Annotated in this window: 56 protein-coding genes and 2 tRNA genes (2 of these 58 running past the window's edge); 26 read left to right on the top strand and 32 right to left on the bottom strand. The window is 73.7% G+C overall.

Annotated elements, in window-relative coordinates; all coding sequences use genetic code 11:
* Together CRP39_RS20595 and CRP39_RS20600 are read left to right on the top strand one after the other, a co-directional pair.
* Nucleotides 1-267, top strand: partial view of a GNAT family N-acetyltransferase gene (locus CRP39_RS20595; protein ID WP_097208260.1) — the 3' portion only. Its footprint begins 222 nt before the window's first position; only the last 267 of its 489 coding nucleotides appear in the window; its start codon lies off the left edge, out of view; it ends in the stop codon at nucleotides 265-267.
* Complete coding sequence (locus tag CRP39_RS20600; RefSeq protein WP_245853999.1) at nucleotides 264-1,076, top strand: HAD-IIA family hydrolase; 813 nt, start codon at nucleotides 264-266, stop codon at nucleotides 1,074-1,076. The genes CRP39_RS20595 and CRP39_RS20600 overlap by 4 nt, the downstream gene beginning before the upstream one ends.
* 55 nt (nucleotides 1,077-1,131) lie before the next feature.
* Here CRP39_RS20600 and CRP39_RS20605 read toward each other — a convergent pair whose 3' ends face one another.
* Nucleotides 1,132-1,614 (bottom strand): hypothetical protein, encoded by a 483-nt coding sequence (locus CRP39_RS20605; RefSeq protein WP_097208406.1) that lies wholly within the window; start codon nucleotides 1,612-1,614, stop codon nucleotides 1,132-1,134.
* A gap of 108 nt (nucleotides 1,615-1,722) precedes the next feature.
* Between CRP39_RS20605 and CRP39_RS20610 the strand changes: the two genes are divergently transcribed.
* Together CRP39_RS20610 and CRP39_RS20615 are read left to right on the top strand one after the other, a co-directional pair.
* The gene (locus tag CRP39_RS20610) at nucleotides 1,723-2,745 is read left to right on the top strand and encodes a diacylglycerol/lipid kinase family protein (protein WP_097208261.1); all 1,023 of its coding nucleotides are present in this window, start codon (nucleotides 1,723-1,725) and stop codon (nucleotides 2,743-2,745) included.
* 350 nt (nucleotides 2,746-3,095) lie between these two features.
* Entirely contained in the window at nucleotides 3,096-3,386 is a 291-nt protein-coding gene (locus CRP39_RS20615; protein WP_425432564.1) for a WhiB family transcriptional regulator, read from the top strand.
* 96 nt (nucleotides 3,387-3,482) lie between these two features.
* On the opposite strand, the gene CRP39_RS20620 is transcribed toward CRP39_RS20615, so the two are convergent.
* Complete coding sequence (locus CRP39_RS20620) at nucleotides 3,483-4,967, bottom strand: sensor histidine kinase (RefSeq protein WP_097208262.1); 1,485 nt, start codon at nucleotides 4,965-4,967, stop codon at nucleotides 3,483-3,485.
* Nucleotides 4,968-5,050: 83 nt separating this feature from the next.
* Between CRP39_RS20620 and CRP39_RS20625 the strand changes: the two genes are divergently transcribed.
* Together CRP39_RS20625 and CRP39_RS20630 are read left to right on the top strand one after the other, a co-directional pair.
* On the top strand, nucleotides 5,051-5,554 hold the full coding sequence (locus CRP39_RS20625) for a GNAT family N-acetyltransferase (RefSeq protein WP_097208263.1): 504 nt from the start codon (nucleotides 5,051-5,053) through the stop codon (nucleotides 5,552-5,554).
* A gap of 93 nt (nucleotides 5,555-5,647) precedes the next feature.
* Nucleotides 5,648-6,106 carry a GNAT family N-acetyltransferase gene (locus CRP39_RS20630; protein ID WP_097208264.1) on the top strand — a complete coding sequence of 153 codons (459 nt, stop codon included), beginning with the start codon at nucleotides 5,648-5,650 and terminating at the stop codon, nucleotides 6,104-6,106.
* 29 nt (nucleotides 6,107-6,135) lie between these two features.
* Here CRP39_RS20630 and CRP39_RS20635 read toward each other — a convergent pair whose 3' ends face one another.
* Nucleotides 6,136-6,357, bottom strand: coding sequence for a biotin/lipoyl-binding carrier protein (locus tag CRP39_RS20635; RefSeq protein ID WP_097208265.1), 222 nt, complete (start codon nucleotides 6,355-6,357; stop codon nucleotides 6,136-6,138).
* Between the two features lie 51 nt (nucleotides 6,358-6,408).
* Nucleotides 6,409-7,452 (bottom strand): biotin carboxylase N-terminal domain-containing protein, encoded by a 1,044-nt coding sequence (locus CRP39_RS20640; protein WP_097208266.1) that lies wholly within the window; start codon nucleotides 7,450-7,452, stop codon nucleotides 6,409-6,411.
* A 218-nt stretch (nucleotides 7,453-7,670) separates the two neighbouring features.
* Here CRP39_RS20640 and CRP39_RS28395 point away from each other — a divergent pair, with 218 nt between their 5' ends.
* On the top strand, nucleotides 7,671-7,745 hold the full coding sequence (locus CRP39_RS28395) for a 50S ribosomal protein bL37 (protein WP_014377707.1): 75 nt from the start codon (nucleotides 7,671-7,673) through the stop codon (nucleotides 7,743-7,745).
* A 138-nt stretch (nucleotides 7,746-7,883) separates the two neighbouring features.
* Here CRP39_RS28395 and rsrA read toward each other — a convergent pair whose 3' ends face one another.
* Together rsrA and CRP39_RS20655 are read right to left on the bottom strand one after the other, a co-directional pair.
* Nucleotides 7,884-8,216, bottom strand: a complete 333-nt coding sequence (rsrA, locus tag CRP39_RS20650) for a mycothiol system anti-sigma-R factor (RefSeq protein ID WP_097208267.1) — start codon at nucleotides 8,214-8,216, stop codon at nucleotides 7,884-7,886.
* The gene (locus tag CRP39_RS20655; RefSeq protein WP_097208268.1) at nucleotides 8,213-8,896 is read right to left on the bottom strand and encodes a sigma-70 family RNA polymerase sigma factor; all 684 of its coding nucleotides are present in this window, start codon (nucleotides 8,894-8,896) and stop codon (nucleotides 8,213-8,215) included. Before CRP39_RS20655 ends, rsrA begins: the two co-directional genes overlap by 4 nt.
* 226 nt (nucleotides 8,897-9,122) lie before the next feature.
* On the opposite strand from CRP39_RS20655, the gene ybaK reads away from it, so the two are divergent.
* Nucleotides 9,123-9,596 carry a Cys-tRNA(Pro) deacylase gene (gene ybaK, locus CRP39_RS20660; RefSeq protein ID WP_097208269.1) on the top strand — a complete coding sequence of 158 codons (474 nt, stop codon included), beginning with the start codon at nucleotides 9,123-9,125 and terminating at the stop codon, nucleotides 9,594-9,596.
* Nucleotides 9,597-9,645: 49 nt separating this feature from the next.
* On the opposite strand, the gene CRP39_RS20665 is transcribed toward ybaK, so the two are convergent.
* The gene (locus CRP39_RS20665; protein WP_097208270.1) at nucleotides 9,646-11,187 is read right to left on the bottom strand and encodes a fused MFS/spermidine synthase; all 1,542 of its coding nucleotides are present in this window, start codon (nucleotides 11,185-11,187) and stop codon (nucleotides 9,646-9,648) included.
* A 1-nt stretch (nucleotide 11,188) separates the two neighbouring features.
* Complete coding sequence (locus CRP39_RS20670; protein WP_097208271.1) at nucleotides 11,189-11,935, bottom strand: SOS response-associated peptidase; 747 nt, start codon at nucleotides 11,933-11,935, stop codon at nucleotides 11,189-11,191.
* Nucleotides 11,936-12,104: 169 nt separating this feature from the next.
* Between CRP39_RS20670 and CRP39_RS20675 the strand changes: the two genes are divergently transcribed.
* Genes CRP39_RS20675 through rsgA form a run of 4 tightly spaced genes read left to right on the top strand, consistent with a single transcriptional unit; the run spans nucleotide 12,105 to nucleotide 16,367 of the window.
* Nucleotides 12,105-13,565, top strand: coding sequence for an NAD-dependent succinate-semialdehyde dehydrogenase (locus CRP39_RS20675; RefSeq protein ID WP_216359840.1), 1,461 nt, complete (start codon nucleotides 12,105-12,107; stop codon nucleotides 13,563-13,565).
* A gap of 56 nt (nucleotides 13,566-13,621) precedes the next feature.
* Nucleotides 13,622-14,062 (top strand): YdeI/OmpD-associated family protein, encoded by a 441-nt coding sequence (locus tag CRP39_RS20680; protein WP_097208273.1) that lies wholly within the window; start codon nucleotides 13,622-13,624, stop codon nucleotides 14,060-14,062.
* A gap of 23 nt (nucleotides 14,063-14,085) precedes the next feature.
* Nucleotides 14,086-15,354, top strand: coding sequence for a 3-phosphoshikimate 1-carboxyvinyltransferase (gene aroA, locus CRP39_RS20685; protein WP_097208274.1), 1,269 nt, complete (start codon nucleotides 14,086-14,088; stop codon nucleotides 15,352-15,354).
* Nucleotides 15,324-16,367, top strand: a complete 1,044-nt coding sequence (gene rsgA, locus CRP39_RS20690; RefSeq protein ID WP_216359841.1) for a ribosome small subunit-dependent GTPase A — start codon at nucleotides 15,324-15,326, stop codon at nucleotides 16,365-16,367. The genes aroA and rsgA overlap by 31 nt, the downstream gene beginning before the upstream one ends.
* A gap of 58 nt (nucleotides 16,368-16,425) precedes the next feature.
* On the opposite strand, the gene CRP39_RS20695 is transcribed toward rsgA, so the two are convergent.
* Nucleotides 16,426-17,157, bottom strand: a complete 732-nt coding sequence (locus CRP39_RS20695) for a hypothetical protein (protein ID WP_097208275.1) — start codon at nucleotides 17,155-17,157, stop codon at nucleotides 16,426-16,428.
* A 166-nt stretch (nucleotides 17,158-17,323) separates the two neighbouring features.
* Complete coding sequence (locus CRP39_RS20700) at nucleotides 17,324-17,860, bottom strand: DUF2087 domain-containing protein (protein WP_097208276.1); 537 nt, start codon at nucleotides 17,858-17,860, stop codon at nucleotides 17,324-17,326.
* Nucleotides 17,861-17,914: 54 nt separating this feature from the next.
* On the opposite strand from CRP39_RS20700, the gene CRP39_RS20705 reads away from it, so the two are divergent.
* Both CRP39_RS20705 and hisN read left to right on the top strand, forming a co-directional pair.
* Nucleotides 17,915-18,097: a DUF2795 domain-containing protein gene (locus CRP39_RS20705; RefSeq protein WP_097208277.1), complete on the top strand. Its 183-nt coding sequence runs from the start codon at nucleotides 17,915-17,917 to the stop codon at nucleotides 18,095-18,097.
* Nucleotides 18,098-18,119: 22 nt separating this feature from the next.
* Nucleotides 18,120-18,923 (top strand): histidinol-phosphatase, encoded by an 804-nt coding sequence (gene hisN / locus CRP39_RS20710; protein WP_097208278.1) that lies wholly within the window; start codon nucleotides 18,120-18,122, stop codon nucleotides 18,921-18,923.
* 96 nt (nucleotides 18,924-19,019) lie between these two features.
* Here the strand turns inward: hisN and CRP39_RS20715 are convergent, their stop codons facing one another.
* The 5 genes from CRP39_RS20715 to CRP39_RS20735 all read right to left on the bottom strand — a co-directional run bounded on the left by CRP39_RS20715 (nucleotide 19,020) and on the right by CRP39_RS20735 (nucleotide 23,541).
* A complete protein-coding gene (locus CRP39_RS20715) occupies nucleotides 19,020-19,214 on the bottom strand; it encodes a hypothetical protein (RefSeq protein WP_097208279.1) in 195 nt (64 codons plus the stop codon).
* An 85-nt stretch (nucleotides 19,215-19,299) separates the two neighbouring features.
* A complete protein-coding gene (locus CRP39_RS20720) occupies nucleotides 19,300-20,679 on the bottom strand; it encodes an FGGY family carbohydrate kinase (protein ID WP_097208280.1) in 1,380 nt (459 codons plus the stop codon).
* 10 nt (nucleotides 20,680-20,689) lie between these two features.
* A complete protein-coding gene (locus CRP39_RS20725) occupies nucleotides 20,690-21,205 on the bottom strand; it encodes an XdhC family protein (RefSeq protein ID WP_097208281.1) in 516 nt (171 codons plus the stop codon).
* The gene (locus tag CRP39_RS20730; RefSeq protein ID WP_097208282.1) at nucleotides 21,202-22,245 is read right to left on the bottom strand and encodes an aldo/keto reductase; all 1,044 of its coding nucleotides are present in this window, start codon (nucleotides 22,243-22,245) and stop codon (nucleotides 21,202-21,204) included. The genes CRP39_RS20725 and CRP39_RS20730 overlap by 4 nt, the downstream gene beginning before the upstream one ends.
* A gap of 60 nt (nucleotides 22,246-22,305) precedes the next feature.
* Nucleotides 22,306-23,541 (bottom strand): cytochrome P450 family protein, encoded by a 1,236-nt coding sequence (locus CRP39_RS20735; protein ID WP_221201484.1) that lies wholly within the window; start codon nucleotides 23,539-23,541, stop codon nucleotides 22,306-22,308.
* Between the two features lie 154 nt (nucleotides 23,542-23,695).
* Here CRP39_RS20735 and CRP39_RS20740 point away from each other — a divergent pair, with 154 nt between their 5' ends.
* Complete coding sequence (locus CRP39_RS20740) at nucleotides 23,696-25,090, top strand: cystathionine beta-synthase (RefSeq protein WP_097208284.1); 1,395 nt, start codon at nucleotides 23,696-23,698, stop codon at nucleotides 25,088-25,090.
* Nucleotides 25,087-26,241, top strand: coding sequence for a cystathionine gamma-synthase (locus tag CRP39_RS20745; RefSeq protein ID WP_097208285.1), 1,155 nt, complete (start codon nucleotides 25,087-25,089; stop codon nucleotides 26,239-26,241). The genes CRP39_RS20740 and CRP39_RS20745 overlap by 4 nt, the downstream gene beginning before the upstream one ends.
* 100 nt (nucleotides 26,242-26,341) lie before the next feature.
* Here CRP39_RS20745 and map read toward each other — a convergent pair whose 3' ends face one another.
* Nucleotides 26,342-27,112, bottom strand: coding sequence for a type I methionyl aminopeptidase (map, locus tag CRP39_RS20750; RefSeq protein WP_097208286.1), 771 nt, complete (start codon nucleotides 27,110-27,112; stop codon nucleotides 26,342-26,344).
* Nucleotides 27,113-27,311: 199 nt separating this feature from the next.
* Here map and CRP39_RS20755 point away from each other — a divergent pair, with 199 nt between their 5' ends.
* Nucleotides 27,312-27,821 (top strand): VOC family protein, encoded by a 510-nt coding sequence (locus tag CRP39_RS20755; RefSeq protein ID WP_097208287.1) that lies wholly within the window; start codon nucleotides 27,312-27,314, stop codon nucleotides 27,819-27,821.
* 18 nt (nucleotides 27,822-27,839) lie between these two features.
* Here the strand turns inward: CRP39_RS20755 and CRP39_RS20760 are convergent, their stop codons facing one another.
* From CRP39_RS20760 to CRP39_RS20775, 4 genes are all read right to left on the bottom strand, one after another.
* Nucleotides 27,840-28,127 carry a GNAT family N-acetyltransferase gene (locus tag CRP39_RS20760; RefSeq protein ID WP_097208288.1) on the bottom strand — a complete coding sequence of 96 codons (288 nt, stop codon included), beginning with the start codon at nucleotides 28,125-28,127 and terminating at the stop codon, nucleotides 27,840-27,842.
* A gap of 40 nt (nucleotides 28,128-28,167) precedes the next feature.
* On the bottom strand, nucleotides 28,168-28,359 hold the full coding sequence (locus CRP39_RS20765) for a ferredoxin (protein WP_172442541.1): 192 nt from the start codon (nucleotides 28,357-28,359) through the stop codon (nucleotides 28,168-28,170).
* Nucleotides 28,359-29,648 carry a cytochrome P450 gene (locus CRP39_RS20770; RefSeq protein ID WP_097208289.1) on the bottom strand — a complete coding sequence of 430 codons (1,290 nt, stop codon included), beginning with the start codon at nucleotides 29,646-29,648 and terminating at the stop codon, nucleotides 28,359-28,361. Before CRP39_RS20770 ends, CRP39_RS20765 begins: the two co-directional genes overlap by 1 nt.
* A gap of 141 nt (nucleotides 29,649-29,789) precedes the next feature.
* Nucleotides 29,790-29,863, bottom strand: a tRNA-Met gene (locus CRP39_RS20775).
* Between the two features lie 103 nt (nucleotides 29,864-29,966).
* Here CRP39_RS20775 and CRP39_RS20780 point away from each other — a divergent pair.
* Nucleotides 29,967-30,404: a hypothetical protein gene (locus tag CRP39_RS20780; RefSeq protein WP_097208290.1), complete on the top strand. Its 438-nt coding sequence runs from the start codon at nucleotides 29,967-29,969 to the stop codon at nucleotides 30,402-30,404.
* A gap of 64 nt (nucleotides 30,405-30,468) precedes the next feature.
* Here the strand turns inward: CRP39_RS20780 and CRP39_RS20785 are convergent, their stop codons facing one another.
* The 5 genes from CRP39_RS20785 to CRP39_RS20805 form a co-directional block, all read right to left on the bottom strand.
* Entirely contained in the window at nucleotides 30,469-31,884 is a 1,416-nt protein-coding gene (locus CRP39_RS20785) for an FAD-binding oxidoreductase (protein WP_097208291.1), read from the bottom strand.
* A gap of 777 nt (nucleotides 31,885-32,661) precedes the next feature.
* Entirely contained in the window at nucleotides 32,662-33,114 is a 453-nt protein-coding gene (locus CRP39_RS20790; RefSeq protein WP_097208292.1) for a DUF2550 family protein, read from the bottom strand.
* A gap of 45 nt (nucleotides 33,115-33,159) precedes the next feature.
* Nucleotides 33,160-34,116 carry an SCO6745 family protein gene (locus tag CRP39_RS20795; RefSeq protein ID WP_097208293.1) on the bottom strand — a complete coding sequence of 319 codons (957 nt, stop codon included), beginning with the start codon at nucleotides 34,114-34,116 and terminating at the stop codon, nucleotides 33,160-33,162.
* The gene (locus CRP39_RS20800) at nucleotides 34,113-35,756 is read right to left on the bottom strand and encodes a DUF1254 domain-containing protein (protein ID WP_097208294.1); all 1,644 of its coding nucleotides are present in this window, start codon (nucleotides 35,754-35,756) and stop codon (nucleotides 34,113-34,115) included. The genes CRP39_RS20795 and CRP39_RS20800 overlap by 4 nt, the downstream gene beginning before the upstream one ends.
* Before the next feature lie 252 nt (nucleotides 35,757-36,008).
* Nucleotides 36,009-36,416, bottom strand: coding sequence for a response regulator transcription factor (locus tag CRP39_RS20805; protein WP_216359842.1), 408 nt, complete (start codon nucleotides 36,414-36,416; stop codon nucleotides 36,009-36,011).
* A 98-nt stretch (nucleotides 36,417-36,514) separates the two neighbouring features.
* On the opposite strand from CRP39_RS20805, the gene CRP39_RS20810 reads away from it, so the two are divergent.
* The 3 genes from CRP39_RS20810 (at nucleotide 36,515) to CRP39_RS20815 (ending at nucleotide 38,207) form a co-directional block, all read left to right on the top strand.
* A complete protein-coding gene (locus CRP39_RS20810) occupies nucleotides 36,515-37,540 on the top strand; it encodes an AraC family transcriptional regulator (RefSeq protein WP_097208296.1) in 1,026 nt (341 codons plus the stop codon).
* Nucleotides 37,533-37,691 (top strand): hypothetical protein, encoded by a 159-nt coding sequence (locus CRP39_RS27270; RefSeq protein WP_216359843.1) that lies wholly within the window; start codon nucleotides 37,533-37,535, stop codon nucleotides 37,689-37,691. The genes CRP39_RS20810 and CRP39_RS27270 overlap by 8 nt, the downstream gene beginning before the upstream one ends.
* Nucleotides 37,692-37,772: 81 nt before the next feature.
* Nucleotides 37,773-38,207, top strand: a complete 435-nt coding sequence (locus CRP39_RS20815; RefSeq protein WP_216359844.1) for an MFS transporter — start codon at nucleotides 37,773-37,775, stop codon at nucleotides 38,205-38,207.
* 126 nt (nucleotides 38,208-38,333) lie between these two features.
* Here the strand turns inward: CRP39_RS20815 and CRP39_RS20820 are convergent, their stop codons facing one another.
* The 4 genes from CRP39_RS20820 to CRP39_RS20835 form a co-directional block, all read right to left on the bottom strand.
* Nucleotides 38,334-39,275 (bottom strand): CinY protein, encoded by a 942-nt coding sequence (locus CRP39_RS20820; RefSeq protein WP_183358956.1) that lies wholly within the window; start codon nucleotides 39,273-39,275, stop codon nucleotides 38,334-38,336.
* 734 nt (nucleotides 39,276-40,009) lie between these two features.
* Nucleotides 40,010-40,234 (bottom strand): LuxR C-terminal-related transcriptional regulator, encoded by a 225-nt coding sequence (locus CRP39_RS26985; protein ID WP_172442542.1) that lies wholly within the window; start codon nucleotides 40,232-40,234, stop codon nucleotides 40,010-40,012.
* A 355-nt stretch (nucleotides 40,235-40,589) separates the two neighbouring features.
* Nucleotides 40,590-41,801 (bottom strand): PrsW family intramembrane metalloprotease, encoded by a 1,212-nt coding sequence (locus CRP39_RS20830; protein WP_097208298.1) that lies wholly within the window; start codon nucleotides 41,799-41,801, stop codon nucleotides 40,590-40,592.
* A complete protein-coding gene (locus CRP39_RS20835) occupies nucleotides 41,798-42,424 on the bottom strand; it encodes a hypothetical protein (protein WP_143426716.1) in 627 nt (208 codons plus the stop codon). The genes CRP39_RS20830 and CRP39_RS20835 overlap by 4 nt, the downstream gene beginning before the upstream one ends.
* Nucleotides 42,425-43,297: 873 nt before the next feature.
* On the opposite strand from CRP39_RS20835, the gene CRP39_RS20840 reads away from it, so the two are divergent.
* From CRP39_RS20840 to CRP39_RS20855, 4 genes are all read left to right on the top strand, one after another.
* Nucleotides 43,298-45,196, top strand: a complete 1,899-nt coding sequence (locus CRP39_RS20840; RefSeq protein ID WP_097208300.1) for an alkyl/aryl-sulfatase — start codon at nucleotides 43,298-43,300, stop codon at nucleotides 45,194-45,196.
* A 136-nt stretch (nucleotides 45,197-45,332) separates the two neighbouring features.
* Nucleotides 45,333-46,004 carry a GAP family protein gene (locus CRP39_RS20845; protein WP_097208301.1) on the top strand — a complete coding sequence of 224 codons (672 nt, stop codon included), beginning with the start codon at nucleotides 45,333-45,335 and terminating at the stop codon, nucleotides 46,002-46,004.
* Nucleotides 46,001-47,785 (top strand): SulP family inorganic anion transporter, encoded by a 1,785-nt coding sequence (locus tag CRP39_RS20850; protein WP_245854000.1) that lies wholly within the window; start codon nucleotides 46,001-46,003, stop codon nucleotides 47,783-47,785. Before CRP39_RS20845 ends, CRP39_RS20850 begins: the two co-directional genes overlap by 4 nt.
* Nucleotides 47,786-47,905: 120 nt before the next feature.
* Complete coding sequence (locus CRP39_RS20855) at nucleotides 47,906-49,192, top strand: DUF1214 domain-containing protein (RefSeq protein ID WP_245854001.1); 1,287 nt, start codon at nucleotides 47,906-47,908, stop codon at nucleotides 49,190-49,192.
* Between the two features lie 653 nt (nucleotides 49,193-49,845).
* Here the strand turns inward: CRP39_RS20855 and CRP39_RS20860 are convergent.
* The 3 genes from CRP39_RS20860 to CRP39_RS20870 form a co-directional block, all read right to left on the bottom strand.
* Nucleotides 49,846-49,919, bottom strand: a tRNA-Met gene (locus tag CRP39_RS20860).
* A 114-nt stretch (nucleotides 49,920-50,033) separates the two neighbouring features.
* Nucleotides 50,034-52,979, bottom strand: coding sequence for a UPF0182 family membrane protein (locus CRP39_RS20865; RefSeq protein ID WP_221201581.1), 2,946 nt, complete (start codon nucleotides 52,977-52,979; stop codon nucleotides 50,034-50,036).
* Nucleotides 52,980-53,180: 201 nt separating this feature from the next.
* Complete coding sequence (locus CRP39_RS20870) at nucleotides 53,181-54,203, bottom strand: YlbL family protein (protein ID WP_245854002.1); 1,023 nt, start codon at nucleotides 54,201-54,203, stop codon at nucleotides 53,181-53,183.
* Nucleotides 54,204-54,315: 112 nt separating this feature from the next.
* On the opposite strand from CRP39_RS20870, the gene CRP39_RS20875 reads away from it, so the two are divergent.
* On the top strand, nucleotides 54,316-55,533 hold the 5' portion of the coding sequence (locus CRP39_RS20875) for a zinc-dependent metalloprotease (RefSeq protein ID WP_097208305.1). 156 nt of this gene lie beyond the right edge of the window; the window shows 1,218 of its 1,374 coding nt (coding positions 1-1,218); its start codon is at nucleotides 54,316-54,318; its stop codon lies beyond the right edge, outside the window.

A 55,533-nucleotide genomic window follows, 5' to 3' on the forward strand; every position in this document is an offset into this window, starting at 1 on the left:
CGCGGGACCCACGGCGTGTACCTGGAGGACCTCTACGTCCAGCCCGGGCACCGCGGCACCGGACTGGGCCGCGAGCTGCTGCGCAGCCTCGCCGAACTGTGCGTCGAGCGCGGCTACGACCGGCTGGAGTGGTCCGTGCTGGACTGGAACGCCCCCTCGATCGAGTTCTACCGGGCCGCCGGTGCCGTCCCCATGGACGAGTGGACCGTCTTCCGGCTCACCGACGACGCCCTGCGTGGTTTCGCCGCCGACCGGCGGTCGCGGTGAGCGGCCCGGCGGACACCCGCGGCCACGTGCGCGCCGAGCGGCGGCCGGCCGAGTGCTGGCTCACCGACATGGACGGCGTCCTGGTGCACGAGGGCCACGCGCTGCCCGGCGCCGCGGAGTTCCTGCAGCGCCTGGTCGAGCGCGGGCGCCGGTTCCTCGTGCTGACCAACAACTCGATCTTCACCCCTCGGGACCTCGCGGCCCGGCTGGCTCGCTCGGGACTGCACGTGCCGGAGGAGTCCATCTGGACCTCGGCGCTGGCAACGGCGGACTTCCTGGCCACGCAACTGCCTGGGGGCTCGGCCTACGTCATCGGTGAGGCGGGCCTGACCACGGCGCTGTACGAGGTCGGCTACACCCTCACCGACACCGACCCCGACTACGTCGTCCTCGGGGAGACCCGCACCTACTCCTTCGAGGCCATCACGCGGGCCATCCGGCTGGTGGGCAGGGGCGCGCGCTTCATCGCCACGAACCCCGACGTCACCGGCCCCTCCCCCGAGGGCCCGCTGCCGGCCACCGGCTCGGTCGCGGCGATGATCACCAAGGCGACCGGCGCTGAGCCCTACTTCGTCGGCAAGCCCAACCCGATGATGTTCCGCAGCGCGATGAACCGGATCGCGGCGCACTCGGAGTCGACGGTGATGATCGGCGACCGGATGGACACCGACGTCGTCGCGGGCATCGAGGCCGGGCTGGACACGGTCCTCGTGCTCACCGGCTCGACCCGGGCGGGCGACGTGGCGCGCTTCCCGTTCCGCCCGGGGCGGGTCCTGGACTCGATCGCCGACGTCGTCGAGCTGGTCTGAGACAGGACCCCTCCCCCACCCCGCGCTCGCTCGGGGCGGGCCCCCGGAGGGGCCCTCAGCGGTCGGCGAAGGCGAGGCGCGCCTCGGGCGTGGCCAGCAGCCACAGCTCCAGGGCGACGAGGACCAGGAGCGGGACGCCGACCAGCGGACCGCCCCACTCGAACGCCGAGAAGTAGCCGAACAGGCCGAGCAGGACCTGCAGCACGATGACCGGCCCCCGGGCCCAGCCGGACACCCGCCAGAGCCCGACCGTCGCCGCGGCGAGCAGCACGGCGAAGAAGCCGACGTAGACGACCTCGGCGAGGGCACGGCCCATGCTGTCGGGCGTCGAGGTGATGGTCAGGTAGAGCAGCACCAGCGCGACGACGCCGAGCGCGGCGGCCTCGACGGCGACGACGAGCGCGGCCCGGCGGACGGCCACCGGCGCCTCGGTCCGCGGCCGCGCGGGACGTGGCGCGGCCGGTTCCGCGGCGCCGCCGAGCAGCCGCTCGGCCAGCCGGCGCTGCCTCGGGGGCTGTGCTCCCGCCTCCTCCGTCACGGCCGCGAGGGTACGCCGCCGCGGCGGCGGATCCCGGCCGCCGGGAGCCGTCCACGCCACGCCCGCTCCTCCCGGGGAGCCGGCCCGGCGCTGGTTAGCCTGACCGGCATGCGTGCGCTCGTGGTGGCCAACCCCGCGGCGACGACGACGAACCGCGACGTCCGCGACGACGTGCTCACCGCCCTGTCGGGCGAGCTGAAGGTGGACCTCGCCGAGACGACCCACCGCGGCCACGGGACCGCGCTGGCCCGTCAGTCCCGCGATGACGGCGTCGACGTCGTCATCGCCCTCGGCGGGGACGGCACGGTCAACGAGGTGGTCAACGGGCTGCTGCGCCAGGGACCGGGTGAGGACGTGCCGCTGCTGGCCGTCGTCCCGGGCGGGTCGACCAACGTCTTCTCACGCGCCCTGGGGCGGTCCCGCGACCCGGTGCGGGCGGCCAGGGAGATCGCCGACTCGCTGCGGGCCGGCCGCACCCGGCGTATCTCCCTCGGGACGGCCAGCGCCCGCGGGGCGACCCGCGCCCCGGCCGTGCTGCCCGATCCCGCCCTGGCTCAGCAGGCCGCCGACGCGGGAGCCGCGGCGCACCCGGAGTGGACCGAGCCCCGCTGGTTCGCCTTCAGCGCCGGGCTGGGCTTCGACGCCGACGTGATCGGCCGGGTGGAGGCGCAGCGGGCACGCGGCCGGCGGTCCACCGGGGCGCTGTACGTGGTGCAGGCGACCAGCGCGTTCGTCCTGGGACGCGAGCGGCGGGAGCCGGCGATGACCCTCGACCTGCCCGGGGAGCCGCCCCTGGACGGGCTGTTCCTCTGCCTGGTCTCCAACGTCTCGCCGTGGACCTACCTCGGCGCCCGCCCGGTCAACCCGAGCCCGGAGGCCTCCTTCGACGCCGGGCTGGACGTCTTCGCGATGGGGCGCGTGGGGGTGTTCCGGATGCTGCACCACGTGCGCCAGGTCTTCGCCGCCGAACCCGACGCCCGCGGGCGCGGGGTGCACCGGCGACACGACCTGGCCGGCCTGACCATCACCGCGCAGCGCCCCCAGGGATGGCAGGTCGACGGCGACCACCTGGGCACCGCGACGGGGCTGCGGTTGTGCAGCGTCGCTGCCGCGCTGCGCGTCGTCGCCTGAGTGCCCCGGACGTCGTCCGGAGCGCCCGCCGGCGGGGCGTCGGTCGACCCCCTCGGGGAACCGGCCGTTCTCGCAATCAGTGGTGTGACCTGCGTCTTTGCTCACGGCGGGCGAGTGTTGTCAACGCCGGGACCGTCGGATGGTCAGGTCGAGTGGCGTACCTAGCATGCCCGTGGTGAGCTTGCTCACGAGGGGTCGACCGAAGCCCTCGTTCTGCTTGACAGGCCTCCACGCCGTGAAAACATCGCGGACGGAAAGCAACCTGTCGGTAACAAATGCACGTAGTCGCTGTGCCATGGCGCTGGTCAATCCCGGTGCCGGCCTGCGGAGCGGTCCGAGGCCGGCGACTGATGCACCACACCGTAGACGACATCGAGGAGAACACCGCCATGGACTGGCGCCACCGCGCGCTCTGCCGCGACGAGGACCCGGAGCTGTTCTTCCCCATCGGGACGACCGGCCCGGCTCTCGGCCAGATCGAGCAGGCCAAGGGTGTGTGCCGGCGCTGCCCGGTCGTGGAGTCCTGCCTGGACTGGGCCCTGCGCTCGGGTCAGGACTCCGGCGTCTGGGGTGGACTGTCCGAGGACGAGCGGCGCGCACTCAAGCGGCGCCAGGCTCGCACCAGGGTCCGCACCGCCTGAGCACACCGCACGCCGGCGTCCGGGCTCCCCGCTCGGCACCGCAGTACTGAGTGGTCGCGAGGCCGGTCCGGGTCCCCGGGCCGGCCTCGCGGCCGTTCAGCGCCGGAGCCGGCCGGCTCCGGGCAGCGTCAGCACCACCTCGGTCCCCGGACTACCGCTGGACCACCCACCCATGCCGAGGCTGCCGCCGAGCTCGCTGGTGACGAGGGTCCGCACGATCTGCAGGCCCAGCCCGTCACTGGCAGCGACGTCGAACCCCTCGGGCAGGCCGCGCCCGTCGTCGCGCACCCGCACGACCAGGTCGTCGCCGTCGCGCTCGGCCACGAGCTCGATGCTGCCGGGTTGCCCCTCGGGGAACGCGTGCTCGGCGGCGTTGTGCAGCAGCTCGGTGACGGCGAGCACCAGCGGCGTCGCCGCCACGGCCGGCAGTTCACCGAACTGGCCCACGCGCCGGGTACAGGCGGCGGGGCCGATCGACGTCAGGTCACCCAGCATCGGCAGCACCTGGTCCAGCACCGCGTCGACGTCGACGACGTCCTCCCGGCTGCCGGCCAGCGTCTCGTGCACCACCGCGATGGACGACACCCGGCGAACCGACTCCTCCAGCGCCGCCCGTGCGGCGGGTTCGGTCATGCGCCGCGCCTGCAGCCGCAGCAGGGCGGCCACCGTCTGCAGGTTGTTCTTCACCCGGTGGTGGATCTCCCGGATGGTGGCGTCCTTGGTGAGCAGTGCGCGGTCCCGGCTCCGGACGTCGGTCACGTCGCGCACCAGGACCAGCGCCCCCTCCTCGCCGCCGGGCGCCTGCAGCGGGAGCGCCCGGACCAGCATCGTGGCGGCCGGGCCCTCGACGTCCATCGGATCCGGGAAGCGCCCGGCGACGGCGGCCCGGATGCCCGCCGCGACCGCCTCCCCCGCGACCCGGTCGGCCGCCGCGTCGCGGGTGAGGCGGGCCAGGTCCGCGCCGACGACGTCCCCGGTCACCCCCATGCGACGGTAGGCCGACAGCGCGTTGGGGCTGGCGTAGGCGGCACAGCCGCTCCCGTCCAGGCGCACCAGCCCGTCACCCACGCGGGGGCTCAGCTCGGCGTCCAGCAGCTTCTCCGGCGGGAAGGTGCCCGCCGAGACCATCAGGCAGAGGTCGGCGGCGATGTCGAGGTAGGTCAGCTCCAGCGTCGACGGCGACCGGGTCGCCGCCAGGTTCGTGTCCCGGGCGAGGACGGCGACCACCACGCCGTCGTGGCGGACGGGGATGACCTCGCGGCGACGCGGGGCCACGCCCGACCAGTCCGGCTCCCCCTCCGTGACCGGACGGCCCTCCCGGTGGGCGACGTCGAAGGGCTCTGCGGGGAGGCCCTGCGCCTCCGTGCCGACGAGGTCCTCCGGCTGGCTGGTCGGCGCCGTCAGCGGCCGTACCTGCGCCACGCACCACCACCCGCCCGACGACAACGGCACCCACAGCGTGAGGTCGGCGAAGGACAGGTCGGCCAGCAGCTGCCAGTCGGCCACCAGCCGGCGGGCGTGGTCGACCTGGGCGGGGGCGGAGGCCGCGCCCCGGGTGAGGCGTTCGGAGAGGCTGCTCATGGTGATCCGAGCGTAGGTCGGCGCCCCTCCCCCGCCCCTGCAGGCTCCGGCCCCCGGGGCGGGGCCGCACCTAGGCTGATGGGGTGGCCTCCCCCGCCCAGCCGCCCGTGTCCGTCGAGGACGCCCGCCCCGGGGACTTCGCCCACATCGCCGAGCTGACCGTCCGCGTGTACACCGACGGCGGGCTCGCCCCGCCCGAGTACACCGCTGTTCTGGCCGACGTCGGAGGCCGGGCGACGCGCGCCGAGCTGCTCGTGGCCCGGGCGGCCAGCGGGCAGGTCGTGGGCAGCGTGGCGCTGGTGCTCGACGGCGAGTTCGGCGAGGTGCTCGAGTCCGACGACGAGGCCGGCTTCCGCATGCTCGTCGTCGACCCGGCGGTGCGGGGTCGGGGCATCGGCGAGCTGCTGGTGCGGAGCTGCCTGCACCGAGCCCGGGCGGCCGGGAAGCGGCGGATGGTGCTCTCCACCGACCCACGGATGACCGCCGCCCACCGGCTCTACGAACGCCTGGGCTTCACCCGGCTGCCGTCCCGGGACTGGTCTCCCCTGCCCGGGGTCGGCCTGATGGTCTACGCCCTGGACCTCTGACCGGGTGTGTCCCACCTCTGCGGGCGCGGTCTACGGTTCGGCGGTGGGTCCTCGCCGACCGTCCGGCCGGCTCGGGTCGAGGACGCCGCACAGATGGCGCGCGTGAACGTGCGGTGCTGGCGAGAGACGTACCGGGGACTCGTGCCGGACGCGGTGCTCGACGACCCGGGGTTCGTGGCCGCTCGGGAGCGGTTCTGGACGGCCGCGTTGACCGACGAGCGCTTTCGCGAGAACCGCGTGGCCGTCGCCGAGCGGGACGGCGAGCTGGTCGGGATCGCCATGTCAGGGCCGCCCTTGGACGCCGGGGCGGAGTGGGCGCGGCAGCTGTACGTGCTCTACGTGCATGCGGCCGACCACGGCACGGGTGCTGGGCCGGCACTGATGGAGGCGGTCGTCGATCCGGAGGAGTCGGTGGCGCTGTGGGTGGCCGACCCCAACCCCCGTGCCCAGGCGTTCTACCGCAAGCACGGCTTCGTTGCCGACGGGACGACGCAGGTCGAGAGCGGGGTACGGGAGATCCGCCTGGTCCGCGGTCTGCCGCACCGTCGGTGAGCCGGCTCGCGGGCGGGCCCCGGCCGGCGTCAGTCGTCGACGGTCGCGATGAGGTCGCCCTCCTGGAGCACCTCGCCCTCCACGACGTGCAGCTCGCGCACCGTCCCGGCCCGCTCGGTGAGGACGGGGATCTCCATCTTCATGGACTCGAGGATCACCAGGGTGTCGCCGGCGGCCACCTCGCTGCCCGGTTGCACGAGCACCTTCCAGACGCTCGACACCATCTCGGCGTGGATCTCCTCGACCGCCACCGGCACCTCCCTCGCTGACCTGCGTCCATCCAAGCACGCAGGTCGCCGCGGTCAGCTGCCCGGCGCGGTGCCCCCCGCCAGCCGTTCGAGCACCTGGCAGACCTCGGGCCCGTCGTGGGGCACCCCCGTCTCGGGCAGGCCGGTCAGCGCGTTGCCGGCCGCGCGGGCGGCGGTGGCGGTGTCGGGCCCGTTGGCGCTCACCGTGGCCAGCAGGGCGTCGTACCAGCCGTCGAGCCGGTCCCCGGGCTCGTAGCCGCTCACGGCCACCACCTCGACGCCGTCGTCCCCGCCCCGCCGCCCACCGGACTCGGGCAACCGGCCGGTGACCCGACCGGCCTCCCCCGGCGGCAACGTCGACCGCAGCTGGACGACGACGGCCTTGCGCGGCGCCCGCCCGGGCCCCGGCTCCGCCGCGACACGGCCGCCGGCGGCGCTGCGCAGGGCCAGTTCGACCGCGTCCACCCCGTGCGCGCGCTCCAGGACCGCCATGTCCAGGGAGAAGCCGGCCGCCACCTCCGCCAGCGCGCCGTCGGGTGCGATACCGACCGTGACCAGCCCCCGCCAGCCCACCTCGGCCAGCCGCTTGGCGGCCGCCGGCAGCTCGACCGGCTCGTCGGGTGTCCAGGAGACCCGGGCGATGCCGGCGGCGCGGTCACGGCGGACCGGCGTGGTGTGGTGCAGGCCGGAGTCGGTGACCCATCCCAGGAAGCCGCGTTCGCTGGCCGGCTCGACCCCGTCACCGCCCAGCCGCTCGAGCACCGCCGCGGACGGCCCGACCCAGGTGAGACCGGCGGCGACGACCGCCCCGGCCAGCCGGGCGTTGCCGGCCAGTGCCGGCGGGACGGGGAGGACGGCGGCGGCCCCGCTGCGCCGGGCGGCCTCGACGATGCGGTCGACGGCCAGGTAGGACTCCGCGGCCGGCGCCGGCCCGAGCAGCACCGCGTCGTCGGCGAGCCGGACGTGCCGGGCGGAGCGGTCGGCCTCGGAGTGGACGGCGACCGTCTTCACGTCCAGGCGGGAACAGGCCGCCATCACCGCGCAGGCCGCGGGCCCCCGACCCGCCACGAGGACGCTCTCGATCCCGACCTGTGCCACCGTGCCGGCCCTCCCCAGTGGTGCGATGTGCCGCTCCCAGCCTGACCCGTCACCGGGCCGGACCGCCACAGGGGAACGGGCACCAGGTCCGGGCGTGAGAAGCTGGGAGGCGTCAGCTTGACGGGTTCCCCGGTACCGCGCACACGCGGGTCCCGGGCGCCTGCGGCACCAAGGGCCCGACGCGGGCCCGCACCGGCGATGAGGAGAGGAGGGCAGCGATGTCCAAGCGTGGACGCAAGCGGCGCTCCCGCAAGGGGAACAAGGCCAACCACGGCAAGCGGCCCAACGCGTGACGACAGCCCCGGGAGCATCGAGCGAGCGCCAGCGAGCGAGGAGCGGACCGGGGCACGGAGTCCCGCCGGAAGGCACCGCGTGACGACGCGAGAGGCCCAGGACCCATCGGGGTCCTGGGCCTCTGGCGTTCGGCGGGCTCAGGCGGTGGGACGCTCCTGTGCCCGCTCCACCGTCAGCTTCTCGATGCTGACCTGCGTGCCGTCCTCCTCGAAGGAGACGGTGGTCAACTGCAGCTTGATCCGGTCGCGCAGACCGGGCGGCGGGGTGTCACCACCGCAGCGGCGGCGCACCAGCGCCTTGAACTCCTGCTCGATGCCGAACTGACGCAGACAGGGCGAGCAGTCCTCGAGGTGCTCGGCGATGACGTCGCGGCGGGCGTCGTCGGTCTCGTGGTCGAGGAACTCGAAGACGTGGGACAGGACGTCGTCGCAGGAGTGGATCTCGATCGGCTCGCCACGGTCCTCGCTCACGACTGCGTCGCCTCCTCCCCGGCCCCCGCGCGGACGAATCCGCGCTCGCGTGCGTAGTCGGCCAGCAGCTTCTGCAGCCCTCGACGACCGCGGTGCAGCCGGGACATCACCGTGCCGATGGGCGTGCCCATGATCTCGGCGATCTCCTTGTAGGCGAACCCCTCGACGTCGGCGAGGTAGACCGCCAGCCGGAAGTCCTCCGGCAGCTGCTGGAGGGCCTCCTTGATGTCGGAGTCCGGGAGGTGGTCCAGCGCCTCGATCTCGGCCGACCGCAGGCCGCTGGAGCTGTGCTCCTCGGCGGCGTACAGCTGCCAGTCCTGCACCTGGTCGGTGGGGTACTGCTGCGGCTGACGCTGCTTCTTGCGGTAGCTGTTGATGTAGGTGTTGGTCAGGATCCGGTACAGCCAGGCCTTGAGGTTGGTGCCCTCGGCGAACTGGTGGAACGCGGAGTAGGCCTTGACGAACGTCTCCTGGACGAGGTCCTCGGCGTCGGCGGGGTTGCGGGTCATCCGCAGGGCCGCCGGGTAGAGCTGGTCGAGGAACGGCAGCGCGTCGCGCTCGAAGCGGGCGTCGCGCTCGGCCCGCGTCTCGGCGATCTCGGTGCGGCTGCCACCGGCGCGCGCCTCGGGCACCTCCACCGGCGTCGTCTCGGGGTTCAGGTCCGCGGACTCCTCAGGCACCGACCGTCCTCTCTGCGGCCCCCGGACGCGGGGTACCGCCTCGGTCGATCCTAGCCGCGCGGCGTCGGGGCGGCCCGGGGGACGCCGGTGCGCGACCCGCTGACGGGCGCTGGAGGACAGGGTGCTGCTCACGGGCAGTCCAACTCCACCGTGGCGGGCCGCCATTCCCCGTGCGACCCGGATCTCCGTCATCCACGTCCGCGAGCCGGAGCTAGGCTGCCGCGCCGTGGCGGCGACCCCGGCGGTGCGGGCCCTCGAGCGGGCCCGCGTCGCGCACACCCTGCACCCCTACGACCCCGAGCACCCCTCTGACCAGGGGCACGGCGAGGCGGCGGTGGCCGCACTGGACGCCGACCCCCGCCAGGTGTTCAAGACGCTGGTGACCCGGGTCGACGGCACGCTCACCGTCGCCGTCGTCCCGGTGAGCGGCAGCCTCGACCTCAAGGCGCTGGCCGCCGCCGCGGGCGGCCGGAAGGCGGCGATGGCCGACCCCGCCGACGCCGAGCGGACGACGGGCTACGTGCTGGGCGGGATCAGCCCGCTGGGCCAGAGGAAGGCGCTGCCGACCGTGGTCGACGACTCCGCGCTCGGCTTCGACACGGTGCTGGTGAGCGCGGGACGGCGGGGGCTGCAGGTGGAGCTGCCACCGGCCGACCTGGTGCGGCTGACGCGCGCCCGCACCGCCCCCATCGCGCGCTGACGCCGCCGTCGACCCGTCGGTTTCCGCGGAGACCGCCAGGGAGGCGGCGTCAGGTACCGGGGGCCGCGTAGGGCGTGAGCAGCTGGTCGACCGGCGCGTGGTCGTCGGTGAGCACCTCGGCGTCGCCGACGAAGCCGGTCAGCCGGTCCCCCTCGGCGACCTGCCAGGTCAGGCCGTGCCCGCGCAGCGCGCCGGCGATCGCACCGACCGGCAGGGGCCCCTGCGAGGCCACCGCGACGACGTTGCCTCCGTCGTCGCCCGCCAGGACCGGTTCCCGGCCCAGCAGCAGCACGGATCCGAAGACCGCGCGCAGGGTCGCCAGCTCCGCGCGGACGAAACCCATCGGCGGGTTGTCGATGAGGTTGGCGACGTAGACGCCGTCGTCGGCGAGCGCCCGGTCGACCAGTTCCAGCGCCTCCACGGTGGTCAGCTGCCACGGCACCGACAGGCCGCCGAAGGCGTCGCCCACCACGAGGTCGCGCTCCCCCGCCGGCTCGTCGGCCAGGCCCACCCGGGCGTCGGCCACGCGCACCCGCAGGTCGTCGGACTCGGCCAGTGCGAGCTGCTCGCGGTCCATCGCCACCACGCCCGGGTCGACCTCCAGCACCAGGCTGCGGGTGCCGGGGCGGACCTCGTCGAGGTAGCGCGGCACGGTGACCCCGCCGCCGCCGAGGTGCAGCGCGGACAGCGGCTGCCCGTCCGGGGCCATGGCGTCGGTGACCGCGGCGATCGCCCGGACGTACTCGAACTCCAGGTGCGTGGGGTCGTCGAGGTCGACGTAGGAGTGGCGCAGCGTGTCCAGCAGCAGCACCCGGCCGGAGTCCCGCTCGGGGTCGGCCACCACCCGCGCGCAGTGGTAGGCGGTCTCGGCCTCGCACGGCGTCGGGGCGATCGCGGCCAGCAGCGAGCCGGCCAGCGCGAGGACGAACAGGCCCGCCGGGACCCGGCCGGCCCCACCGCCGGCCTGCCGGCGCAGCAGCAGCCCCACCGCTCCCCCGGCCAGCACGGTCACGACGCCGGTGCCGACGAGGATGCCGCTGGTCGGGAAGACGGCGATGAGCAGGAACCCGGTGACGAACGTGGCCGCGATCCCGCCCAGCGTGCCGATGCCCGAGAGGCGGCCGACCACCGCGCCGGTCTCGGCGAGGCTGGCCAGCTGCAGCTTGACCACCATCGGGGGCACCGCGGACAGCAGCGCCGCCGGGACGACGACGGCGACCGCCGCGAGCAGCAGCACGCTGCCGGCGTCGGCGCCGGTGAGCCAGGAGCCGGCGAAGCGCACCAGGGGCAGGACGGCGACCACCAGGGCGCCGCCGGCGACCATGAGCGGCGCGATCAGCCGGCGCGGGTCGGTGCGGTCGGCGAGCGCCCCGCCGGACCACGCGCCCACCGCGATGGCGGCGAGCGCGAAGCCGATGACCGCGGTGTTGGTCTGCAGCGTGATGCCGACGTACGGGGCGATCAGGCGCAGGCCGGCGATCTCCAGCACGAGCACGGCGCCCGAGCTCAGGAACGTGACGGCGGCGGCCACCCAGCCGGGCAGCGCGGCCGACCCGGCGGTGCGCTCGACCGCCTCCTCGGTGTCCGCCACCTCAGAACAGCGCGGGCTGGTCGGTCGGCGGGCTGACCGACTCGGCGCGGGCGGTGAGCTCGGCGCCGTTGTTGCCGACGTTGTTGACCGCGGTGCTCACCGGGCGCAGCTCCAGCCGCTCCACCAGCTCCGGCGGCGTGGGCGCGGCGAGGGCCTCGACGTCGTCCCGCTCGGGGTCCAGCCAGTCGGCCCAGCGTTCCCGGGGCAGGACCAGCGGCATCCGGTCGTGGATCTCGGTGAGCGCACCGACGGCGGGCTCGGTGACGACGGTGCAGGTGTAGAGGCGGTCCTCCCCGCGCCCCCACACCTCCCACAGCCCGGCGAAGGCCAGCACCGAACCGTCCTGCGGGGTGATGAAGTACGGCTGCTTGCCCGGCCGGTCGAGCCGCTTGGCCCACTCGTACCAGCCGTCGGCGGGGACGAGGCAGCGCCGGGAGCGGGCCGCCGTCCGGAAGGCCGGTTTCTCGGTGAGCGACTCCACCCGGGCGTTGAGCATGCGGTTGCCGATCGAGACGTCCTTGGCCCACGAGGGCACCAGCCCCCAGCGGACGGCGCGCAGCTCCCGGTGTCCTCCGCCGGTGGGGCGGCCCTCGGCGTCGCGCTCCTTCTTCCAGCGGACGACGTGGACGTCCTTGGTCGGGGCGACGTTGTAGTCCGCCGGCAGCGCCGGCTGCCCCTCGGCGCGGACGGCCTCGAACTCGAGGACGAGGTCCTCGGGACGACGGCTGGCGGCGTAGCGGCCACACACGGCGGAACTCCCTCCCCGGGGTCGGGACGACGGACGACCCCGGTCCGGCGACCCGGTGCCAGCGAGCCTAGATCCGCCTTCCGTCCACCGTCCTCCCCTGGCGTGCCCCGCGTGAGCAGGGGTAGGGATGGATCGGACCCAACCGAGCAGCGCACGGAGGACATCCGAAGTGACCAGCACCGAGACCGCCCCGGCCGGCAAGACCGCCAGCGACGCGGGCGACCGGCCGTACGCGACCATCAACCCGGCCACGGGGAAGACGGAGAAGGAGTTCCCCTTCCTCGACAGCAGCGAGGTCGACGGCGTCGTGGAGCGCGCGCACGCCGCGTTCCTCGAGTGGCGCCGCCGTCCCGTCGAGGAGCGCGCCGGCATCGTGGCGCGCATCGGCGAGCTGATGCTGGAGCGCCGCGACCAGCTCGCCGCCCTCATCACCACCGAGATGGGCAAGCCGATCCGTGAGGCCGCCGGCGAGTGCATGCTCGTCGCCAGCATCTTCGACTACTACGCGAAGAACGGCCCGCGCTTCCTCGAGCCCCGGCCGATCGACGTCATGGACGGCGAGGCGGTCGTCGTCAACGAGCCGACCGGCGTCCTGCTGGCCATCGAGCCGTGGAACTTCCCGCTGTACCAGGTCGCCCGCGTGGCGGCGCCGAACCTCGTGCTGGGCAACGCCATCCTGCTCAAGCACGCGGAGAACAACCCGCAGACCGCCCTGGCGCTGGAGCAGCTGTTCTCCGACGCCGGCGTCCCCGAGGGCGTCTACACCAACCTGTTCCTGCGCATCTCCGACGTCGAGAAGGTCATCGCGCACCCGCACGTGGCCGGCGTGACGCTGACCGGCAGCGACCGGGCCGGCAGCGCCGTGGCCTCGCTCGCCGGGAAGTACCTGAAGAAGTCGGTGCTGGAGCTCGGTGGCAGCGACCCGTTCATCGTGCTGGACGCCCCCGAGGTGCAGCAGACGGTGAAGGCCGCGGCCATGTCGCGGACCATGAACGCCGGTCAGGCCTGCATCGCGGCCAAGCGGTTCATCGTCATGGACGACGTCTACGACGAGTTCGTCTCCGGCCTCGCCGACGTCTTCAAGGGGATCCAGCCCGGTGACCCGAGCGACCCGTCGACGCGGCTGGGGCCGCTGTCGTCGGAGCGGGCCGCGGCCGACCTCACCGCCCAGGTGAAGGACGCGATCGACAAGGGCGCCACCGTGCTCGCCGGCGGCGACCGGCCCGACCGCGAGGGCGCCTACGTCAACGCCACCCTGCTGGCCGACGTCACCCCCGAGATGCGGGCCTACCGCGAGGAGCTGTTCGGCCCGGTCGGCGTGGTCCACCGCGTCTCCAGCGAGGAGGAGGCCGTACAGCTGGCCAACGACACCCCGTACGGCCTGTCGGCGACGGTGTTCAGCAGCGACGTCGAGCGGGCCCGCAAGGTCGCCGACCAGGTGGAGTCCGGCATGGTCTGGATCAACTCGCCGTCGGGCACCTCGGCGGAGCTGCCGTTCGGTGGGGTCAAGCGGTCCGGCTACGGCCGCGAGCTCTCGGAGCTGGGCATGTTCGAGTTCGCCAACCGGCGGCTGATCCGCACCGCCGGGGCGAAGAAGGCCAAGCCGGCGGACGCCGCGGCCGCCGGCTGACCCCCTCGGCGGCCCGGGCCCTGTCGCGACGGGGCCCGGGCTGCCAGGCTCCGGCCATGAGGTTCACGACCACGATCGAGCTGGGCGGGAAGACCGCCACCGGGTTCGAGGTGCCGGCCGACGTGGTCGAGGCCCTCGGGTCGGGACGCCGGCCGGCGGTGACCGTCACGATCGCCGGGCACACCTACCGCAGCACGGTCGCGACGATGGGCGGCCGGTTCCTCGTGCCGCTCGCGGCGGAGCACCGCGAGGCGGCGGGGGTCGCGGCCGGCGACACCGTCGAGGTGGACCTCGAGCTGGACACCGCCCCGCGGGTGGTCGAGGTGCCCGCGGACCTCGCCGCCGCGCTGGACGCCGAGCCCGAGGCGCGGCGCCGCTTCGAGGCTCTCTCCTACAGCCACCAGCGGCGGCACGTGCTCGCCGTGGAGGGCGCCAAGGCCGAGGCCACCCGCCGGCGCCGGGTGGACGCCGCCGTCGCCGTGCTGCTGGCGGGCTGAGCGCGCAGGGCAGACTGGGAGCCGTGACGCAGGTCTGGACGACGCCGCACCGCGCGACCCCGGTGGACGCCGTCGTGGCCCTGCCCGGCTCCAAGTCGCTGACCGCCCGGGCCCTGGTGCTGGCCGCCCTGTCCGACGGGCCGAGCCGGCTGGTGCGCCCGCTGCGGGCCCGCGACACCGACCTCATGGCCGCCGGGTTGCGGGCGATGGGCACCCAGGTCGCCGAGGACGGCGAGGACTGGCTGGTGATCCCGGGCGAGCTGCGCGGACCGGCCGAGGTGGACGCCGGCCTGGCCGGCACCGTGCTGCGCTTCCTCCCGCCGGTCGCGGCCCTGGCCACCGGCCCGGTCCGGCTGGACGGCGACCCGCGGCTGCACGAGCGTCCCAACGCCGGCCTGATCACGGCACTGCGCGACCTGGGCGTGCGCATCGACGACGACGGCCGCGGCCGCGCGCCGTTCACCGTGCACGGCACCGGCCGGGTGCGCGGCGGCCCGGTGACGGTGGACGCGAGCGAGTCCTCGCAGATCGTCTCCGGGCTGCTGCTGGCCGCCGCCCGATTCGACGAGGGGATCGACCTCGCCCTGGCCGGCGGGTTGCCGTCGATGCCGCACGTCGAGATGACCGTGGCGGCCCTGCGCGAGCACGGCGTCGAGGTGACGGCCACCGAGCGCGGCTGGCGGGTCTCCCCCGGCCCGGTCGCCGCCCGCGACGAGGTGCTCGAGCCGGACCTGTCCAACGCCGCCCCCTTCCTCGCGGCCGCGCTGGTGACCGGCGGGCGGGTCACCGTCCGCGACTGGCCGCGGGCGACCACCCAGCCCGGCGGGCGGCTCGACGTCCTCCTGGGCGCGATGGGCGCGCAGGTGACCCACGTGGACGGCGGGCTGCAGGTGACCGGCACCGGCGTCATCCGGCCGCTGGTGGCCGACCTCGGCGAGGTCGGTGAGCTCACCCCCGTGCTGGCGGCCTTGTGCGCGCTGGCCGGCGGGGAGTCCCGGTTGACCGGCATCGGGCACCTGCGCGGGCACGAGACCGACCGGCTGCAGGCCCTCGACGAGGTGCTGACCGCCGTCGGTGCCACGGTGCGGCAGCTGCCGGACGGGCTGCTCGTCACGCCGGGCCCGGGGCGGCCGGCCCGCCTGGACTCCTACGCCGACCACCGGATGGTGCACGCCGCCGCCGTCCTGGGGCTGGCCGTGGCCGGCGTGGAGGTCACCGACCCGGGTGCGGTCAGCAAGACCCTGCCGGACTTCCTGCAGCGGTGGGCCGCGATGCTGGGGGGCCCCCGCTGAGTCGCCGGCACGACCGCCGGTCCGACGAGGACGACATCCGGGTCCGGCCCAGTCGCCGCGGCTCCCGTCCGCGCACCCGCACCCGCCCCACCCACGAGGACGCCGTCCCGGGGCTGGTGGTCGCCGTCGACCGGGGCCGGATGACGGTGCGCGTGGACGGGCCGGGCGGTGCGCCGCTGGAGGTCACCGCGATGCGCGCCCGCGAGCTGGGGCGGCACGGGGTCGTCGTCGGCGACCGGGTGCGGCTGGTCGGCGACACCAGCGGGCGGACCGACACCCTGGCCCGGATCGTCGTCATCGAGGAGCGGACGACGTCGCTGCGGCGCACCGCCGACGACACCGACCCCACCGAGCGGGTCGTGGTGGCCAACGCCGACCAGCTCGTCGTCGTCACCTCGGTCACCGACCCGGAGCCGGCGCTGGGCTTCCTCGACCGCTGCCTGGTGGCGGCCTACGCGGGCGGGCTGGAACCGCTGCTGTGCCTGACCAAGACCGACCTGGCCAGCCCCCAGCCACTGCTGGACCGGTACGCGGGCCTGGACGTCGACGCCGTCCCGATGTCGCGGGAGACGCCGCTGGACGAGCTGCTGGCCCGCCTCGACGGGCGGATGAGCGTGCTGGTCGGCCAGTCCGGTGTCGGCAAGTCGACACTGGTGAACCGGCTCGTCCCCGGCGCGTTCCGCGCCATCGGCGAGGTGACCAAGGTGGGCAAGGGGCGGCACACGTCGTCCTCGGCGGTGCTGCTGGACCTGCCCGGCGGCGGCACGGTCATCGACACCCCCGGCATCCGCTCGTTCGGGCTGGCGCACGTCACCGCAGAGGACGTCGTGGCCGCGTTCGACGACGTCGCCGAGGCCGCCGTCGACTGCCCGCCGGGCTGCGGGCACACCGCCGAGGACCCCGACTGCGTCCTCGACGCCTGGGCCGACGCCGGCCCCCCGGCCCGGCGGGAACGGCTGGAGAGCCTGCGCCGGTTGCTGGACGCCGTCGGCCAGCTCGGCCCCGGCTACTGAGAGGACCTCCCGCCCCCCACCGCTCGCGAGCTCGCGGCGGGGCCCTGCAGGGCGGCCGTCAGGGGAAGAGGGCGTCGTCCATCGGCTCGTCGACCGCCTCGATGCGCAGGACGTGCCCGGTGCCGACCCACGTGCCGTCCAGTGCCTCGGTCCACACGCAGACGCCGGTCTGCACGTCGAGCCGCACCAGGTACTCCGTCGGGTACTCGGCGTCGGCGAAGGAGGCCTCGCCCCACTCGTAGCGGTCGACGAGTCGCGAGCGCACCAGCGAGCAGCAGCCGCAGCGTGGCTCGTACAGCGGCGTCGGGCGGACGACGGCCTCCCACGCCGGCCGCCCCCCGTGCTCGATCTCGGTGACGGTCTCGATCGTCAACCCCGGGCCGGCGCGCTCGCCGGTCTCGGGGTCGCGGCCGTCGGCGAGCTCCACCGGGTCCAGCACCGCGACCCAGGCGTAGTCCTGGTACATCGGCGCGTCGTAGGAGAGCCCGTCCGGGCGCTCGGCGACGAGGCCGTCGGGGCGCAGCAGCGGCGCGGGCACGTCCTCCGGCCAGGGCAGCCTCCGGTCGTACCCGCCGCCCGAGGTCAGGACGCCGACCCGCTGCGGGGACTCGCGGACGACCTGGAGCAGGTGCCCGTCGAGGGTCTCCACCCGGACGACGTCCGGCCGGCGCAGCCAGGCCCGCACCGGTCCCAGGGCGCGCTCCCCGCGCCAGCGGACCGTGAACCGCAGCGTCGACCAGCGCCACGGCGAGGACCGGGCGAGCGCGCGGAAGTCGGCGGCGTCGGGCACGCGAGCAGTGTGGGCGCCGGCCGGCCCACCGGGCCACCGAGTTCCCTCCGCGGCCGGGCCTCTGCCCCGGCTACCCCGACGATCATGGAGTCCGGGAAGCGACACGCCGTCCCAGCTCGGCGCGCCGCGTCCCGAACTCCATGATCGTCGGGCGGAGGGGACCGGCCTAGACGTCGACCCAGCCGCCGCTGCGCCAGTAGAGGCCGGCCTCCCGGGTGAGCAGACCCTCGTCGACGAGGTACCGGCGCAGCGCGGCGGTGTCCGGGTGCCACACGGCCAGCAGCGCGTTCACCTCCCGCTCCGGGTAGCGGACGCCGACGTCGAACACCCGCACCAGGTGCTCGAGCACCACCCTGCGCTTGCTGTGCTGGGCCGGGATCGAGACCAGCCGCCCGTCGCGCACGAACGCCGACAGCACGGCGTCCTCCGCCGGATCGTCCGACAGCGGCTCCGGCGGTGGCGCGGACTCCGCGGCCGCCCGCGCGGCCGCCCCGAAGCGCTCGGTCAGCAGCTCCAGGTCGTGCCGGTCGCGGCGGACCAGGCCCGCGTGGGCCAGCCGGCGCGCGGCGAGGGCGACGTCCTTGAGGGGCAGCCCGGCGGCCTGCGCGACCTCCTCGATGGTGCCGGCGCCCAGGGCGAGGGCGGCGACCACCTTCAGGCGGGCCGGGTCGGCCAGCAGGCCGACGATCGTCGCGGCGTCCACGTCCCCGACGGTATCCGCGCATCCCCGGACCGGACCCCGGGTAGGGGGCGACACATGGTCAGCCCCATCGACGTGCAGAAGGCCCTGTCGGGCATGGACTACCCCGCGCGCAAGCAGCAGATCGTCGAGCACGCCGAGAAGCACGGCGGCAGCAAGGAGGTGCTCGAGGCGCTCGAGGGCATCGAGGACCGCGAGTACGAGGGGCCCAGCGGGGTCAGCTCCGCGGTGTTCGACTGACCGCCCGCTAGGTTCGGTGCCCATGACACCGGGCCGGGACTACACGGGGGACATGCACCTCGCGCACGTGCTCGCCGACCAGGCGGACTCGATCAGCCTCGACCGCTTCCGCGCGCTGGACCTCCAGGTCGACACCAAGCCGGACCTCACGCCGGTCACCGACGCCGATCGGGCGGTCGAGGAGCAGTTGCGGATCACCCTCGCCCGCGCGCGCACGCGTGACGCAGTGCTCGGCGAGGAGATGGGCGTGACCGGCCACGGGCCGCGGCGCTGGGTCCTCGACCCCATCGACGGGACGAAGAACTTCGTCCGCGGCGTGCCGGTGTGGGCGACGCTCATCGCGCTGTTCGACGGCGACGAGGCGGTCGTCGGACTGGTCTCCGCACCGGCGCTCAACCGCCGCTGGTGGGCGGCGAAGGGCGTCGGTGCCTGGACCGGCCGCCGGCTGGAGTCGGCCTCGCGCTGCACCGTCTCCCAGGTGACCTCGCTGGCCGACGCGAGCCTGTCGTACTCCAGCCTGTCGGGCTGGGAGGAACGCGGCCGACTCGGCGGCTTCCTCGACCTGACCCGGTCGGTGTGGCGCACCCGCGCCTACGGCGACTTCTGGAGCTACGTGCTGCTGGCCGAGGGGGCGGTCGACGTCGCCTGCGAGCCGGAGGTGTCGCTCTGGGACCTCGCGGCGCTGGACGTCATCGTGCGGGAGGCCGGCGGCCGCTTCACCGACCTGACCGGGGTGCCCGGGCCGGCCGGCGGCAGCGCGCTGGCCACCAACGGTGCCCTGCACGACGCCGCCCTCGGCCTGCTCCGCCCGACCGCCCCGGCTTGAACCGGGCCCCGGCCGACCCTGCGCGCGCCGGCCGGGCGGTGGCCCCCCTGCAGGGTCCCGCCGCGATCCTGCGAGCGGGGGGACAGGGGCCCTTCCTCAGTGACCGGTGCCCCACCCGCGGTCGGTCCCGGACCCGCGGCCGCCCTGGAACTTCCGGCGGGCCTCGTCGATCTTCGCCCGGGTCTTCGGGTCCTTCGCCATCTGCTGGGCCCGCTCGGTCACCTGCCGGATGGCCTCCTTGCCCTTGGGGCTGTTGGCGAGCTCGGTGAGCTTGGTGAACATCGACGCCATGGAGCAGGTCCTCCTTCGATCGGCCGGGACCGTCGACCGGTCCCGCTGACCCTCCCAACGCCCCGGCCGGGCGGGCCGTTCCGGCTCAGTCCCCCCGCCAGCGGCGGGCCGCCGCCCGCAGCCCCGGGTCCGGCCGGGGCTCCACCAGCCGGGCGGACTCCCGCCGCGGGACGACGTCGACCCCCGCCCCTCGGGCCGCGAGCAGGGCGGCGCCCACGGCCGAGGCGCTCCGGATCGGCAGGTACCGGACCGGCACCCCGAGGACGTCGGCGACCATCCGGGAGACCAGGGGTGAGCGTCCTCCACCCCCGGTGAGCACGACCGGCCCGTCGCCGCCCAGCAGCTCGACCGCCGCACCGACGGCGAACACGACCCCCTCCACCGCCGCCCGGGCGAGGTCGGCGCGGCTGGTGCCGGCCGACAGCCCCGTCCAGCTGCCGCGGTCGGCCGGACCGGCGACGCCTCCGCGCTCCCCGGTGAGGAACGGCCGGAAGGTGACTCCTCCGGCGCCGGCGGGGGCGGTGGCCGCCGCCTCGAGCAGCTCCGCGGCGGTCAGGCCCAGCACGCCGGCGGCCCACGACCAGGCCAGCCCGCCGTTCTGCAGCGCGGCCATGGCGTACCAGCCGTCGCCGGCGTCGGCGTAGCAGTGCAGCAGCGGGTCGTCGGCCGGCGCGGGCGTGCGCCCCGGGGCGAGCACCTGGGCGCCGGTGCCCAGGTTGACCTGCCGGTCCGTCCCGGTCCCGGTGGCGAGCAGCGCCAGCGGGGTGTCGGCGCCGCCGACGACGACCGGCACCTCCCCGACCGGCAGGTCGGCCACGCCCACCACCTCCGACGAGGAGCGGACCGCGGGCAGCTGCCCGGGCGCGAGACCGGCGGCGTCGGTCGCGGCCGGCGACCACCCGTCGGCGACGACGTCCCACAGCAGCGTGGCGGAGGCGTCGCTGCGGTCGGTGACCCGCGGGTCGGCGCCGGGGACCAGGGTGGCGCGCACGGCGTCCTTGGGCAGCAACACCGTCGCGGCCCGCGCCACCAGCTCCGGCCGGTGCACCGAGAGCCAGGCGAGCAGCGGGCCGGTCATCCCGGGCACCAGTGGGTTGGCCAGTGCGGCCCGGGCGTCGTCGGGCAGGGCCCGCCAGCGCGCCACCTCGGCGGTGGCCCGGGAGTCCGGCCACAGCATGGCCGGCGCCAGCGGGGCCCCGGTCTCGTCCACTAGGACGACACCGTGCATCTGCCCCGACAGGCCCAGCCCGGCCACGCGGTGACCGGCCAGCACGGGCGCCACCTGCGCGAGCGCGTCGTCGAGGGCCCGCCGCCAGACCGCCGCGTCGATCTCGGCCCACCCCGGCTGCGGGCGGTCCAGCTGGTAACCGGACTCCCCCTCGGCGACCACCGCCCCGGCCTCGTCGAGCGCGACCAGCTTGAGCCCGCTGGTGCCGACGTCGGCGCCGAGCAGGACGGCGGTCACCCGAGCCCGTTCACGTGGTCCCGTGGGCGAAGCCGCCGCTGCGGCCGGCGCGGTCGGCGAGCAGCCCGGCGAGTGTGCTGACCGCGATCTCCGGCGGTGTGCGGGAGCCGATGTCCAGCCCGATCGGCCGGTGCACCCGCGCCACGTCCTCCGGCGGCACGCCCAGCGCGGCGAGCGCCGCGACGTGCGGCCCCTCGTGCCGGGGGTTGCCCATCACCCCCACCCAGCGCACCGGGCGGGCCAGCGCGTCGCGCAGCACCTCGCCCAGCTCCGGCCGGTGGTGGTCGGTGACGACGACGTCGGCGTCGGCGTCGGCGAGGTCACCGTCCGGGCCGGCGAAGCCGGTCACCTCGGCGCCGCGGGCGGGGTCGGGGTCGAGCAGCACGGTGCGGAAGCCCAGCTCGGGCGCCCAGCGGCAGAGGACCTCGGCCACCGGCGAGGCGAACACGGCGACGAGGACCCGCCCGGTCGCCTCCGCGGCGGGCGCGCCGTGGGCCACCCCGCAGTTCGGGTCGACCGTCGTCATCGCGCACCCCGCTCGGGGCTGTCGCCGTAGGCGTAGGCGGCGTCGGCGTACCGGCCGCCCTCGGCCGCACCCGGCGGCGCGATCGCGGCCAGCCGTGCCAGGTCCTCCGCGGACAGCTCGAGGGCGGCCGCGCCGACGTTCTCCTCCAGGTACGCCCGCCGCTTCGTGCCGGGGATGGGGACGACGTCGTCGCCCTGCGCCAGCACCCAGGCCAGCGCGAGCTGGCCGGGCGTGCAGCCCTTCTCCTCCGCCATGCCGCGGACCGCGTCGACCAGGCGGAGGTTGGCGGCGAAGGCGTCCCCGGTGAAGCGCGGGTGGCCGCGCCGGAAGTCGTCGGCGGCGAAGTCGTCGGGGGTGGTGATGGCGCCGGTGAGGAAGCCGCGCCCCAGCGGGCTGAACGGCACGATCCCGATGCCGTGCTCGCGGGCCACGCCGAGCACGGTGTCCTCACCCGCCGCACCGCCCCCGGCCATCTCGAGGTCCCGCGTCCACAACGACCACTCGCTCTGCAGGGCGGCGATCGGGTGGACGGCGACCGCGCGGCGGATCGAGGCGGCGCTGGCCTCCGACAGGCCGAGGAACCGGACCTTGCCCTGCTGCACCAGCTCCGCCATCGCGCCGACCGTGTCCTCGATCGGCACCCGCGGGTCGACCCGGTGCTGGTAGTACAGGTCGATCACGTCGACACGCAGCCGGCGCAGGCTGGCCTCGGCGCAGGCCCGCACGTTCTCCGGGCGCCCGTCGAGGACCATCCCGGCGTCACCGCGGGACAGCGAGAACTTCGTGGCCAGCTGGACCTCGCCCCGCCGGCCGGCGATCGCCTCGCCCACGAGTTCCTCGTTGTGCCCGTCGCCGTACACGTCGGAGGTGTCGAGGAAGGTCACGCCGAGGTCGAGGGCGCGGTGGACCGTCGCGATCGACTCGTCGCGGTCGGCGGCGCCGTAGCCCTGGCTCATCCCCATGCAGCCGAGGCCGAGGGTGGCGACGCGCAGGCCGGCGCGGCCCAGTGTGCGGGTGCCGAGGGGCGGGTTCGAGGTCACCCGCGCATCCTCGTACCGCTCCGCGCCGTGCCGCCACCGCCACCGCACCGCCCCGGCGTCCTACCCGGGCCGCGGACCCAGGACCACCGGCAGCTGCTCCAGGCCGTGGACGATGACGCTGCGCCGGTGGGCGAGGTCCTGCGGCGGCACGGCCAGGCGCAGGCCGGGGAACCGGTCCAGCAGTGACCGGAGGGCCACCTCGCCCTCGAGCCGCGCCAGCGGAGCTCCCAGGCAGTAGTGCAGCCCGTGACCGAAGGCGAGGTGGCCTCCGGTGTCGCGGTCGGGGTCGAGCAGTTCGGGCCGGTCGAAGCGGTCCGGGTCGCGGTTGGCCGCGCCCACGGAGAGCGTGACCACCGACCCCGCGGGGATGGTGGTGCCCGAGTACTCGACGTCCTCGGCGGCGAAGCGCAGCGGGGCGTTGTGCACCGGACCGTCCCAGCGCAGGAACTCCTCGACCGCCGCGGGGACCTGCTCCGGCCCGGCGAGCAGGCGCTCGCGCAGCGCGGCGTCGGTGGCCACGCCCAGCACCGCGTTGCCGATGAGGTTGGCCGTGGTCTCGTGGCCGGCGATGAGCAGGAGCACGCCCATCGCGACGACCTCCTCGGTGCTGAGCTGGTCGCCGGCCTCGGAGACCTCGACCAGGGCCGAGAGCAGGGCGCCGTCCGGAGCGCGTCGCTTGGACTCGACGAGGGCGTGGAGGTACTGCGCCAGCCCGGCGGTGGCCTGCTGCTCGTCGACGTCGTCGTGGTCGTCGACCAGTGCACGTGACCAGGGGCCGAAGGCGTCGCGGTCGGTGTCCGGGACGCCGAGCAGCTCGCAGATGACGGCCATCGGCAGCGGCACCGCGTAGGTGGCCAGCAGGTCGACCGGCTCGTCGACGGGCAGCGCGTCGAGCAGGGCGGCGGCCAGTGCCTCGATGCGCGGGCGCAGCTCGGCGGTGCGCCGGGGGGTGAAGGCCCGGGCGACCAGCCGGCGCAGGCGGGTGTGGTCCGGGGGGTCGAGCAGGATCATCATCGAACCGAAGGGGCCCGGCAGGCGCGGAGCCTGCTCGCGGACCTCCGGCGGCAGGGTCGCGCGGTGGTCCTTGACCAGGCGGGGGTCGGTGAAGGCCGCGCGCACGTCGTCGTACCGGGTGATCAGCCACGTGGTGCCGCCACGGGGCAGCGCCACCTCGCGGACGGGCGCCTGCGCGCGCAGCCGTTCGTAGGCCGGGTAGGGGTCCCGCCAGAAGGCGCCCTCGAAGACCGAGTGCTCGGCCGCCGTCACCTCGGACCCACCCTGTTCCCGCCGGCTCATCGGCCCACCCTCGGGGCCACCGGGCCGTGCGGCAAGGCGGGACCGGCGCGTCGTGGGTGTCCGCCTGGTGCGCACCCCGCCCGGCCGCACCCCCCGTCTGGTGGGATGGACGGTGACGGGCCGGCGACCGGCCGGCCGCCGAGGAGGGCCTCCCGTGCAGTACGCCGAGTCCGTGATCGACCTGGTCGGCAACACCCCGCTGGTGCGGCTGACCTCCGTCACCCGCGATCTGGGCCCCGACGCGCCCCTCGTGCTCGCCAAGGTGGAGTACCTCAACCCCGGCGGCTCGGTGAAGGACCGCATCGCCGTGCGCATGGTCGACGCCGCCGAGGCCAGCGGCGCGCTGCGGCCGGGCGGCACGATCGTGGAGCCGACCAGCGGCAACACCGGCATCGGGCTGGCGCTGGTGGCCCAGCAGCGCGGCTACCGCTGCGTCTTCGTCTGCCCCGACAAGGTCGGGCAGGAGAAGATCAACGTGCTCAAGGCCTACGGCGCGGAGGTCGTCGTCTGCCCCACCGCCGTCGACCCGGCCGACCCCCGCTCGTACTACTCCGTCTCCGACCGGCTCACCCGCGAGACACCCGGTGGCTGGAAACCCGACCAGTACTCCAACCCGGCCAACCCCCAGTCGCACTACGAGACCACCGGCCCGGAGATCTGGGCGCAGACCGAGGGCCGGATCACCCACTTCGTCACCGGCATGGGCACCGGCGGCACGATCAGCGGGACCGGGCGCTACCTCAAGGAGGTCTCCGGCGGGCAGGTGCGCGTCATCGGCGCCGACCCGGAGGGCTCGGTCTACTCCGGCGGCACCGGCCGGCCCTACCTCGTCGAGGGCGTCGGCGAGGACTTCTGGCCCTCGACCTACGACCGCGGCATCGCCGACGAGGTGATCGCCGTCAGCGACGGCGACTCCTTCGCCATGACCCGACGGCTGGCCCGCGAGGAGGGGCTGCTGGTCGGCGGCTCCTGCGGGATGGCGGTCGTGGCCGCGCTGCGCGCCGCCGAGAAGCTGACCAGGGACGACGTCCTGGTCGTGCTGCTGCCCGACGGTGGCCGCGGCTACCTCGGCAAGATCTTCAGCGACGACTGGATGGCGGACTACGGCTTCCTGGACGCCACGGCCGGGGAGACCGTGGGCGAGCTGCTGCGCACCAAGTCCGGCGAGACGCCCACGCTGGTGCACACCCACCCCAACGAGACCGTCCGCGAGGCGATCGACATCCTGCGCGAGTACGGCGTCAGCCAGTTGCCGGTGGTCCGTGCCGAGCCGCCGGTGACCGCGGGCGAGGTGGTCGGCTCGGTGGACGAGAAGGCGCTGCTCGACGCCCTCTTCGAGGGCCGGGCCCGGCTCGGCGACCGGATCGAGAAGCACATGTCGGCGCCGCTGCCCATCATCGGCTCGGGCGAGGCGGTCAACGCGGCGGTGGCCGCGCTGGGCTCCGCCGACGCGCTGCTGGTGCACGTCGACGGGAAGCCGGCCGGCGTGGTCACCCGGCAGGACGTGCTGGGACACCTGGCCGGGCTGGCGCCTACGGTCGGCGCATGAGCTCCCGCGGCCTGCCCGGCTTCAACACCCGCGCCATCCACGCCGGCCAGGAGCCCGACCCGGCCACGGGCGCGGTCATCGTCCCCGTCCACCTGACGACCACCTTCAAGCAGGACGGCGTGGGCGGGCTGCGGGGCGGCTACGAGTACAGCCGCAGCGCCAACCCGACCCGGACGGCCCTGCAGGAGGCGCTGGCCGCCCTCGAGCAGGGGTCGCACGGGATGGCCTTCGCCTCGGGCCTGGCCGCGGAGGACACCCTGCTGCGCACGGTCTGCGAGCCGGGCAGCCACGTCGTGCTCGGCGGGGACGCCTACGGCGGGACGTTCCGGCTGCTGTCGAAGGTGGCCGCCCGCTGGGGAGTCGAGCACACCCCCGCCGACCTCAACGACGTCGACGCGCTGCGCGCCGCGATCCGCCCCACGACGCGGGTCATCTGGTGCGAGACGCCGACCAACCCGCTGCTCAACATCGCCGACATCGCCCTGGTGGCCGAGATCGCCCACGAGGCCGGCGCGCTGCTCGTCGTCGACAACACCTTCGCCTCCCCCTACCTGCAGCAGCCGCTCGCCCTCGGCGCGGACGTCGTCGTGCACTCCACGACGAAGTACCTGGGCGGGCACTCCGACGTCGTCGGAGGCGCGCTGGTCGTCTCCGACGACGAGCTCGCCGAGCAGCTGGCCTACCACCAGAACGCGATGGGGGCGGTCGCCGGGCCGTTCGACTCCTGGCTGGTGCTGCGCGGCATCAAGACCCTCGGCGTCCGCATGGACCGGCACCAGTCCAACGCCGCCCGCATCGCCGAGTTCCTGCTCGGGCACGACGCCGTCGCGTCCGTGCTCTACCCGGGCCTGCCCGACCACCCCGGCCACGCGATCGCCGCGAAGCAGATGTCCGGCTCCGGCGGGATGCTGTCGTTCCGGCTGACCGGCGGCGAGGAGCCGGCGCTGCGGGTGTGCGAGCGCGCCCAGGTGTTCACGCTGGCGGAGTCCCTGGGCGGCGTGGAGTCGCTGATCGAGCACCCGGGCCGGATGACCCACGCCAGCGCCGCCGGCTCGCCGCTGGAGGTGCCGGGCGACCTGGTGCGGCTCTCCGTGGGCATCGAGGACGTCGAGGACCTGCTGGCCGACCTGGAGCAGGCGCTGGCCTCGTGATCCTCCGGATCACACCGCGACCGACGACCGTCCTCGGATCCGGCGAGCCGCTGCGTCACGCCTGCGCGGACCCCTCCGGGCCCACTCGGCGACCGGTGGCTCACCTGGGTGCGGTGAGGATGCGCGGGCCGTCGTCGGTGACGGCGACGGTGTGCTCGACGTGCGCCGCCCGGCTGCCATCGGCGCTGCGGAGCGTCCAGCCGTCGGCGTCGACGCGGTAGTCGTCGCTGCCGCCGGCCAGGAACCACGGCTCGATCGCGATCACCAGCCCGGCCCGCAGCGGGACGCCCCGCCCGGGCCGGCCCTCGTTGGGCACGCTCGGCGCCTCGTGCATCGCCCGCCCCACGCCGTGTCCGCCCTGGTCGGTGTTGATCCCGCACCCGTCGGCCCGGCCGACCGCCCCGATGGCCGCGGAGACGTCACCCACCCGGTTGCCGACGACGGCCGCGGAGATGCCGGCCTCCAGTGCCCGCTCCGCCGTCGCCACCAGCGCCAGGTCCTCCGGGTGCGGCCTGCCGACCGGGAAGGTGATCGCGGCGTCCCCGACCCAGCCGTCGAGGGTCGCCCCCGCGTCGACGCTCAGCAGGTCGCCGTCGACCAGGACGTGCGGGGTGGGGATCCCGTGCAGCGCGACGTCGTTGACCGACAGGCACACGACGCCCGGGAAGGGCGGCGTGGTCGACAGTGGCGCGTAGCCCAGGAAGGGTGAGGTGGCACCGGCGCCGGCGAGGACGTCCCGGGCCACCGAGTCGAGCTGGCTCAGCCGGACGCCGGGCGCCGCGGTCGCCCGCACGGCGGCCAGCATGTCGGCCACGACGGCACCGGCCGCCCGCATCGCGTCCAGCTCGCCGGGTGTCCGCAGTTCGATCATGTCGCCGCCTTCCGGTATGGCTCTCCCGGTGTACGAGGGCCCCATCCTCCTCACCGTCCGCGACCTCGGGGCGAGCCCCTGGACGGGCCGACGGCGCCCTGCTCCGCGCCGCCCGCGGCGACCGCAGCCCCGGCGGGGAAGCAGATCCGCCGCGTCGCGGTTCCGCCCGGCAGACGGCCCGACCCAGGAGGATCCGAGCGTGAGCACCACGGACGACACCCGCGACCTGACCGCCCTCGAGCGGGAGCGCGCCCGCATCCGCGCCGACCACCTGCGGCCGGCCGGCGAGCGCCCCGCCTCCACCGCCCGCGGGCTGCACCACACCGCGCTGATCAGCAGCGACGTCGAGCGGACCGTCCGCTTCTACCAGGACGTCCTCGGCTTCCCGCTGACCGAGCTGATCGAGAACCGCGACTACCCGGGGTCCAGCCACTTCTTCTTCGACATCGGCCACGGCAACCTGCTGGCCTTCTTCGACTTCCCCGGCCTGGACGTCGGCCCGTACGCCGAGGTCCTCGGCGGGCTGCACCACATGGCCATCAGCGTGGACCCGCAGCTCTGGCAGGAGCTCGTGCAGCGGCTCACCGACGCCGGCGTCGACCACGAGGTGCACAGCGGCGTCTCGGTCTACTTCCGCGACCCCGACGGCGCCCGCATCGAGCTCATCGCCGACCCACTCGGCGAGATGTACGGGTCCACGGTCCTCTGAGGGGAACCCCCGTCGGGGTCAGCGCGCCGCGTCGACGAGGTCGGCGTAGTCGGGGTGCCGCTCGATCCAGCCGCGGATGAACGAGCAGCGCGGCACGACGCGCAGTCCGCGCGACCGGACGTCGTCCAGCGCGCCGCGGGCCAGGGTGCTGCCCACGCCGTCGCCCTCCTGGTCCGGGTCGACCTCGGTGTGGGTGAACACCACCTGGTCCCCCTGACGCTCGTAGGCGGCCAGGCCGAGGACGCGGTCCCCCTCGCGGATCTCGTAGCGGTCGGCTCCCGGGACGTCCCGGACGGTGAGGTCCATGGTGGCGCCAACCCGCCACGGCCCGGTGCTGTTCCGCAGCTCAGTCGGCGAGCGCCAGCGCCCGCGTCGGGCACTGGGCGACGGCCTCCCGGACGTCGGACTCCTCCTCCGGGGCGGGCTCGGGCCGCAGCACCGTGACGACGCCGTCGTCGCCGACCTCGAAGACCTCGGGGACCAGCGCCTCGCAGGCGCCGGAGCCCACGCAGCGTTCGAGGTCGGCCGTGACCCGCATCAGACGGCCCCCGCCAGCCGGGCCGGCAGCCGCTTGATGCCGTTGACGAAGGACGAGCGCAGCCGGTCCGGCTCCCCGGTCACCTCCAGGTCGGGCAGCTGGTCGAACAGCGCCCGGAAGGTCACCGCGAGCTCCCGCCGGGCCAGGTGCGCGCCCAGGCAGAAGTGCGGTCCCTTCGAGCCGAAGCCGACGTGCGGGTTGGGGTCGCGGGCCAGGTCGAACACCTCCGGGTCGCGGAACACCTCTGGGTCGCGGTTGGCCGAGGCGTAGAAGAGGAGGAACTTGTCCCCGGCGGAGAACCGGTGGCCGTTGACCTCGCCGTCCCGGGTGGCCGTCCGCCGCATCCAGGTGACCGGGCTGGTCCAGCGCACGACCTCCTCGACCGCGGTGCGGTCCAGACCGGGGTCGGCCATCCAGCGCGCCCGCTGCTCGGGGTGCTCGTGCAGGGCGAGGACGCCCTGCGAGATCGCGTTGCGGGTGGTCTCGTTCCCCGCGACGAGCAGGAGGATGAAGAACGAGGCGATCTCCTGGTGCGACAGCTGCTCGCCGTCCACCTCCGTGGTCACCAGGGCCGTGGTGAGGTCCTGGCGCGGGTGCGCCAGCCGCTCGCCGGCCAGCCGCTCCATGAGCCCGGCCAGCTCCATGCCCGCCAGCAGGAAGGCGTTGAGCGGGTCGTCCTGGTCCTCGATGAGGTCCGGGTCGCCGCCGGACAGGATGATGTTCGACTGCGCCAGCACCATCGCCCGGTGCTCCTCGGGGATGCCCATCATGTCGCAGATGACCCGCAGCGGGATCGGAGCGGCGATGTCGGCGACGACGTCGATCGCGCCGCCGTTCGCCGCCGCCGTCCGCCGGGCCTGCGCGAGGACGTCGTCGGCCACGGCGCGGACGGAGTCGAGCACCCGCTCGAGCATCCGCGGGGTGAAGGTCTTCGACACGATTCGGCGGATCTTGGCGTGCCGGGGGTCGTCCATGCTGATCAGCGAGCCGTAGAACTCGTTGAGGTCGGCCGGGATGTCCTGGATCGACACCGCCCCCTGCCCGGAACAGAAGACCGCCGGCTGTGAACTGATCGCCTCGACGTCGGCGTAGCGGGTGACCGCGTGGTAGCCCGGCCCCACCGGCAGCATCGGCATGACCGGCTCGGCGTAGAAGGCGAACGGCCGCTCCCGGCGCAGCGCGGCGAACGTCGCGTGGCGGACCGACGGCGGCCCCGCCCACCAGTCCCGGTCGGACAGGTCGACGGCGTCCAGGTCGACGGGAACGGGTGTGGCGGCCTCGACGGACACGGAGCGCCTCCTCGCGGACGGTCAGCGGTGACCGTCACGCTAGAGAGCACGCGGGGTGACGCACAACACACCAGATCGGCATGGCGCCCGAGGAACGACAGAGGGCCCGGTCACCGTGGTGACCGGGCCCTCTGCGAGGAGTAGCGGGGGCAGGATTCGAACCTGCGACCTCTGGGTTATGAGCCCAGCGAGCTACCGAGCTGCTCCACCCCGCGTCGCGCCTCAACCATACACGCCCGATCCGGCGACGTCGGACCCCCCGTCGGGGCCGAGCGCGCCTCACGCTCAGCTGCCGGACAGCAACTTACAGTCGCGGCCGTGACGGCGGAGGTGGCGACCAGCAGCTTCCTCGGCGACCCGCAGCCGGTGGAGGCCTTCCACGCCGGCGACTGGTTCCCCGGTGACCTGCTCGGCTGGCGCTTCGACGAGACGGGGACCTGCCGCGTCCGCGTCCGCTGTGTCGTGGGCGGGCTGCGCCACACCGCCTGGACGGACCTCGCGCACCTTCGGCTGCCGACCACGACCGGCACGCCGGTGGCCGCCGGCCGAGCTCCGGAGCGGCATGCCGACCCCACACCCGCCCAGCCCGTCGCCCCACGCCGCGCCGCGGAGGCTCCCGCGGCGCCGGCCGCTCCGGCGCCGTCCCCGTCGGACCGCGACACCGGCCGGCACCCGCTGCTCCCGGCGACCGACCCGCGTCCGGCACCCGCCGCCGTCCCGCGACCCCGCCGCGCGCCGGGCTCGTGGAGTGGCTGACCGCCGCCGTGTGAGTGACCTCCAGGACCCGCCCGGACCCGATGCCCGTCTGGACTCGGCCCCGTCAGGCGCGCGGTGACGGGGCGACCGCCCCCGGGATGTTGGCGTTTCGGTGGAAGACGTTGCCCGGGTCGTAGGCGGCCTTCACCGAGGCGAGGCGGCCGTACTTCGCGCCGTAACTGGCCTCGACCTGGGCGAGGTCCTGGGACTCCAGGGCATTGACGTAGGTGCCGGATCCGATCATGTGCGGTCGCAGCGCCTGCTCCACCGACCGGATCCAGCTCCGTTCGTCGGGCAGCGTGTCCGGCGTCGGGGCGAGCCCGATGAAGAAGCCGTTCCAACGGGGGGAGCGCCCGCCGCCGAAGGCGGTGTCGTCCTCGCCGATCTCGGAGTAGGCCTCGTCGAGCCGGTAGAACAGCAACACGGACATGGGTGACGTCTTGCGCGGGGCGTGGTCGACGAGCACGTCGATCACCTCGTCGGTGAGCTCGGCGAAGTAACCGCCCTTGCCGTAGCAGCAGACACCCCAGGGGTTGGCCTCGTCCTCCACCTGTTGCACGGCTGTGAACGGCATCGGGGTGACCACGTCGAACAGCGGCGGCAGCCTCAGTCTGATCCGCTCGGCGACCTGTTGGTGCTCGGCGGGATCGCCGAAGCCGACCAGCATCAGCCCGTACCCGGGGATCCCGTGGTGCTCGACCGGCACGAACGGCGCGGCGGGAGCGGTCAGCGCCGCAGCGGGAACGGCGCTCATCGAGCGCGGTAGCTCCGCGGCGATGTCCCGCATCAAGCGCAGTGCCTCACCGCCCCGGGCCTGCTCCCAGAAGAAGAGGCCGAACTGGACGATCGGCCCGACGTCGAGCAGCCGGAACTCGAACTCCGTGACCACGCCGAAGTTGCCGCCGCCACCACGAATGGCCCAGTAGAGGTCGGCGTTCTCCTCGGGGGCGGCGCGCAGCACACGGCCGTCAGCGATGACGACCTCCGCCGACAGGATGTTGTCGACGGTGAGGCCGCCTTGCCGGGTGAGCCATCCCATCCCGCCGCCGAGGGTGAGTCCACCCACGCCGGTGTGACTGATCAGCCCCATCGGCACGGCGAGCCCGTGAGCCTGTGTCGCGGCGTCGACATCGCCCATCAGCGCGCCGCCCTGCACACGGGCGCGCCGGGCGACGGGGTCGACACCCACCGCGTTGAGCAGGCGCAGGTCGATGACGAGCCCGCCATCGACGGAGGACAAGCCGGGGATGCTGTGGGCGCCACCGCGCACCGCGACCTCGAGCCCCTCAGAACGGGCGTACCGAACGGCGGCGGCGACATCCGCGGTCGACGCGCACTGGACGACGACGGCCGGACGTCGATCGACGGCCCCGTTCCACACCCTGCGGGCGTCGTCGTAGCCGTCGTCAGCCGGCCCGTGAACGGGTCCGGTCACCTCGGACCGCAACCGCTCGATGCCGCCACTCACGGTCCGCGTCATGTCTGGCCTCTCCGGCTGCCGACGGTCGGCTCATCCGAGGCGCACTGTCCTCCCGCGTCCGGTGGCGGGACACCCGTCCTGACCTCGCACGGCCGATCGACGCGGGGACACGCATGTCGTCGCGGCCACACCGGTGTGCTCCGACACCCTGCGAGGAGTCCGCTGCAGCAGGGTTCCCGAGCTTCGACGCGTCGACCGTCCAGCCGGCGGGGGCCCGGGGGACTTCGCGGGCGTCGCCGTGCTGCCGTGACCCTCGCCGCCCACGCCGCAGCGCTGGTGGCGCACGGCAACGGCTTCGTTGCCGCCTTCTACGGCGGGCTCCCCTTCGGCGCCGCGGCCGGTCGGCGCTGCCCGGCCGAGCTGGTGTTCACCGAGCAGGCCGGCGACCTGGTCTCGCTGCTGGTGTGGCGACGTTCGGCGAGATCGCGGTGCCGATCATGTGGGACCGCCCGAGTTGGACCGTCGTGCTGTACGCCGTCCTCAGCCTCACACTCGTGCGGAGGATCCCGGTCGCGGTGGCCCTCCCCGTGGCCGTCATCGCGGTGACCGTGTTCCTCAGCGTGCTCGCCCACGGGTTCAGTGCCACCCCGCTGGCCGCCCGCTACGGCCGGGCCGCCGACGCGCGGAGCCCGAACCCGGCGGGCAGGTTCCCGATCTGCCCGTGCGTGGCTGCCCCGCCCCGCCATCCCGCACGCGTGCGAACCGAAGAGCGGGCTGCGGAGCCAGGTCCGCGCTCCCCTCAACCGGAAGGCACCGCGACCGTGCGCGACGGCTCGTTCACCGGGCTCCGCCGCTCGGCGGCGTCACCGCGGGCGCGGCATCGGCACGCTGACCGTCCACAGCGCGAAGGAGCTCACGGGACGTGGCCGCGGCGGCGACCTCCACCACTGCGCTTCCCGAGGCGAACCGCACCACGACGGGACGGTCGCCGAGCCGCTTGACCTCATCGGGGCGGGCCGAACGTGGCCCGTCCATCCGGTCGGCAGGCACCAGCTCATTGCGGAACAGGAACGGGCTCTTCGTCCAGACCAGCACGTGCCGGACCCAGCGCCCGTAGCCGCGGCGCCACGTCGAGCCGATCCCGTCGACCTCGCCGGCGCTGACCCGGATGGCACCTCGGAAGGCGCCGGCCTGGCGCGCCACCCACCGTTTGCGGCCGAGGACGAACGCCAGCAGAGCGACGATGACGACCAGGTCGACGCCGAGCAGCGCAAGCACCGCGATCAGCACGTTCGGGCTCCCTCGCCGAGGTGGCGACACCGCGCGATCAGCACGTCACGTCCGCTGCCGGTACTGCTCGGCCGCGGTGTCGAGGGTGAGCCCGGCGCCGAAGTGCGGGCCGCCGCCGACGTTGTAGACACCGGAGATCCGCTGCGGGTAGGAGCCGGCGGCGATGATCGCCTCGGACCATGCGTCGAGGTGGTCGAGCAGCTCGTCGAGGTCGTCGCCCAGGGCGTCGATCAGCGGGCGTTCGAGCTCGTCGGTGCGGACCTCGATCTCCTCCCGGAAGGCCCGGCCGGCCTCGGTGATCCTCTCGTCGTCGGTCATCAGCCCGCGCCGCTGCAGCCGCGCGAAACCGGCGTCCATGTCCGCGGCGGTCCACCCGCGACTCGGGGTGTACGAGCGGGCCGGCAGACCCCACCACTGCTCGGTGAGCAGCAGCACCTCCACCGCGTCGGCGCCGCCGACCACCCAGGTGACGACGTGGCTGTCCCCGCGGTGCTCGCGCACCAGATCCGCAGCGTGCCACACGTCGCCGAGCGGATGGCCGGGGAAGCCCAGCGAGCGCAACCCGCCGAACACCGCCCGACCCGCCCACGGCGCCGCGTCCGCGGCGCGCTGGAGCAGTTCGGCGACCCGGTCCAGGCCGTCGGGCTTGTCGCCGAGGACCCGCTCGAGCATCGCGGTCGCACCGCGCTCGCGCGCCCGCAGGACGGCGTCCCGGCCGGCGATCCGCCATCCGGCGGCGACCGCGGCCACCACGACCCTCGGGTTGAAGCAGCCGAACGCGGCGCTCACCACCTCCCCCGGGACCTGGCCCAAGCACGCCCCGCGGCTGGTGAAGTAGGAGGCCAGCTCCGGACGGGCGACGCCGTCGACGGTCACCGGACTGCCGTCGAAGCCGAGCGCCTGATAGGCCGCGTGCGCCTCCGGCGCGAAGTAGACCCCGGCGGCGACCGGCTCCACTGCGTTGCGCAGACGCCGCGCCCGCTCTCGGAAGTCGGTCCTCATCGGTGGCTCCGCGCCCCTTGAGGGACCTGCTCGGACCGCGTGGCCTGCCTCGGCACCGCGGATGTCGAGGCCTCCGCGACGGGCTCAACCTCGCCCGGCCGCCAGGTCTTGTCGAAGAAGGGCTGCAGCGGGCTGTACAGCCGCAGGATCACGAAGAATCCCTTGCCGGGCACGGTCTGCAGCCAGTTGTCCCGTTTCCCGTCCGGGGGCGTGGGCCCGATGTGGACGTCGGTGCTGCCGTCCGGGTTGGCGGCGACGCGGCCGGACTGGCTGCCGACATCCGGCCGGGGCTGGCCGGTCTGCAGCATGGAGCGGGTCTGCCGGTCGTAGAGCATGACCGACCAGAACCGGCTCTCCGGGATGTCCGGCGGCAACGTCAGCCGGTAGCTGCGGGCGCCGTCGAGGAAGGCGCCTTCGGCGTCCCGCATCGCGATCAGGTACTGCGATCCCAGACCGGTCAGCCGCATGCACATGGCCGGGGTGATGCCCGTGTAGGGATAGAGGAAGGCGATCCGGGAGTTCAGCTTGCGCGCGCCGTCGCTCGACCCGCGGACGGCCCCGTCCGGCGTGATCTGCGGGGGCGGGTCGAGGAACTCGTAGCCCCCGACGAACAGCATGTTGAACCACGCCGAGCCGGGGTAGAACGCGAAGCCTTCCTCCGGTCGGGGCGCGAACGCGATGGTGCGGGCGGTGGCGTTGCCCACCGCGACGGCGTCCTCGAGGATCGTCCGCATCCGCTCGTCGGGCGCGAACGGCCGGCCTTTCACGATCCCCACCGAGGCGAGCAGACCCATCAGCTCCGATTCGCCGCCGGACGCCGGCTCGTCCTGCACCAGGCGGTCGACGACCTCCCAGAAGGTGTAGTCGTTGGGCGGGACGGTGTTGAACGCCACCCCGGAGCCCTCGACGAACCGCGTCTCGGGCACCGCGGTCGCCGGCGCCAGGTGCGACACCGCGCCGGACAGGAAGGTGGCGACGGCGGTGCCGTGACCGCCGGGCACGTACGGGGAGATCCGGAAGCCCGCCCTGAGCGCCTCGACGGCCGGCGCCGGGTCGTTGTCCACCATGAACGCTCGGCCCAGCACGCCCACGTGCGCGGTCTTGGCGTGCGCGACGTGGAAGCCGCCGTCGGGGAGCGGGCCGTCGTAGCCGGGTCCCACGATCAGGTACCGGCCGCCCAGCCCGCGGTCGGGGCCGGGCACGCCGAAGTCGGTGACCCAGCCGAACCACATGTCGTCGACGGTGCCCAGGATCCCCGACGGCGGTCCCATCGCGGGGACGTCCATGACCATCGGACCTGCCGACAGGTCGACGAAGCTGAGGAAGTACACCGTGTCGCAGTTGGCGGTGAGGAAGAGCGAATCCGAGTCCATCAGGTCCGAGAACAGCAGCACCGAGTTGTCCTCGACGCCGATCGACCTGAAGCCGTCGCGCATCGCGGTCATCGAGGCACCGGGATAGGCCCGGATGAACGCCTCCACCCCGTGCACGAAGTCGAGGTGGTCGTACAGCAGTGCTGCAGTCGCGGCCGTCGGCGCGCCGTCGTCGAACTCCAACACCCCCAGACGGCTCTCCACCGTGTCCGGCGTCGAGATCGAGGCCAGCACCTCGGCCGACACGCCGCGCTGCGCAACGCTCATCGGAACCCTCCCACCACATCTCGAGCCACCCGGGGGCCCCGACCCAGAACTGCCGGACACCGTTCCCTGCTGTCGTGCGCCTACCGTCGTCTGTCAGCGCGACGGCAGGTTCATCCGGAATGCGTGAATCGCCCCGCCGGCGCTCGCCACCACCGGGGCGTGGGCGAAGCTCCCCACAGCGGCGGCATGAACAGCCAGCGCCGTCATGGAATGTTGTCGGGCGCGCCGACCGGCAGGGGCGGGCATCGAGACTCAGCCCGCCGTGCCGGTGCGACAGTTCAGGGGCTCCGTATCGGTCACCGTTGCGGGCCGCCTGCCTTGCGGCAGGAGTCCCAGCTCCCGCCCCCGGCGGACCGCTTCGCCGCGACGGCCGACCGCCAGCTTGCGCAGGATGCTGCGGATGCGGGTGCGGACGGTGTTGGTCGAGATCGACATGGCCGCGGCGATCTGCGCCGTGGACCTGCCGACGGCGAGGTGCCGCAGCGCCTCGAGGTCGCGCGCGGTCAGTGCAGGCGCCCCGTCGGGGCGGACCCGACAGATCTCGTCCGATGGCTGTGGCATGGCTGTACCCATTCCTGTGGTGCCGTCGAGGCGCTGCGGCCCCCGGTCCGACGTCTGCGGCCGGTCCCTCTCGGTGACCCCCGCGATGCGGCTCGTCACCGACGCCGGTGCGACACAACGTAGGAGGCCGCCCATCTCCCCGCTTCAGCGATGCGGACGGTGTACTTACGCCTTTCGGACATCGCCCCGGGAGCCCGATGAAGCGCCTCGTCCGCTACGCGACCCTGACCGGGTACGCAGACGTGGCCCGGGCGTGCGGTCTGGACCCGGCACGGCTGATGGCCAGTGTGGGCCTGGACATCGCCGACCTGGCCGCCACGGACAAGTGGATTCCCGGTGCGCCGGTCGCCCGGCTGTTGGAGCTGTCGGCGCGCGAGTCCGGCTGCGAGGACTTCGCCGTCCGGATGGCGGCGATGCGGACCTTGTCGACGGTGGGCCCGTTGAGTGTCGTGCTGCGCGAGGAGCCCGACCTGCGCAGCGCCCTGGAGCTGCTGACCCGCTACGAGCACGTCTTCATCGGCGTCCTCGACCTGCGCATGGCCGAGGCCGACGGCCTGGCCACGGTGCAGGCTTGGCTGGACTTCGGCGAGCCCGTCCTCCTCCGCCAGTCCCTGGATCTGACCGCGGCCAGCCTGGTCGGGATCATCCGGATGCTGGTCGGCGCCGACTGGCAGCCGCTGTCGGTCTGCTTCGCCCACCGCCCCCCGGCCGACGCGCGCACGTTTCACCGGGTCTTCGGGCCCGGCCTGCGCTTCGAGCACGAGTGCACCGGTGTGGTGTTCCCGGCCGCCGACCTGGACCGCCCGACGGTGACCCCCGATCCGGGGCTGCAGCCGTACCGCGAGATGCTGCTGCAGTCGATCGCCTCCCCCCGCCCCCAGACCACAGCCGACCAGGTCCGGGCACTGGTCGAGCTCGCCCTGCCGCTGGGGCAGTGCTCGATGGCACGGATCAGCCACACCCTGGGCGAGCAGCCGCGCACCCTGCACCGACACCTGGCCGGGGGCGGCGAGAGCTTCACCACGATCGTGCACGGCACCCGTGCCCGGCTCGCCGTGCGGTACCTGTCCAACGACCGCTACACGCTCACCGACGTCTCCCAACTGCTCGGCTTCGCCGCCCCCAGCACCTTCTCCAACTGGTTCCGCCAGCAGTTCGGCACCACGGCGAGCGAGTGGCGCAGCCGTGCCCAGGTCGGGAACGGGATCGGCGCTCGTGCTTGACCGCGAGCCGGTGCCGGCCGCGCCCCTCGGCCCGGCAGCGGCCCCGGCACGTCAGGTGTTCCCGTGCATCATCTTCGCCCTGTCCTTCGCACTGCTGTCGGCCTACATGTGCCGGCAGGTCCTGGCCGCCGTCTTTCCAGCTCCGCGCTGAGTGGGCGCTGTCGGACGCCCAGCTGGGCGCGCTGAGCAGCGTGGTCGCGTTGACGGTGGGCGTGCTGACGGTGCCCTGTCGGTGCTGGTCGACCGGTTCGGCCGGCGCCGGGCGATTGTGGTCATGGCCGCGGTGTGGAGCCTGGTGACCCTCGGGGCCGCCCTCGCCGCCGACTACGGGCAGCTGCTCGCCGCCCGGGTGCTCGTCGGAGTCGGCGAGGCGGCCTACGCCAGCGTCGGACTGGCGGTGGTGTTCACCGTGTTCCCCGCCCATCGCCGCGCCTCGCTCGCCGGCGCGTTCAGCGCCGGCGGCGCGTTCGGTGCGGTGGTCGGCGTCGCGCTCGGCGGCGCCCTGGCCGCTCGGTTCGGCTGGCGCTGGTCGGTCGCGGCCGGGCGTCGGCAGCGAGGCGACGAACGGGCGGCATCGCCGCCGATGGCCGGTCACGCGCGTTGGGGACCGGGGTCCACCCACAGGTCGGGCACCACCGCCGTCCGGACGGGCGTCTCCTCCGGGTAGAACCGGTCGCTGCCCATCGGAACGCCCCGCCCGGCACGAGGACGGCGCCGTTGAGACGCAGAGCTGCGCGGTGTCGCCATCCCGGACGCGTGAGCGTCGGTGCCGCCACGAGCGGGACTGAGCCGGTCAGGAACCGGACATCCGAGCGCGGCGGCGCCGCGCGCGGAACAGCACCACTGCGACCGCGAGAACGACGGCGCCGGCCAGGAGGCCGGCGAGAACGACGGCGCCGGCCAGGAGGCCGGCGAGGACGCGCTCCCATCCGCGGTCCCGACAGTCGTCCACGGGGTCGTCATGCGTGAGTGCGCAGACCATGACCGCCGCGTCGTGCTCCCCGTAGCGGCCGACCAGCTCCGCTCGGAGGTCCTGCCACTGCCGGCGGGACTCCTCGATGGCGCCCGCCACCGCTGCGGCGAAGTTCTGCCCGACCATGCCGCGCGGCTTCGTCGGATCCGTTGCCTCGCCCGTGTCGGGGTCGATCAGGCCGGTGTCCTTGTTGAGCGCCGCATGGGTGACCCGTTCCGCGCATTCGCCGACACCGGGCACCTCGTCCCGGAGCCCGTAGCAGCCGGTCGAGAGCCCGGGCGGCACGACAGGAGGCGTCTCACTCCGGAGGTCGAGCACCGGACTCGGCCCTGGGAGGCCCAGACCCGGCGGGTTGTCGTCCCCGGTCGCGCGGGTCGGATCGGCCTCGTCGGCCCAGTTGCTGTGCGAGTAGAAGTCCTGCACCCCGTGCAGGACCCGGCCGAGTGCTTCCAGGGTGCCGCACTTGGCGCGGCTCTCCGCGGCCTCGACCATCCGGCAGTCCGACGCGAAGTCCACCTCCTCCGCGACGACCTGACCGTCGCCGTCGAGGAGGTCTCCGGCACGGTCCACCGCTTCGCCGAGACGCACGCGCAGGTGGTCGACGCAGTTCAGCAGTGCCGCCGTGGCCTGTCCACGGGTCTGCGGATAGCTGCCTTCGAGAAAGTCGGCACCGTCGCAATGCGCGGCCGGGTCGGAGATCTCGTCGCTGTCCGGCGCCCCCACTCCCCCGAAATCGCGGTCGTGCCCCGCGAGGAAGTCCACGGATGCCGGCTCGAAGCAGTAGTCGTCCGAGCCGGCATCCCCGGCGCAGGCCAGGGAGGCGCGGGTGATCCGTTCGTGCTCGCGGTGCTGGCCCCCGCTGTCGATCGTCCCGAAGGCGGCGGCGGATGGGACGGGCGACGCGCTGCCCACGGCCAGGGCGAGTGCTACCGCGAGACGGATCCGCCGCCATCGCATGTCAGCGCCGTCCGACCGGAACAGCGTCGAGCCGGCCGGCCGCGGGCAGTGCCCACCGTGCCATCGCCGCCACCTCCGTGGACGTCCGGGAACACAGGCTGGCCGCTCCCCTGGTTTGCGCCATCACCTGGCGGTGATGACCCACCCGGGCCCGGGAACCTGGCCTCGATCGTGTTCGCGCTGCTGTGTGACAGCAGCGCCCGGCGGGCCAAGCTCCGTGCCGGCGGACGTCGGCCATCGCCTGCGACCTCGGTGACATGGCAGGGAATGTCCATCCCCCACCCGTGCCGATTCGGCGAGCTGGCCTCTTCACCGGCCGACCGTCAGCCGCCGGGCGCGCAGCGCAAGGACCTCCCGACGGAACGCCCTGGACCCCGAAGGGATGCCTCTGTTTCCCCCGGGTGGCCATCCACAGCATGACGACGAACGCACCCGAACGGCGCGCCGAAGCGGTGGATGTCCCCTTCGACGCGGGAGCAGGTCCACCGGCCCAGACGAGTCCCGCTCCAGTCCGCCCCAGCCCGTGCTGCTACCGCTGCCTACGCGACGAGGTCGTCATCGTCAGTGGCGACGTCGAGCTTGCGCAGGAGCCGGCGGATGCGGCCGCGGACGGTGTTGATCGAGATGCCCATTGCCACGGAGATCTGGCGCTGGGACCGCCCGTCGGTGAGGTGACCGAACAGTTCGCGGTCGCGAGCGGTGAGCGCGGGGGTCACGGCAATCCAGGTGGCGATGTCCTCGGTGATCATTGGCAGTCGCTGCATGACTGCGTCCTCTTCGAACGATGAGCCCTCGCAGGACGGTCTGTTCCATCGCTTACGGGGGTTGGCCGCCGCTCGGTGCGGCCGCGACGGTCGAGGGGCCATGCCTGACCGGGCAGCACGCTGGGGCATCGGGCGGCCTGCGGCCGGTTGGGCGCTCCTCTCTGCCCCGGCCGGAGCTCCAGTATCCCGCCGCACCGGTCCCCGGGACAGGGGCGCAGATCCGGATCGGCGCCTACAAGAACATGGCGGGGAACGTCGAAGCTGCCATCTGGCACCGGTCGGCGAGGTGGCCCTGAAGGCGGCTTCAGGGACACCGGTCCTGATCGGTGCTGTCCACCAGCGGGCGAGTCTCCGCTTAGACCTTGAGGTCCGGTTCCGCCGTCGCCCGGACGCGCGCCACTTCTCCTCGGGCGTTAGCGACGGTGTCGGTGTCGGCACCTCGCGCTTGGGCGATGTCGTGGGTCAGGTCGAGCACGGCACGCCGCAGGTGCTTCCGTGCCCGGCGCGCCTGCCGGCTCGAGGCCGATCTCCGGAACGCCTTGCGCGCCTTCCGGTCCAGCACGCCCTCGACCTCCTCGGCCGTCACGGTGCCCGACGCGACCTCGGGAGCGAGGATGTCGCGCACGAACTGGTGCTCCCGCGGTGCGGCACGGCGGAAGGCGATGCTCAACAGCGTGAACCCGAGGACGACCGATCCGACGAGCACGAAGAAGGACAGCACATCGCTGCCGAAGCCGAGGCCTCCCGAGTCGTCCCAGGTGAAGTGCAGAAACATGCCGGCGAGCACGAAGCCGATGCCGCGCCCGATCCGCCGGGGCTGGGCCGCGGTGCCGAGCAGGTAGACGAACCCGCAGCAGACCAGGGCGCTGAACAGCGGGTGCGAGACGGCGCTGGTGGCGATGCGCGTCACGGACATCTGGACGGCGTTGCCGACCGCGTCGGTGCCGAAGTCGCCGAAGGCAGCGTTGGCCGAGTAGAGGAAGTCCTCGAAGACCGCGAAGCCCAGCCCGATGAACGCACCGAGGATCAGACCGTCGTTGGCGGTCCGGACCAACTTCGGCGCCAGGCCCATGAGGAGCACGAAGCCGCAGAGCTTGGCCGCCTCCTCGGTGAACGGCGCGGTCGCGCCGGCCGCCCAGTCCGACGTCCAGTCCTGCCCGAAGAGCTTCGGGTAGATCCCGAGCAGCGCCGTGTTGGCGGTCAACGCGAACGCGAAGGTCGCCGGGACAGCACCCCAGACCAGTGCGGCCAGGATGAGACCCCCGGGCTGGCGTTCCCAGCGGTCGATGTGCCGGAACCAGGCCCACCAGGCCAGGCCGCAGAGGCTGCACAGCACGGCCGCGATCGCGAACCCCTCGGCGTAGAAGCCGACATCCGGGGCGAAGTAGGACCAGGTCTGGAAAACTCCGATGCCGGTCAGCACCACGAACACCCAGAAGCACGGGTTGTGCGGCTGGACGAAGGTGAAGCGTTGCCCCCACCCCGAGATCTCGAGCGCCTCCGCCTGACGCCGGGCCGGGTCCTCTGCGCCCGACTCCGTCACGGGATGCGCGGTTCCGGTGCTCATGCGTCGTCCCCGTCGCTGTCGATGCTGGTGATCATGTCGGTGATGTCGGCGGCGGCCGCCCGGAGCTGGGCCGGGGGGCCGTAGGCGGTGATCTCCACGCCTGTGCCGTCCAGCACGAGCGCGGCGATCACGCCGTCGCCCCGGATGCTGCTGTAGGACTGGATGACGCCGACCTCACCGCTCGCCGTCGTCACGGTGTCCGGCTCGTCGGCGACCTGGAACGACGGGTCCTCCGTCGAGCTGGTCACCTTCTGGATCTGCTCGATCAGTTCCGCCGGTGTGCCGTCGAAGTCGCCGGTCGCGGCGGAGAAGATCACCCCGTCCCCGGCGACGGTGGCCCGGCCGCTCTCGTCGACGGTGCCATCGGCAGCTGCGCGGAAGCCCTCCTCGACCTCCCACCCCGGCGTGGGGGTGAAGACGACCGTGTCCGTCAGCGCGAGCCGCTCGCCGGCGCGCACGGGGTCGTCCCAGTCCACGGCGTCGTCGATCCGCGGAAGGACCACCGTCAGCACCAGGAACACCGCGAGAACGGCGAAGGCGTAGGGAAACGAGCGCCTGTCCAGGCCAAGCACCCGGTGCTCGACCGGCACCCGCTCCCGAGCAGGGTCAACAGTGGACGTCATCGTTCCTCCGTGCGGGGCGTCGGTGCCGCCCCGCGACGGGTCAGCCTGGCCAAGCTAACGGCACGCAACCAAATGCCGCCACGGGCGTCAGCGAGACGTAACAGTGACGACGCGCGGACGACGCAGGCTGTTCAGCCGAGCAAATCTGCTCCGGGCGCTAGAAGACACCTACCGGAGCGACAAGCTCTTCTCCGCAGATCCCACCATCTCGCGTCACTTTGGGGGATGTCCTCACCGGTGTCCCATAGGGGGCCGCTTTAGGACACCCGCTTGGACTGTGGAACATGGCGGGGAGGTCGTCGAGGGGCGGGAGTCGGGCAGCGGCCGCGCGACGGGTCGGCGGCCACGCTGACAGCATGGGAACCACCGCGGCGTCCGTCGCCGTCCGCGCCGGGTGACTACACACCGGCTGTCGCACCAGGAGGCATCGGCCCGGTGGCCCGTGTGGGGCCGGTGCTCGTGAACAGGACCGCCGACGCCACACGGAGCATCACCGTGCGGGGCGACTCGTCTCGCGGCGACGACGAGCGAGGACTGCCCCGGCCTGTCGTTCATCCGGTTCGGGGGATGTCCCCGACGCTGCCGGGCCGCCATCGTCGCCATGACCACCACAGCGGCCGACCAGAGTCCACCGGACCGCTACGGGCGCGACGTCGGGAGATAGCTCGTGCAGGCGCTGCCCGGGAACGCGCCGGTGGTCTCCGCGGCGGCGGCCACGCGTTCGTCGGAACCACGCACGTGCCTGCCCGCCCTGACGGGTGGACTACGCCTGTCCGCTCCCTCCCGCCCGGCAGGGCCAAATCCAGCAGCGGCCGCCCTCGCTCCGACGGACCACCTACACCCCGGCACCTCCGCGACACGAATCGAGGACCGATGACCGACACCGAACTGCGCCCCGTAGCCCCCTCGATCGCCGCTGCGGGAGCGGCGATGGAGGCCGTGCTGCCGTTCGACGACCCGGCCGACCTCCAGGACGCCCGCCGCGGATTCATCAGGGCTCTTACTCCCGGCCAGGTCCACGCCGCTGGCGGGCGGGTCGTCTGGGACGCCGACGCGTGGAAGCCGGTGCTGAGCGGGCCGCGGCCGCCGTCGGTGAACCCCAGCCTCTGGCGGCAAGCCCAACTGGTGGCGCTGCAGGGTCTCTACGAGGTGCTTCCAGGCACGTACCAGGTGCGGGGGCTGGACCTGTCGAACATGACCCTGGTCGAGGGCCAGGACGGCGTGATCGTGATCGACCCGCTGATCTCCAGCGAGTGCGCCGCCGCAGCGCTGAACCTCTACCGCTCCGAACGCGGGAACCGGCCGGTGACCGCCGTCATCTACACGCACTGCCACGTCGACCACTTCGGCGGAGTCCGCGGCGTGGTCTCCGGTGACGACGTCGCCAGCGGCCGGGTCCCCGTCCTCGCACCGGAAGGCTTCCTCGAGCACGCCGTCGCCGAGAACGTCTACGCCGGGACGGCGATGGCCCGCAGGGCCGCCTACATGTACGGCGCGGCCCTGCCCCCGGGACCGGACGGCCAGCTCGGTGCCGGCTTGGGCATGACCACCTCCACGGGCACGGTCACCTTGATCCCCCCGACCCGGGAGATCACCGCCACCGGCCAGGAGGAGGTGCTCGACGGCGTCCGGCTGGTCTTCCAGGTCACCCCCGGCACCGAGGCACCCGCGGAGATGAACTTCCTCTTCCCGGACACCGGCGCGCTGTGCATGGCCGAGAACGCCACCCACACCCTGCACAACCTGCTCACGCTGCGCGGCGCGCTCGTCCGCGACCCGCGGATCTGGGCGCGGTACCTCACCGAGGCGATCGACCTGTTCACCGACCGCGCGGAGGTCGAGTTCGCCTCCCACCACTGGCCGACCTGGGGACGGGACCGCATCGTTGAACTGCTCTCCCTGCAACGCGACCTCTACGCCTACCAGCACGACCAGACGCTGCGCCTGATCAACCGCGGCTTCACCGGCAATGAGATCGCCGAGATGCTCGAGATGCCCCCGGCGCTGGAGCAGGCCTGGCACGCCCGCGGCTACTACGGGTCGGTGAGCCACAACGTCAAGGCCGTCTACCAGCGCTACATGGGCTGGTTTGACGGCAACCCCGCCCACCTGTGGCCCCATCCCCCGGAGGAGGCCGGACGCCGCTACGTCGACCTGGCTGGCGGGCCGGAGCGGCTGCTGGAGAACGCGCGGCACGCCTACGACGACGGCGACCTCCGCTGGGCCGCCGAGGTCGTCAGCCACCTGATCTTCGCCGACCCCGCGCACGGGGAAGCCCGCGACCTGGGGGCGGCAGCGCTCGAGCAGCTCGGGTTCGGCGCCGAGAACGGGACGTGGCGCAACTTCTTCCTCACCGGCGCCGCGGAGCTGCGCGGGGCGGCCGCGGGCACGCCGACCGAGACGGCCTCGCCCGACCTCATGGCGGCCCTGTCCCTGCCTCAGCTCTTCGACAGCCTCGCCATCCGCGTCGACGGGCCGCGCGCGTGGGATCTGCGCCTGACCATCGACTGGGAGTTCACCGACACCGGCGACCACCACCGCACGACGCTCGCCAACGGGGTGCTCACCCACGGCCCCGTACCCAACCGTGACGGGGCAGAGACCCGCGTCCGCGCCACCCGCGCCTCCTTCCTCGCGCTCGTCAGCGGGGCGTCCCCCGCCGAGCTCGCCGCGGCCGGTGACTTTGCGGTGGACGGCGACGCCGAGACCCTCGACCGGCTGGCCGGCGTGCTCGACAACCCCGACCCCGGGTTCGCGATCGTCCTGCCGTGAGACAGGGCTCCGGCGGCACGACGCCCCTGGAGGCGGTGCTCCCCGCTGATACACCTCCTGGAGACCGTGCGAGGTATTCGGTGCTCATTCGCGGGTGCAGGGGGCGTGTTTCAGCCCGAACGCCGGGAGGTGGCGCATGGGACAGGTGATCGGTGACCTGCTGCCGCTGGCGGTCGGGGTGGCGATCTCCCCCATCCCGATCATCGCCGTCATCCTGATGCTGCTCGCCCCGAAGGCCGGGGGCACCAGCGCCGGGTTCCTGCTCGGCTGGCTGGTCGGGATCGCCGGTGCGACCACGGCGTTCCTGCTGCTGGCCGGCACCCAGGACCTGGGCAGCAGCGAGCCGTCGACGGCCTCGTCCTGGGTCAAGCTCGTCCTCGGTGTGTTGCTGCTCGGGCTGGCCGTCGGGCAGTGGCGCGGACGGCCGCAGCCCGGTCAGCAGCCGGCGATGCCGAAGTGGATGTCGGCTATCGACAAGTTCACCGCTGTCAAGGCAGCTGGCCTCGGCGTGCTGCTGTCGGCCGTGAACCCCAAGAACCTGCTGATGTGCGTGGCCGCCGGCACGACCATCGCCGGCGGGAGCCTCTCCACCGGCCAGGACGTCTGGTCGGTCGTGATGTTCACGGTGCTCGCGGCCAGCACCGTCGCTGTTCCGGTAGTCGGCTACGCCGTCGGCCGCAAGCGCATGGCCGGGCCCCTGGAGTCGTTGCGCGGCTGGCTGACGACGCACAGCGCGGCCGTCATGGCGACGCTGCTGCTGGTCATCGGCGTCGTCCTCCTGGGCAAGGGGCTGGGCGGGCTGCTGTGAGCGGGAGGTCGAGCACCCCGCTGCTGTTCGGCTCGTTGCGGGGCTACCGCGCGGGTTGGCTGCGCGCCGACCTGGTGGCCGGGCTGACGGTCTGGGCGGTGCTCGTGCCGGAGTCGCTGGCCTACGCGACCATCGCCGGGGTCCCGCCAGTGGTCGGGCTGTACGCCGCGGTGCCGGCGCTGCTGCTCTACGGCCTACTCGGCTCGTCCCGGCACCTGGTTGTGGCGTCCATGTCGGCGACCGCGGCGCTGTCCGCGGGGATCGTCGGCGACCTGGCCGATGGTGGCAGCGACCGGTACGTGGCACTCACCACCGCGCTGGCAGTCGTCGTCGGTCTCGTCGGCCTCGCCGCGGGGCTGGCCCGGATGGGCTTCCTCGCGTCGTTCATCTCCGAGCCGGTGCTCAAGGGCTTCATCATCGGGCTCGCGCTGACGATCATCGTGGGGCAGCTGCCCAAGCTGTTCGGCGTCCCGAAAGGGGACGGCGACTTCTTCGAGCAGCTCGTGTTCGTGATTGCCAACCTCGGCGACACCATCGTCCCGACGCTGATCGTCGGCGGAGCCAGCCTGCTGCTGGTCCTTCTGCTGCGCCGGTGGCTGCCGCTGGTCCCCGGGGCACTGGTGGCCGTACTGCTGGGCATCGCCGCGGTGGCCCTGCTCGACCTCGACCAGGAGGGCGTGGCGATCGTCGGCCAGATCGACGCCGGTCTCCCCCGACTCGGCCTGCCACACGCCCAGGCCGGCGACTACCTCACCCTGATCGGCGCCTCGGTCGGGGTGCTGCTCATCGGCTACGCCGAGGGCCTGGGCGCGGCCAAGACCTACGCGGCGAAGGCCGGCTACGACGTCGACCCCAACCGGGAACTCCTCGGCCTCGGCGCGGCCAACCTCGGCGCGGGACTCGCCTCGGGAATGGTGGTCAACGGCAGCCTGTCCAAGACCGCCGTCAACGGCGGCGCCGGAGCCAAGAGCCAGCTGTCGGGCCTGACCGTGGCCGCGCTAACCGTGATCACGTTGCTGTTCCTGACCGGGCTGTTCGAGCAGCTGCCCGAGGCCACCCTCGCCGCCGTCGTCATCGCCGCGGTTCTCGAGCTCGTCGACGTCCCGGCGCTGCGACGGCTGTACCGGGTGTGGACGCCGCACCTGGGCGGCATCTACGGCTGGGCGGCCCGGGCGGACTTCTTGGCGGCCATCGCCGCGTTGCTCGGCGTGCTGGTCTTCGACACCCTGCCCGGCCTGTTCATCGGCATCGCGGTCTCACTGGTGTTGTTGCTCTACCGGGCCTCACGGCCGCACATCGCCCGCCTGGCCCGCGGCACCGAGCCCGGCATGTGGCTCGACCTCGACCGCCATCCCGACCTGACGCCCGACCCCGCGGTACTGGTGCTGCGGGTGGAGTCCGGCCTGTTCTTCGCCAACGCCGACCACGTCCGGGACCACGTCCGCGGCCTTCTGACCGAGAGCACCTGCGCCGTCGTCCTCGACGCTCAGACCGCCCCGTTCATCGACGTCACCGCCACCGGCATGCTCACCCAGCTCGCCCACGACCTCACCCGCCGGCACGTGACGCTGGCTTTCGCCCATCCCATCGGCCAGACCCGCGACGTCCTCCGCCGCGCAGCCGCGAGCAGCGGAGTCACACTCAGCGTCTACCCCGACGTCGACGCAGCCGTCATGGACACCCGGAGCCGTCAGGACGAGCCGACGTCCCCGCCAGGTGACCCCGCTCCGCCGGCGAGCTCACCCAGGGCGGGCGAGGCGCCTCGCCGCACGGAGCCGTGAGGATCGGCGCGGCACCGGCCGGCCACCACCCAGGAAGGGACGCCCATGTCATCAGTGGACTCGGGATCACCGGAGCGCGCCGCGACGCACCGACGGGCGGTCGAGGCGGTGATGTGGGGGATGCCTGCCGTGAACTACCAGATGATGTACGAGGCCTCGGCGCGGACCGGTGGGCCCGGGGACAACCAGATCGTCTTCTGGCCAGGCCTGCTGGACGGGCACAACCAGACCCTCACGCCCAACCCCGACGTCATCTACCTGATGCCGTTCTTCACCACCAAGCAGGTCGGGCCGATCGTGCTGGAGGTGCCGCCCGCCGGGGACGAAGGCTCGCTCAACGGCAGCATCATGAACTACTGGCAGGTCGCCCTCGAGGACATCGGCCCGGCCGGCGTCGACGAGGGCACAGGCGGGCGGTGCCTCATCCTGCCGCCCGACTTCGACGGTGAGGTGCCCGCGGGCTACCTCCCGCTGCGCTCGGACACCTACCAGGGATACGGGCTGATCCGCTCAGTCCTGCGCAGCGGCAGCGCTGCCGACATCGACCAGGCCATCGCCTACGCCCACCAGATCAAGCTCTACCCCCTGGCCGAGGTTGACGACCCCCCGGAGACGGACTGGGTCGACGCATCCGGCTCCCTGTTCGACGCGGCCATCCCGTACGACCTGCGGTTCTTCCAGGCCCTGGACCGGACCGTGCAGGCCGAGCCGTTCCTGCACCGTGACCGGGTGATGATCAACCAGCTCCGCAGCATCGGCATCCAGCGGGGCACGCCTTTCGCGCCCGGCCCGGAACTGGCGGAGATCCTGACCGCCGCCGCTGCCGACGCGCAGGCATGGATCGATGCCGAGTACGAGAAGGTCTTCCACCCCTTCACGCCCACGGCCCGCTGGGCGCTGCCGGCCCTGCCCGAGCTGATCACCGCCACCGAGGCCAACTTCGAGCAGCCCGATGCCTACCCCGTCGATGCCCGCGGCGTCGCCTACAGCTTCGCGTTCTTCAGCTCCAAGCACCTCGGCAAGGGGCAATTCTATCTGATGACCATTGCCGACGAGGACGGAAAGGCCCTGGACGGCGCCAACACCTACCGGCTCACCGTGCCCGCCGACGCACCGGTCACCCAGTACTGGTCGGTGACCGTCTACGACCGCGCCACCCACACCCTGATCCGCGACGCTCCGCGAGCAGGCTGCTCGTCACAGGCCGAGAACTTGACCGTCAACGACGACGGCTCCACCGACATCTACTTCGGCCCGACAGCCCCGGCTGGTTCCGGGCCCAACTGGGTGCCCACCGACCCTGGCGGCCGTTTCGAGGCCCTCTTCCGCTTCTACGGCCCGACATCGTCTCTCTACGACCACACGTGGCGGCTGCCCGACATCGGGCAGACCCCAGCCGCGCGCTGACACGAGTGACGCGGTTCGGGGGTCGGTCTCCTTTCCGCGCCACCCCGGATGGGTGGACGCGGACGGGCACCGTTCGTCGCTCGGATCGGTCGGCAATCGCCCCTCGACGACCCGCGATCCGGACCACCGCACCACCGGCGCCGCTGCCCGGCGCGCAGACCACCGACGGCCACGCCGGCAGTCCCAGCGGGGCCGGGGAGCGCCCCGGCGGCCCACGGCCGCGGCGCCGGGCCGGCTGCGAACGGACCGGTGACGACGGGGCCGAGGTCGGCCCCAGCTGTGCCGGCCGTGGCTGCGGCGGCCCCGCCGGCGGCAGCCGAACGGGATGCACCGGGCTCCGAGGCCGAGCCGCAACCTGCCGACCCAACGCAACTACGGGATCGCACGCTCCGGCCGGAATCGCCCTCCGCGGCGGGCTCCGGCCGCGATGCCCGGCCGGTGCACACCCGCGTGTAGGGGCGGCCAGCGGAGAACCCCTGCTCCAGTCGGGGGCGCAGTGGGGCGACGCGCGGAGGCTGCCCGGGCAGCGCCCACGCCGATGCCGGAGCATCGCCTGAGCACCGGCTGCCCCGCACCGGGGCCGGAAACGGCACCGGCCCCTCCGCCAAGCGGTAGGGGCCGGTCCGAAACAGCGGAATCGCAAGTCCGCGTAGTAGCGGGGGCAGGATTCGAACCTGCGACCTCTGGGTTATGAGCCCAGCGAGCTACCGAGCTGCTCCACCCCGCGTCGGTAGGATCAGCTTACCTCCCTGCCGAGGGCTCGCGCACCCGGCCCGGGGGTGGGCCGCACCACACGCGGACGGGAGCGGGCCCTGGTGCCCGCTCCCGGCTGCGACGGTGGTCAGCCGCCCGGCGTCGCCGCGGCCCCCTGCGCGGCCTGGTATGCCTCGACGGCGGCCTGCAGGTCGGCCAGCGCCTGCCCCTGGGCGGCGAAGTCACCGTTGCGCTGCGCGTTCTCCAGGGCCTGCAGGGCGGAGTTGATGTCGGTGACCGCCTGCTCCAGCGCCGGGGCGTCCCCCGTCCCGCCGGCGTCCGGAGCCGGTTCCGCGGGCGTGGTGGGTTCCGCCGGGGTCGTGGGCTCGCTCGGGGTCGGCTCCGCCGGCGTCCCGTCGCTGTCGGTGGCCGACTCCCCCGCCCCGGCGCCGAACACCTGGTCCAGCGCCTCGGAGAGGGTGTTGGCGTAGCCGACCCGGTCGCCGTAGTTGACCAGCACCTTCTGCAGCAGCGGGAAGGAGTTCTCTCCCGTGCCCTCCACGTACAGCGGCTCCACGTACAGCAGCCCGTTCCCACCGATCGGCAGGGTCAGCAGGTTGCCGAACACCGCCCGGGACTCCTGGCTGTTGTACAGCGTGAGGTCCGGGCGCACCTGGTTGTTCGTGATGAACGACTGCTGCACCTGCTGCGGACCGCGGAACGGCGTGTTGCCCGGCAGCCGCAGCACCTGGATCTCCCCGTAGGTCTCCGGGTCGCTGGACGCAGAGATGAACGACGAGAGGTTCTCGCGGCGGAAGGCGTTGAGTGCGCTGGTCAGCTGGAAGCTGGCCTGCTCGTCACCGGGCCGCTGCGCCAGGATGTAGTACGGCGGCTGCGCCTCCTGGGTGTCCTGGGTGGGGTCGGCCGGCACCTGCCAGCGGTCGTTCTGGTTGTAGAAGTCGACCGGGTCGCTGACGTGGTAGCGGGTCAGGACGTCCCGCTGCAGCTTGAACAGGTCCTCCGGGTACCGGACGTGCCCGACCAGCTCGTCGGACATCTCCTCGCGCGGCTGGATCACCCCGGGGAACGACTTCATGAACGTCTCGAGGACCGGGTCGTCCTCGTCCCACGCGTAGAGGGTCACCGTGCCGTCGTAGGCGTCCACGGTGGCCTTCACCGAGTTGCGGATGTAGTTGAACTGCTCGTTCGGCAGCGCCGTCGTCCCGGTGCCGGTCAGCGCATCGGAGGCGGCCTCCCCCAGCTCCATCGACTCCGAGTACGGGTACGAGTCCGACGTGGTGTAGCCGTCGAGGACCCAGGTCACCCGGCCGTCGATGACCGCTGGGTACGGGTCGCCGTCCACCTCGAGGAAGGGCGCGGCCTTCTCCACCCGCTCCCGCGGGTCACGCACGTAGAGCACCCGCGAGGAGTCGTTGACCGCGCTGGAGAGCAGGAAGTTGCGCTCCCGGTAGTAGATCGTGAAGGTCAGCTGCCGGAAGAAGTTCCCGATCGCGACGCCGCCCTCGCCGTCGTAGGTGTTGTTGATCTGACCTTCGTCGGAGCCGTCCTCGGGCTGGTCGAACTCCCGCGGGGTCGCCCCCTCGGGCGCGCCCACGACCGAGTAGTCCTCGATCAGCTCGCCGTAGTAGATCCGCGGCTGCTCGACGTCGATGTTGCCGATCGTCGGGAGGTCGCGGGTGGTGAAGTTGGGCTCGCCGCCCTCCTGCCCGGCCACCACCTCGCGGGCCGGGGCCGCGACGAAGCCGTTGCCGTGCGTGTAGACGGTGTGCCGGTTGATCCAGGTGTCCTGGTTCTCCGACAGGCCCAGGCTGTCCAGCTCGCGGACGGCGACGACGTAGTCGCGGGTCTGGCCGTCGATCGTGTACCGGTCGATGTCCAGCTTCTCCGGGAAGCCGTACACGTTGCGGATCTGCTGGCGCGCGGTGAACGTGTCGGACAGGACGTTGGGGTCCAGCAGCCGGGCGTTGGGGATCGTCTCGGTGTCGTTGCGCAGTTCGGCCAGCGCCGCCTGGGTGTCGACCTCGTCGCCGGTGCTCTCCTGCGCGTAGTCGATGTACTCGACGTCGGCGAGGTCGTAGGCCTGCCGGGTCGAGGCGATGGCCCGCTCGATGTAGTCCGCCTCCCGCTGGTCGGCGCTGGGCCGCACCACGAACTGCTGCACGATCGCCGGGTAGGCGACCCCGATGACCAGGCTGGACAGCAGCAGCAGCACCAGCGCGGCGGCCGGCAGCCGGAAGTTGCGGACGACGATGTTGGCGAAGAAGGCGATCGCGCAGACGGCCGCGGCGAACACCAGGATCGTCTTGGCCGGCAGCAGCGCGTTGACGTCGGTGTAGCTCGCGCCGCTGAACAGCTCGCCCCGGTCGGAGTAGACCAGCCCGTAGCGGTCCAGCCAGTAGGCCACCGCCTTGAGGGCGACGAACAGCCCGAGCAGGACCGACAGCTGCACCATCGCCGCCGAGGTGAGTTTCTGGCCCGGCGTCTGCAGCCGCAGCCCGCCGAAGACGTAGTGCGTCAGCAGCGCCCCGATCAGCGACAGCAGCACGATCGCGAAGCCGAAGCCCAGCAGCAGCCGGTAGAACGGGTAGTCGAAGACGAAGAAGGAGACGTCGAGGCCGAACTGCGGGTCGGTCTGGCCGAAGTCCGTGGCGTTCCGGAAGGTCAGCCACGTCTCCCAGTTGCTCTGGGCCGTGAACCCGGCGAACAGCCCCAGGACGACGGCGACGGCGGTGAGCACGAGGGTGCGGCGCGGCTCCAGCGACTGGCGGTAGCGCTCGAGGTTCTGCTGCTCCAGCGACATCGGCCGGAAGGTGGGCCGGAAACGGTAGGCGAGGTAGATGGACAGCGACGTGAGGCCGCCGGTGGCCACCCCCGCGATGGCGAACAGCAGCGCACGGGTCTGCAGCTCGGTCCAGAAGACCTCGGTGTAGCCGGTCTCGTCGAACCAGAGGTAGTCGACGTAGACGTTGGTGAGTGTCCCGATGGCCGTGAAGACCACCAGCAGCACGCCGATGGCCCCGATGACCACCTTGGCGCGCCGCGACAGCGTCGGCACGGACACGGGGGGCCGCATGGCCACGAGCGGTCTCCTTCAGTTGCGGTCGTGGCGGGTCGCCACGGAGTTGCCGGCCGCGGACGGCCGGACCGGCCGATGCGCCTCCGGCGTACGTCCGGTCAACCCAGACCAACGCGCGGGACCGCCCCGGGTTCCCCGATCACCCGCTCCGGCCGACAGCTTCCCCCACGACGGCGGCGCCGTGGGGCAGGGGCGTCCTCAGCAGGGGTCCGGCGCCCGGTCCGCGCGGAAGTCAGCGAGGGCGTCGAGGGCGTCGTCGAGCGTGGCGACGCGGGCCGTGGTGAGCCCGGGCTGGGGCGCGGCCAGCGCGTCGGCGCAGTTGTCCGCCGGGACGAGGAACAGCTCGGCGCCGATGTCGGCGGCGGCGACCATCTTCAGCTGGATGCCACCGATCGGGCCGACGTTCCCCTCGGCGTCGATCGTCCCGGTCCCGGCCACCTGCGCGCCGCCGGTCAGGTCGGTGTCGCCGACCAGGTCGAGGATGCCCAGGCTGAGCATCAGCCCCGCCGACGGGCCACCGACGTCGGACACCCGGATGTCGACGTCGAACGGCGCCGAGGGCTGCTCGCGGATCAGCACGCCCAGCAGCGACCCCTCGCCGTCCTCGGCGGCGCCGGTGGTCACCGTCGCCGTCCCCGGCTCGCCCAGGCGGGTGTACCCGACGACGACCGCCGAGCCGCCGGGGATCGACCCCAGCACCTGGTCGAGCGCCTCCGCATCCGGCGTGGGCCGCCCGTCGACGCTGTCGATCGCGTCGCCCTCCTCCAGCAGCCCCTCGGACGGCGACTCCTCCGACAGCCCGCGGACGACCACCTTGACCGGGTAGCCGAGCTGCCCCAGGGCCGCGGCCTCGGCGGCCTCCTCGGAGCTGAGGAAGGCCTGCCGGTTGGCCTCCCGGGTCTCCTCCTCGGAGCGTCCGGAGGGGTAGACGGCCTCCTCCGGCACGACGCTGACCTCGTCGTCGAACCATCCCCGCACGGCCTCGACGAGGCTCAGTCCGGCGCGGCTGACCCCGACGGTGGTCAGCGTCAGCTGCCCCTCGACCTCGTTGCGCTCGCGCCCCTGGAGGTCGATCACCGGCTCGCCGTCGATCTCCCCCAGCGTGTCGAACGTCGGCCCGGGCACCTGTGCGACGTAGGGCACCGGGACCGCGGCGCCGAGCACGCCGAAGACCACCAGCAGCACGACACCGACGCTGAGGACGGCCATCCGACGGGTCACGACGGGCCAGCTTAGGTCGCCTGCCTGGGCCCGGCCGCCGCTTCGACGGTTCCCCGTTGCGCTCCGGGCGGACGACGACGCCGGGGGAAGATCACGCGTCTACCGTGGGGGCATGAGCGATCTCCCGTTCGGCTTCGGCGTCCCCGACCGCGACCCCGAGCGCCGCGGCGAGTCCGGATCGGGCGCCGGCAACGACCCGTTCGGCCTGGGCGCCCTGTTCGGCGGCGGCGGCGGCGCGGGCGCGGGCACCCCCGAGGAGCTGCTCGCCAAGATGCCCCTGTTCGCCGAGCTGCAGAAGTTGATGAACTGGTCCGGCGGCCCCGTGAACTGGGACCTCGCCCGCCAGGGCGCGATCAGCTCGCTGGCCGCGGGCTCCCAGCCGACGTCCGACGCCGAGCGCACCGCCGTCGCCGACGCGCTGCGGCTGGCCGACCTGTGGCTGGACCAGGCGACCGAGCTCCCCTCCGGGGTCGAGCGGCCCCTGGCGTGGTCCCGGGTCGAGTGGGTCGAGCAGACCCTCCCCGCGTGGAGCAGCCTCATCGACCCGCTCGCCGAGCGGGTCGTCGCCGCGATGACCAGCGCGCTGCCGGCCGAGGCCGCCGCCATGGCCGGGCCGCTGGGCGGGCTCATGGGCCGCATGGGCGGTGTGCTGTTCGGCGCCCAGGTCGGTCAGGCCCTCGGCCGGCTGTCCGGCGAGGTGCTCACCAGCACCGAGGTCGGCCTGCCGCTGGCCCCGGCCGGCGCCGGCGTCCTCTTGCCGCAGAACGTCGCCGAGTTCGCGGCCGGGCTGGACCGCCCCCTCGACGAGGTCCGGCTGTTCCTGGCACTGCGCGAGGCCGCCTCGCAGCGGCTGTTCGCGCACGTGCCGTGGCTGCGCCAGCAGCTGCACGACGCCGTGCACGCCTACGCGCGAGGCATCACCGTCGACCGCGAGGCCATCGAGCGTGGCGTCACCGAGGCGATGGGCTCCATGGGCGGCATCGACCCGACCGACCCGGAGAAGATCCAGGAGCTGCTCGGCAGCGGTCTGCTCGAGCCCGAGGAGACCCCGGAGCAGCAGATGGCGCTGCGCCGGCTGGAGACCCTGCTGGCCCTGGTCGAGGGCTGGATCGACGCCGTCGTCGCCGCGGCCGCCGGCGAGCGGCTCCCCGGCCACGGGGCGCTGGCCGAGACGATGCGCCGACGCCGGGCCTCCGGCGGGCCGGCCGAGCAGACCTTCGCCACCCTGGTCGGTCTGCAGCTGCGCCCGCGTCGGCTGCGCGACGCGGCGACCGTCTGGGGTGCCATGGCCCAGCGGTACGGCAGCGCCGAGCGGGACCGGCTGTGGTCC

This window comes from Geodermatophilus sabuli (assembly GCF_900215145.1).
Classification (GTDB): domain Bacteria; phylum Actinomycetota; class Actinomycetes; order Mycobacteriales; family Geodermatophilaceae; genus Geodermatophilus; species Geodermatophilus sabuli.

Excerpts from the sequence above, each read along its gene's own strand:
- CRP39_RS20610 (WP_097208261.1), top strand. The coding sequence starts at position 1,723 with ATGCGTGCGCTCGTGGTGGCCAACCCCGCGGCGACGACGACGAACCGC.
- CRP39_RS20615 (WP_425432564.1), top strand. The coding sequence starts at position 3,096 with ATGCACCACACCGTAGACGACATCGAGGAGAACACCGCCATGGACTGG.
- CRP39_RS20620 (WP_097208262.1), bottom strand. The coding sequence starts at position 4,967 with ATGAGCAGCCTCTCCGAACGCCTCACCCGGGGCGCGGCCTCCGCCCCC.
- CRP39_RS20630 (WP_097208264.1), top strand. The coding sequence starts at position 5,648 with ATGGCGCGCGTGAACGTGCGGTGCTGGCGAGAGACGTACCGGGGACTC.
- CRP39_RS20680 (WP_097208273.1), top strand. The coding sequence starts at position 13,622 with ATGAGGTTCACGACCACGATCGAGCTGGGCGGGAAGACCGCCACCGGG.
- CRP39_RS20705 (WP_097208277.1), top strand. The coding sequence starts at position 17,915 with ATGGTCAGCCCCATCGACGTGCAGAAGGCCCTGTCGGGCATGGACTAC.
- hisN (WP_097208278.1), top strand. The coding sequence starts at position 18,120 with ATGACACCGGGCCGGGACTACACGGGGGACATGCACCTCGCGCACGTG.
- CRP39_RS20715 (WP_097208279.1), bottom strand. The coding sequence starts at position 19,214 with ATGGCGTCGATGTTCACCAAGCTCACCGAGCTCGCCAACAGCCCCAAG.
- CRP39_RS20725 (WP_097208281.1), bottom strand. The coding sequence starts at position 21,205 with ATGACGACGGTCGACCCGAACTGCGGGGTGGCCCACGGCGCGCCCGCC.
- CRP39_RS20735 (WP_221201484.1), bottom strand. The coding sequence starts at position 23,541 with ATGAGCCGGCGGGAACAGGGTGGGTCCGAGGTGACGGCGGCCGAGCAC.
- CRP39_RS20745 (WP_097208285.1), top strand. The coding sequence starts at position 25,087 with ATGAGCTCCCGCGGCCTGCCCGGCTTCAACACCCGCGCCATCCACGCC.
- map (WP_097208286.1), bottom strand. The coding sequence starts at position 27,112 with ATGATCGAACTGCGGACACCCGGCGAGCTGGACGCGATGCGGGCGGCC.
- CRP39_RS20760 (WP_097208288.1), bottom strand. The coding sequence starts at position 28,127 with ATGGACCTCACCGTCCGGGACGTCCCGGGAGCCGACCGCTACGAGATC.
- CRP39_RS20765 (WP_172442541.1), bottom strand. The coding sequence starts at position 28,359 with ATGCGGGTCACGGCCGACCTCGAACGCTGCGTGGGCTCCGGCGCCTGC.
- CRP39_RS20785 (WP_097208291.1), bottom strand. The coding sequence starts at position 31,884 with ATGACGCGGACCGTGAGTGGCGGCATCGAGCGGTTGCGGTCCGAGGTG.
- CRP39_RS20795 (WP_097208293.1), bottom strand. The coding sequence starts at position 34,116 with ATGAGGACCGACTTCCGAGAGCGGGCGCGGCGTCTGCGCAACGCAGTG.
- CRP39_RS20800 (WP_097208294.1), bottom strand. The coding sequence starts at position 35,756 with ATGAGCGTTGCGCAGCGCGGCGTGTCGGCCGAGGTGCTGGCCTCGATC.
- CRP39_RS20810 (WP_097208296.1), top strand. The coding sequence starts at position 36,515 with ATGAAGCGCCTCGTCCGCTACGCGACCCTGACCGGGTACGCAGACGTG.
- CRP39_RS26985 (WP_172442542.1), bottom strand. The coding sequence starts at position 40,234 with ATGCAGCGACTGCCAATGATCACCGAGGACATCGCCACCTGGATTGCC.
- CRP39_RS20830 (WP_097208298.1), bottom strand. The coding sequence starts at position 41,801 with ATGAGCACCGGAACCGCGCATCCCGTGACGGAGTCGGGCGCAGAGGAC.
- CRP39_RS20835 (WP_143426716.1), bottom strand. The coding sequence starts at position 42,424 with ATGACGTCCACTGTTGACCCTGCTCGGGAGCGGGTGCCGGTCGAGCAC.
- CRP39_RS20840 (WP_097208300.1), top strand. The coding sequence starts at position 43,298 with ATGACCGACACCGAACTGCGCCCCGTAGCCCCCTCGATCGCCGCTGCG.
- CRP39_RS20845 (WP_097208301.1), top strand. The coding sequence starts at position 45,333 with ATGGGACAGGTGATCGGTGACCTGCTGCCGCTGGCGGTCGGGGTGGCG.
- CRP39_RS20855 (WP_245854001.1), top strand. The coding sequence starts at position 47,906 with ATGCCTGCCGTGAACTACCAGATGATGTACGAGGCCTCGGCGCGGACC.
- CRP39_RS20865 (WP_221201581.1), bottom strand. The coding sequence starts at position 52,979 with ATGCGGCCCCCCGTGTCCGTGCCGACGCTGTCGCGGCGCGCCAAGGTG.